Source organism: Streptomyces sp. NPDC003016 (genome assembly GCF_053591455.1).
Window position 1 is genome coordinate 185,763 of record NZ_JBSFTV010000004.1, and the last position, 57,671, is coordinate 243,433.

Annotated in this window: 45 protein-coding genes, 1 tRNA gene and 1 pseudogene (2 of these 47 cut by a window edge); 36 read left to right on the forward strand and 11 right to left on the reverse strand. The window is 70.3% G+C overall.

The genetic code is table 11. From position 1 onward, the window contains the following. The 4 genes from ACWDZ4_RS05035 to ACWDZ4_RS05050 form a co-directional block, all read left to right on the forward strand. A protein-coding gene (locus tag ACWDZ4_RS05035) for an ATP-binding protein (RefSeq protein WP_451507046.1) crosses the window boundary here: on the forward strand, positions 1-122 show its end. Its footprint begins 367 nt before the window's first position; the window shows 122 of its 489 coding nt (coding positions 368-489); its start codon lies beyond the left edge, outside the window; it ends in the stop codon at positions 120-122. 262 nt (positions 123-384) lie between these two features. Next, positions 385-2,814: a sodium-translocating pyrophosphatase gene (locus ACWDZ4_RS05040; protein ID WP_451507047.1), complete on the forward strand. Its 2,430-nt coding sequence runs from the start codon at positions 385-387 to the stop codon at positions 2,812-2,814. A gap of 217 nt (positions 2,815-3,031) precedes the next feature. Beyond that, entirely contained in the window at positions 3,032-3,613 is a 582-nt protein-coding gene (locus tag ACWDZ4_RS05045; RefSeq protein ID WP_451507048.1) for a small secreted protein, read from the forward strand. Between the two features lie 92 nt (positions 3,614-3,705). Continuing rightward, complete coding sequence (locus tag ACWDZ4_RS05050) at positions 3,706-5,229, forward strand: DUF7059 domain-containing protein (protein ID WP_451507049.1); 1,524 nt, start codon at positions 3,706-3,708, stop codon at positions 5,227-5,229. Positions 5,230-5,279: 50 nt separating this feature from the next. On the opposite strand, the gene ACWDZ4_RS05055 is transcribed toward ACWDZ4_RS05050, so the two are convergent. Next, entirely contained in the window at positions 5,280-5,516 is a 237-nt protein-coding gene (locus ACWDZ4_RS05055) for a hypothetical protein (protein ID WP_451507050.1), read from the reverse strand. Positions 5,517-5,781: 265 nt separating this feature from the next. Between ACWDZ4_RS05055 and topA the strand changes: the two genes are divergently transcribed. The 5 genes from topA (at position 5,782) to ACWDZ4_RS05080 (ending at position 15,365) form a co-directional block, all read left to right on the forward strand. Beyond that, positions 5,782-8,634: a type I DNA topoisomerase gene (topA, locus tag ACWDZ4_RS05060; RefSeq protein ID WP_451507051.1), complete on the forward strand. Its 2,853-nt coding sequence runs from the start codon at positions 5,782-5,784 to the stop codon at positions 8,632-8,634. Between the two features lie 196 nt (positions 8,635-8,830). Beyond that, positions 8,831-12,055, forward strand: a complete 3,225-nt coding sequence (gene tmk, locus ACWDZ4_RS05065; RefSeq protein WP_451507052.1) for a dTMP kinase — start codon at positions 8,831-8,833, stop codon at positions 12,053-12,055. A gap of 141 nt (positions 12,056-12,196) precedes the next feature. Then, positions 12,197-13,411 carry a DNA polymerase III subunit delta' gene (locus tag ACWDZ4_RS05070; protein ID WP_451507053.1) on the forward strand — a complete coding sequence of 405 codons (1,215 nt, stop codon included), beginning with the start codon at positions 12,197-12,199 and terminating at the stop codon, positions 13,409-13,411. Between the two features lie 226 nt (positions 13,412-13,637). Next, on the forward strand, positions 13,638-15,173 hold the full coding sequence (locus tag ACWDZ4_RS05075) for an alpha/beta hydrolase (protein ID WP_451507054.1): 1,536 nt from the start codon (positions 13,638-13,640) through the stop codon (positions 15,171-15,173). A 118-nt stretch (positions 15,174-15,291) separates the two neighbouring features. Beyond that, positions 15,292-15,365, forward strand: a tRNA-Thr gene (locus ACWDZ4_RS05080). Positions 15,366-15,751: 386 nt separating this feature from the next. Here ACWDZ4_RS05080 and ACWDZ4_RS05085 read toward each other — a convergent pair. Together ACWDZ4_RS05085 and ACWDZ4_RS05090 are read right to left on the reverse strand one after the other, a co-directional pair. Next, positions 15,752-16,408: a response regulator gene (locus ACWDZ4_RS05085; RefSeq protein ID WP_451507055.1), complete on the reverse strand. Its 657-nt coding sequence runs from the start codon at positions 16,406-16,408 to the stop codon at positions 15,752-15,754. After that, complete coding sequence (locus tag ACWDZ4_RS05090; RefSeq protein WP_451507056.1) at positions 16,405-18,840, reverse strand: sensor histidine kinase; 2,436 nt, start codon at positions 18,838-18,840, stop codon at positions 16,405-16,407. The genes ACWDZ4_RS05085 and ACWDZ4_RS05090 overlap by 4 nt, the downstream gene beginning before the upstream one ends. A 185-nt stretch (positions 18,841-19,025) precedes the next feature. Between ACWDZ4_RS05090 and ACWDZ4_RS05095 the strand changes: the two genes are divergently transcribed. From ACWDZ4_RS05095 to ACWDZ4_RS05105, 3 genes are all read left to right on the forward strand, one after another. Further along, on the forward strand, positions 19,026-19,577 hold the full coding sequence (locus tag ACWDZ4_RS05095) for a peptidoglycan-binding domain-containing protein (RefSeq protein ID WP_451507057.1): 552 nt from the start codon (positions 19,026-19,028) through the stop codon (positions 19,575-19,577). Between the two features lie 226 nt (positions 19,578-19,803). Then, complete coding sequence (locus ACWDZ4_RS05100; RefSeq protein ID WP_451507058.1) at positions 19,804-22,104, forward strand: glycoside hydrolase domain-containing protein; 2,301 nt, start codon at positions 19,804-19,806, stop codon at positions 22,102-22,104. Positions 22,105-22,143: 39 nt separating this feature from the next. After that, positions 22,144-22,821 (forward strand): M15 family metallopeptidase, encoded by a 678-nt coding sequence (locus ACWDZ4_RS05105; RefSeq protein WP_451507059.1) that lies wholly within the window; start codon positions 22,144-22,146, stop codon positions 22,819-22,821. 321 nt (positions 22,822-23,142) lie between these two features. Here the strand turns inward: ACWDZ4_RS05105 and ACWDZ4_RS05110 are convergent, their stop codons facing one another. After that, a complete protein-coding gene (locus ACWDZ4_RS05110) occupies positions 23,143-23,487 on the reverse strand; it encodes a hypothetical protein (RefSeq protein ID WP_451507060.1) in 345 nt (114 codons plus the stop codon). An 869-nt stretch (positions 23,488-24,356) separates the two neighbouring features. Here ACWDZ4_RS05110 and ACWDZ4_RS05115 point away from each other — a divergent pair. After that, entirely contained in the window at positions 24,357-24,848 is a 492-nt protein-coding gene (locus ACWDZ4_RS05115; RefSeq protein ID WP_451507061.1) for a peptidoglycan-binding domain-containing protein, read from the forward strand. A 28-nt stretch (positions 24,849-24,876) separates the two neighbouring features. On the opposite strand, the pseudogene ACWDZ4_RS05120 reads toward ACWDZ4_RS05115, so the two are convergent. Further along, positions 24,877-25,427: pseudogene (locus tag ACWDZ4_RS05120) on the reverse strand (transposase); the annotation flags it as partial. A 26-nt stretch (positions 25,428-25,453) separates the two neighbouring features. Between ACWDZ4_RS05120 and ACWDZ4_RS05125 the strand changes: the two are divergent. Then, complete coding sequence (locus ACWDZ4_RS05125; RefSeq protein WP_451507062.1) at positions 25,454-25,780, forward strand: hypothetical protein; 327 nt, start codon at positions 25,454-25,456, stop codon at positions 25,778-25,780. A 253-nt stretch (positions 25,781-26,033) separates the two neighbouring features. Then, the gene (locus ACWDZ4_RS05130; protein ID WP_451507063.1) at positions 26,034-26,204 is read left to right on the forward strand and encodes a hypothetical protein; all 171 of its coding nucleotides are present in this window, start codon (positions 26,034-26,036) and stop codon (positions 26,202-26,204) included. 342 nt (positions 26,205-26,546) lie between these two features. Here ACWDZ4_RS05130 and ACWDZ4_RS05135 read toward each other — a convergent pair whose 3' ends face one another. Continuing rightward, positions 26,547-28,379, reverse strand: coding sequence for an RICIN domain-containing protein (locus ACWDZ4_RS05135; RefSeq protein ID WP_451507064.1), 1,833 nt, complete (start codon positions 28,377-28,379; stop codon positions 26,547-26,549). A 64-nt stretch (positions 28,380-28,443) separates the two neighbouring features. Beyond that, a complete protein-coding gene (locus ACWDZ4_RS05140) occupies positions 28,444-29,163 on the reverse strand; it encodes a hypothetical protein (RefSeq protein WP_451507065.1) in 720 nt (239 codons plus the stop codon). Positions 29,164-29,533: 370 nt separating this feature from the next. On the opposite strand from ACWDZ4_RS05140, the gene ACWDZ4_RS05145 reads away from it, so the two are divergent. Then, positions 29,534-30,628, forward strand: a complete 1,095-nt coding sequence (locus tag ACWDZ4_RS05145) for a hypothetical protein (protein WP_451507066.1) — start codon at positions 29,534-29,536, stop codon at positions 30,626-30,628. A gap of 40 nt (positions 30,629-30,668) precedes the next feature. Next, positions 30,669-31,169 (forward strand): hypothetical protein, encoded by a 501-nt coding sequence (locus tag ACWDZ4_RS05150; protein ID WP_451507067.1) that lies wholly within the window; start codon positions 30,669-30,671, stop codon positions 31,167-31,169. Positions 31,170-31,221: 52 nt separating this feature from the next. Here ACWDZ4_RS05150 and ACWDZ4_RS05155 read toward each other — a convergent pair whose 3' ends face one another. Then, on the reverse strand, positions 31,222-32,742 hold the full coding sequence (locus tag ACWDZ4_RS05155) for an NHL domain-containing protein (RefSeq protein WP_451507068.1): 1,521 nt from the start codon (positions 32,740-32,742) through the stop codon (positions 31,222-31,224). A gap of 246 nt (positions 32,743-32,988) precedes the next feature. On the opposite strand from ACWDZ4_RS05155, the gene ACWDZ4_RS05160 reads away from it, so the two are divergent. The 5 genes from ACWDZ4_RS05160 (at position 32,989) to ACWDZ4_RS05180 (ending at position 36,889) form a co-directional block, all read left to right on the forward strand. Beyond that, on the forward strand, positions 32,989-33,519 hold the full coding sequence (locus tag ACWDZ4_RS05160; RefSeq protein ID WP_451507105.1) for a hypothetical protein: 531 nt from the start codon (positions 32,989-32,991) through the stop codon (positions 33,517-33,519). Positions 33,520-33,677: 158 nt separating this feature from the next. Continuing rightward, a complete protein-coding gene (locus ACWDZ4_RS05165) occupies positions 33,678-34,019 on the forward strand; it encodes a hypothetical protein (RefSeq protein WP_451507069.1) in 342 nt (113 codons plus the stop codon). 650 nt (positions 34,020-34,669) lie between these two features. Continuing rightward, on the forward strand, positions 34,670-34,993 hold the full coding sequence (locus tag ACWDZ4_RS05170) for a GntR family transcriptional regulator (RefSeq protein WP_451507106.1): 324 nt from the start codon (positions 34,670-34,672) through the stop codon (positions 34,991-34,993). Between the two features lie 117 nt (positions 34,994-35,110). Then, on the forward strand, positions 35,111-35,911 hold the full coding sequence (locus ACWDZ4_RS05175; protein WP_451507070.1) for an AfsR/SARP family transcriptional regulator: 801 nt from the start codon (positions 35,111-35,113) through the stop codon (positions 35,909-35,911). 201 nt (positions 35,912-36,112) lie between these two features. After that, the gene (locus ACWDZ4_RS05180; RefSeq protein WP_451507071.1) at positions 36,113-36,889 is read left to right on the forward strand and encodes a thioesterase II family protein; all 777 of its coding nucleotides are present in this window, start codon (positions 36,113-36,115) and stop codon (positions 36,887-36,889) included. A gap of 91 nt (positions 36,890-36,980) precedes the next feature. On the opposite strand, the gene ACWDZ4_RS05185 is transcribed toward ACWDZ4_RS05180, so the two are convergent. Then, on the reverse strand, positions 36,981-38,471 hold the full coding sequence (locus ACWDZ4_RS05185; RefSeq protein ID WP_451507072.1) for an MFS transporter: 1,491 nt from the start codon (positions 38,469-38,471) through the stop codon (positions 36,981-36,983). Between the two features lie 167 nt (positions 38,472-38,638). Here ACWDZ4_RS05185 and ACWDZ4_RS05190 point away from each other — a divergent pair, with 167 nt between their 5' ends. Together ACWDZ4_RS05190 and ACWDZ4_RS05195 are read left to right on the forward strand one after the other, a co-directional pair. Further along, positions 38,639-39,055, forward strand: coding sequence for a DUF4260 family protein (locus ACWDZ4_RS05190; protein ID WP_451507073.1), 417 nt, complete (start codon positions 38,639-38,641; stop codon positions 39,053-39,055). Between the two features lie 141 nt (positions 39,056-39,196). Then, entirely contained in the window at positions 39,197-40,402 is a 1,206-nt protein-coding gene (locus tag ACWDZ4_RS05195) for a cytochrome P450 (protein WP_451507074.1), read from the forward strand. A gap of 200 nt (positions 40,403-40,602) precedes the next feature. On the opposite strand, the gene ACWDZ4_RS05200 is transcribed toward ACWDZ4_RS05195, so the two are convergent. After that, positions 40,603-41,853 (reverse strand): FAD-dependent oxidoreductase, encoded by a 1,251-nt coding sequence (locus tag ACWDZ4_RS05200; protein ID WP_451507075.1) that lies wholly within the window; start codon positions 41,851-41,853, stop codon positions 40,603-40,605. Positions 41,854-42,074: 221 nt separating this feature from the next. Here ACWDZ4_RS05200 and ACWDZ4_RS05205 point away from each other — a divergent pair, with 221 nt between their 5' ends. Continuing rightward, positions 42,075-44,030 (forward strand): HAD-IIIC family phosphatase, encoded by a 1,956-nt coding sequence (locus tag ACWDZ4_RS05205; protein ID WP_451507076.1) that lies wholly within the window; start codon positions 42,075-42,077, stop codon positions 44,028-44,030. A 103-nt stretch (positions 44,031-44,133) separates the two neighbouring features. On the opposite strand, the gene ACWDZ4_RS05210 is transcribed toward ACWDZ4_RS05205, so the two are convergent. Further along, entirely contained in the window at positions 44,134-44,568 is a 435-nt protein-coding gene (locus ACWDZ4_RS05210; protein ID WP_451507077.1) for an SRPBCC family protein, read from the reverse strand. Between the two features lie 197 nt (positions 44,569-44,765). Here ACWDZ4_RS05210 and ACWDZ4_RS05215 point away from each other — a divergent pair, with 197 nt between their 5' ends. The 11 genes from ACWDZ4_RS05215 to ACWDZ4_RS05265 all read left to right on the forward strand — a co-directional run. Beyond that, positions 44,766-46,550: a fatty acyl-AMP ligase gene (locus ACWDZ4_RS05215; RefSeq protein ID WP_451507078.1), complete on the forward strand. Its 1,785-nt coding sequence runs from the start codon at positions 44,766-44,768 to the stop codon at positions 46,548-46,550. Between the two features lies 1 nt (position 46,551). Then, complete coding sequence (locus ACWDZ4_RS05220; RefSeq protein WP_451507079.1) at positions 46,552-48,351, forward strand: acyl-CoA dehydrogenase family protein; 1,800 nt, start codon at positions 46,552-46,554, stop codon at positions 48,349-48,351. After that, positions 48,345-50,078: an acyl-CoA dehydrogenase family protein gene (locus ACWDZ4_RS05225; protein ID WP_451507080.1), complete on the forward strand. Its 1,734-nt coding sequence runs from the start codon at positions 48,345-48,347 to the stop codon at positions 50,076-50,078. Before ACWDZ4_RS05220 ends, ACWDZ4_RS05225 begins: the two co-directional genes overlap by 7 nt. Before the next feature lie 57 nt (positions 50,079-50,135). After that, complete coding sequence (locus tag ACWDZ4_RS05230; protein ID WP_451507081.1) at positions 50,136-50,426, forward strand: acyl carrier protein; 291 nt, start codon at positions 50,136-50,138, stop codon at positions 50,424-50,426. Next, the gene (locus ACWDZ4_RS05235; protein WP_451507082.1) at positions 50,426-53,518 is read left to right on the forward strand and encodes a type I polyketide synthase; all 3,093 of its coding nucleotides are present in this window, start codon (positions 50,426-50,428) and stop codon (positions 53,516-53,518) included. The genes ACWDZ4_RS05230 and ACWDZ4_RS05235 overlap by 1 nt, the downstream gene beginning before the upstream one ends. Further along, a complete protein-coding gene (locus ACWDZ4_RS05240) occupies positions 53,515-54,558 on the forward strand; it encodes a 3-oxoacyl-ACP synthase III family protein (protein WP_451507083.1) in 1,044 nt (347 codons plus the stop codon). The genes ACWDZ4_RS05235 and ACWDZ4_RS05240 overlap by 4 nt, the downstream gene beginning before the upstream one ends. Beyond that, positions 54,555-54,803, forward strand: coding sequence for a phosphopantetheine-binding protein (locus ACWDZ4_RS05245; RefSeq protein ID WP_451507084.1), 249 nt, complete (start codon positions 54,555-54,557; stop codon positions 54,801-54,803). The genes ACWDZ4_RS05240 and ACWDZ4_RS05245 overlap by 4 nt, the downstream gene beginning before the upstream one ends. After that, positions 54,800-55,693: a 2-oxo acid dehydrogenase subunit E2 gene (locus ACWDZ4_RS05250; protein ID WP_451507085.1), complete on the forward strand. Its 894-nt coding sequence runs from the start codon at positions 54,800-54,802 to the stop codon at positions 55,691-55,693. The genes ACWDZ4_RS05245 and ACWDZ4_RS05250 overlap by 4 nt, the downstream gene beginning before the upstream one ends. Then, complete coding sequence (locus tag ACWDZ4_RS05255; RefSeq protein WP_451507086.1) at positions 55,599-56,477, forward strand: 4'-phosphopantetheinyl transferase family protein; 879 nt, start codon at positions 55,599-55,601, stop codon at positions 56,475-56,477. The genes ACWDZ4_RS05250 and ACWDZ4_RS05255 overlap by 95 nt, the downstream gene beginning before the upstream one ends. A gap of 155 nt (positions 56,478-56,632) precedes the next feature. After that, positions 56,633-57,091: a DUF4260 family protein gene (locus ACWDZ4_RS05260; protein ID WP_451507087.1), complete on the forward strand. Its 459-nt coding sequence runs from the start codon at positions 56,633-56,635 to the stop codon at positions 57,089-57,091. Positions 57,092-57,114: 23 nt separating this feature from the next. Next, positions 57,115-57,671, forward strand: the 5' portion of a protein-coding gene (locus ACWDZ4_RS05265) for an alpha/beta fold hydrolase (protein ID WP_451507088.1). 511 nt of this gene lie beyond the right edge of the window; 557 of the gene's 1,068 nt are visible here — the first part of the coding sequence; it begins with the start codon at positions 57,115-57,117; its stop codon lies beyond the right edge, outside the window.

Sequence of the window (57,671 nt, forward strand, 5' to 3'; positions counted from 1 at the left end):
AGGACGAGATGGGGCTGGCGGTCATCAGTGGACTCGTCGACGATGTCGAGGTCGTCACCGGTCAGTCCGGCGGCGTCATCCGCATGAGCTGGCCGACAGCGCTGACGACCGTGCTCCCCTGATCCTTTTCCGGCCCCCAGGGGCCGTTCTTTTACGTGAGGCCCTGCTGAGCAGGGCCTTTCGTATTTCCTTGGATCTTTCCTGGAGATCGTTGTCGGATCATCAATGCGTTTGCCCCGTTACTGATTTCCAGGTCATTAAGGGAACGCGATCATTTGCTGAGCGTCCGGCGAAGGCCAATTGTGCTTGCGGCACTCTGTTTTGATCGGGCTCCACTCCCTACAATCCGTCCACGTCTTGAGCTCTGAGCGTCAAGGAGGACGAATGACGGGGCTCTTCACCTCAGAACAGCTGGACCACCCCTCTACTCTCGCGGCCGCGGTACTCACCGACGGGAACCGGATCGTCGTGATCGTCGTCGCCGCAGTGGCGCTGGCGGCCCTGGCCGTCGCTCAGCTGCTGGTACGTCAGGTCCTGGCGGCCGGCGAAGGCACCGACAGGATGAAGGAGATCGCGGCGGCGGTGCAGGAAGGCGCGAATGCCTATCTCGCCCGCCAGTTGCGCACACTCGGTGTTTTCGCCGTCGTGGTTTTCTTCCTGCTCCTCCTGCTTCCGGCCGACAACTGGTCGCAGCGCGCGGGACGTTCCGCGTTTTTCCTGGTCGGCGCCCTTTTCTCGGCGGCGACCGGTTACATCGGGATGCGGCTGGCCGTACGGAGCAATGTGCGCGTGGCGGCCGCCGCGCGTGAAGCCACCCCGGCCGAGGGCGAGCCGGAAAAGGATCTGACGGCCGTCGCACACAAAGCGATGAAGATCGCTTTCCGTACGGGCGGTGTGGTCGGCATGTTCACCGTGGGCCTCGGCCTGCTCGGTGCCTCCTGCGTCGTTCTCGTCTACGCGGCCGACGCGCCCAAGGTGCTGGAGGGTTTCGGGCTCGGCGCCGCGCTCATCGCGATGTTCATGCGGGTCGGCGGCGGCATCTTCACCAAGGCCGCCGACGTCGGCGCCGACCTCGTCGGCAAGGTCGAGCAGGGCATCCCGGAGGACGATCCGCGCAATGCCGCGACCATCGCCGACAACGTGGGCGACAACGTCGGCGACTGCGCGGGCATGGCGGCCGACCTCTTCGAGTCGTACGCCGTGACGCTCGTCGCGGCGCTCATCCTCGGCAAGGCCGCCTTCGGCGACGCGGGGCTGGCCTTTCCGCTGATCGTTCCGGCGATCGGCGTGGTCACCGCGGTGATCGGCATCTTCGCGGTCGCCCCGCGGCGCGCCGACCGCAGCGGAATGACCGCCATCAACCGCGGCTTCTTCATCTCCGCGGTGATCTCCCTCGTCCTGGTGGCGGTGGCCGTCTTCGTCCACCTGCCGTCCTCGTACGCCGCCCTTGACGGCGTCACCGACGCCGCCGTCAAGGCACACGCGGGCGACCCGCGGGTGCTGGCGCTCGTGGCCGTCGCCATCGGCATCGTGCTGGCCGCCCTGATCCAGCAACTGACGGGGTACTTCACCGAGACGAACCGGCGCCCCGTCAGGGACATCGGCAGGTCCTCGCTGACGGGCCCCGCCACCGTCGTCCTCACCGGCATCGCCATCGGACTGGAGTCCGCCGTCTACACCGCGCTGCTCATCGGCCTCGGCGTGTACGGCGCGTTCCTGCTCGGCGGTACGTCGATCATTCTGGCGCTCTTCGCGGTGGCCCTGGCCGGTACCGGTCTGCTCACCACCGTCGGCGTCATCGTCGCCATGGACACCTTCGGCCCCGTCTCCGACAACGCGCAGGGCATCGCCGAGATGTCCGGCGACGTCACGGGTGCGGGCGCGCAGGTCCTCACCGACCTGGACGCCGTCGGCAACACCACCAAGGCCATCACCAAGGGCATCGCCATCGCCACCGCGGTCCTCGCGGCGGCGGCGCTCTTCGGTTCGTACAAGGACGCCATCGAGACGGCGCGCCGGGAGGTCGGGGCGAAAGCCGGCGAGCTGGGTCTCCAGATGGACATCTCGCAGCCCGACAAACTCGTCGGCCTGATGCTCGGTGCCGCGGTCGTCTTCCTCTTCTCGGGGCTGGCGATCAACGCGGTGTCCAGGTCGGCCGGCGCGGTGGTCTTCGAGGTGCGGCGGCAGTTCCGCGAGCACCCCGGGATCATGGACTACACGGAGAAGCCGGAGTACGGCCGGGTGGTCGACATCTGCACCAAGGACGCGCTGCGCGAGCTGACCACGCCCGGTCTGCTCGCCGTGCTGACGCCGATCGCGATCGGTTTCTCGCTCGGCGTCGGCGCGCTCGGCTCGTTCCTCGCGGGCGCCATCGGCACCGGCACGCTGATGGCCGTCTTCCTCGCCAACTCCGGTGGCGCGTGGGACAACGCCAAGAAACTCGTCGAGGACGGCCACCACGGCGGCAAGGGCAGCGAGGCCCACGCCGCGACCGTCATCGGCGACACGGTCGGCGACCCGTTCAAGGACACCGCGGGTCCCGCGATCAACCCGCTGCTGAAGGTGATGAACCTGGTGGCGCTGCTCATCGCCCCGGCGGTGGTGCAGTTCGGCTACGGCGACGACGCCAATGCCGGGGTGCGGGCGGTGGTGGCGACGCTCGCCGTCGTCGTCATCGTCGGCGCGGTGTACGTCTCCAAGCGGCGCCCCATCGCCATGGGCGACGAGGGCGGCTCCGGGGGCGGATCGGAGGGCGGTTCCGGACGGGTGCCCAAGCCGGCGGGCCCGGCGGCGGCGCCCAGGGCCGTGCCGTAGGACTCGTCGTATTCGTCACACCGGCTCAGCGGGCGGGCGGGCGTCGTTCTCTGACGTGGCGTCCGCCCGTCGCCGCTGTTGTGCGAGCAGTTCCGTGAGGTGTCTCTCCCTTGGTGCAAATGGCTTCAATAGGTTATGGAACGGACGTACGGCATGCGGTCGTCGCCCACGTGGCGTGTATGTTCCGGGGCCGAGAGCCTTGGAAGGGACCAATCCGGTGAACAAGAAGTGTGCGGCCGCGCTGTCCGGCGGTGCGGTACTGGTAATGGCGCTGTCCGGTTGCACCAGCGACGACGACGACAACAAGGTCGACGACTGGGCGAAGTCGGTCTGCGACCAGGTGCAGCCCCAGCTGAAGAAGATCTCGGACGCCAACACCTCCATCCAGAAGCAGACCGCCGACAACAGCAAGCCCGCCGACGTCCAGAGGACGGACTCCGCGGCCTTCCAGCAGATCTCGGACGCCTACAGGGCGATGGGCGCCGCCGTGGAGAAGGCGGGCGCCCCGCCCGTCGACGGCGGCGAGGCGACCCAGAAGGCGGCGGTCAAGGAGCTCAAGGAGTCCTCCGCGGCGTACGCCGGTCTGAAGAAGCAGGTCGACGGGCTCAACACCAAGGACCAGGCGGAGTTCGCGGACGGCCTCAAGGGAGTCGCGGAAGAGCTGAGCAAGATCAGCAGGAGCGGTGACCAGGCGCTCCAGAAGCTCCAGTCCGGCGAGGTGGGCAAGGCGATGGCCAAGCAGCCCGGCTGCCAGAAGCCGGGCGCGGCGAACTCCGCCTCGCCGCCCTCGAAGACGTAATCGCGGTGCGCACGCCCTGCCGCGCGGCCCGGCACCCCGGACGGGGGCCGGGCCGCGCGGCTTTTGTCAGTGCGAGCGGTGACAATGGCCCAGTGAGTACGACCAGCCTCCCCGCGCCCGAAAGCTCCGCCCGCCTCCGCGAAGCGCTCCTCGCCGCCGACTTCACCGCCGACGGGCTGCTGGAGCTGCTCGGCGCGCCCGCGTACGCCGCGCTCGCCCGCAGCGAGGCCGTGCCCGCGCTGCGGGCCACGCGCGGCGACAGCCCGCTCGGAACGCTCGTGCGGCTCTTCCTGCTCCAGCAGCCGGTGCCGGCCGCCCGCGCCGGGGCCGTACTGCCCCTGGAGCAGTGCCTGGCCGACGGCTGGCTGGTGCGAGAAGGGGCGGCGGACGGGGACGACGGCGTACGGGCCACTGTGGACGTACGGCCCTACGGCGGGGAGGAGGGCCAGGACTGGTTCATCGTCTCCGACCTCGGCCGCGCGGTCGGCGGCGCCGGCGGCGCGGGTACCCGCGCTGAGGGCGTGGTCCTGGGAGTCGGCGGCGCGTCCACCACGCTCGCCGGCATCACCGTCCGTACGCCGGTCGCCGACGCGCTCGACCTCGGCACCGGATCCGGCATCCAGGCGCTGCACGCCGCGCAGCACGCCGTCCGGGTCACCGCCACCGACCTCAACCCGCGCGCCCTGCACTTCACGCGGCTCACGCTCGGCCTCTCCGGGGCGCCCGAGGCCGACCTGCGCCAGGGCTCGCTCTACGACCCGGTGGGCGAGGACACGTACGACCTGATCGTGTCCAACCCGCCCTTCGTCATCTCGCCGGGCGCGCGGCTGACGTACCGCGACGGCGGGATGGGCGGGGACGATCTGTGCCGCACGCTCGTTCAGGGAGCGGGGGAGCGGCTGAACGACGGGGGGTACGCGCAGTTCCTCGCCAACTGGCAGCACGTGGACGGCGAGGAGTGGCAGGAGCGGCTGCGCTCCTGGGTGCCGGCCGGGTGCGACGCGTGGATCGTGCAGCGCGAGGTGCAGGACGTCACGCAGTACGCCGAACTGTGGCTGCGCGACAGCGGCGACCACCGCACCGACCCCGCGGAGTACGCCGCGCGGTACGACGCCTGGCTCGACGAGTTCGAGGCCCGCAAGACCAAGGGCGTCGGCTTCGGCTGGATCACGCTGCGCAAATCCGGCGCCGAGAACCCCTCGATCACCATCGAGGAGTGGCCGCACCCCGTCGAACAGCCTCTCGGCCCTGTCGTACGAGCCCATTTCGAACGCCAGGACTACCTGCGGGCGCACGACGACGCGGCGCTGCTCGCCGGCCACTTCAGGCTCGCCGGCGAGGTCGTGCAGGAGCAGATCGGGCTGCCGGGCGCGGAGGACCCGGAGTACGTGGTGCTCCGCCAGAACCGCGGCATGCGGCGCGCGACGAAGGTCGACACGGTCGGCGCGGGGTTCGCCGGGGTGTCCGACGGGTCGCTCAGTGCGGGCCGCATCCTCGACGCCATCGCCCAGCTCCTCGGTGAGGATCCGGTGCTGTTGCGCGACCGTACGCCCGAGGCGATCAGGCTGCTGGTCGAGCAGGGCTTCCTGGAGCCGCTGGACGACGGGGGCCGCTAGGGCCCCGTCGTCCGCACGCCCCGGCCTTTCCGGTCCGCCCGGCGATCCGTTCACCCGGAGTTCGTTTCCAGGTCGGCGGCCGGTGTTCCGGGGATGCCAGCCTCACCGTCCGGGGAATCGGGCCGACGGACGGTGAGGGTGAGGGGTGCGGGGATGGAGAGCGGACCGGCGGTATTCGTCGGAGCGGCGTTCACATTGTTCGGGGCCGGGCTGCTGTGGTGGACGGGGGCGCGTACCGTGCTCCGTGCGCCGGTGGCGTACGGAGTGAGCCCTGCGATCTCTTTCACGCTGGCGACTGTGTTCGGGACGGCCTTCGTCGTTCTCGGAGTGTGGTGTTTCGGCCGGATCTGATCGGAAGAGATCCACACGAGGTCTCAGGCGGAGTCCCGCAGGGGTGGTCGAGCGGTCCGGGCGGCAGGAATGCCGGGAGTCGGGTTACCGTTCGAGTGGCCGTTGCGGGCTTTTGCCGTTTGACACGGGGACGGGTTGTACCGTCACACTCCGCAGCGTCACGTACAGCACACTGAGTGTCGACCGGAGAGAAGAGCCAAGTTGTCCCCGACCAGCGAGACCGCACACGGCGGCCGCCGACTCGTCATCGTCGAGTCGCCCGCCAAGGCGAAGACGATCAAGGGGTACCTCGGCCCTGGCTATGTCGTCGAGGCGAGCGTCGGGCACATCCGCGACCTCCCGAACGGTGCCGCCGAGGTGCCCGACAAGTACACGGGCGAGGTGCGCCGCCTCGGCGTCGACGTGGAGAACGACTTCCAGCCGATCTACGTCGTCAACGCCGATAAGAAGTCGCAGGTCAGGAAGCTCAAGGACCTCCTCGCGGAGTCCGACGAACTCTTCCTCGCCACCGATGAGGACCGCGAGGGCGAAGCCATCGCGTGGCACCTCCTGGAAGTCCTCAAGCCCAAGGTCCCGGTCCACCGGATGGTCTTCCACGAGATCACCAAGGACGCGATCCGCGAAGCCGTGTCCCATCCGCGCGACCTGAACAAGCCCATGGTCGACGCTCAGGAGACGCGCCGCATCCTGGACCGCCTGTACGGCTACGAGGTGTCGCCGGTCCTGTGGAAGAAGGTCATGCCCCGGCTGTCCGCCGGCCGTGTCCAGTCCGTCGCCACCCGGCTTGTCGTCGCCCGGGAACGCGAGCGCATCGCTTTCCGTTCTGCTGAGTACTGGGACCTGACCGGCACGTTCTCCACGGGACGCACCGGTGACGCCTCCGACCCGTCCTCCCTGGTCGCCCGCCTGACGACGGTCGACGGCCGGCGTATCGCCCAGGGCCGCGATTTCAACTCCGTGGGACAACTCAAGAGTGACGTCCTGCACCTCGACGAGGCGAACGCCCGCGCCCTGGCCGCATCCCTCGCCGACTCGTCGTTCGCCGTCCGCTCGGTCGAGTCGAAGCCGTACCGCCGCTCGCCGTACGCCCCGTTCCGTACGACGACCCTCCAGCAGGAGGCCTCGCGCAAGCTGGGCTTCGGTGCGAAGTCCACGATGCAGGTCGCGCAGAAGCTGTACGAGAACGGCTTCATCACCTACATGCGTACGGACTCCACGACGCTGTCCGGGACCGCGGTCCAGGCGGCCCGCGCCCAGGTGACGCAGCTGTACGGCGCCGAGTACCTGCCGGACAAGCCGCGCACGTACGCCGGGAAGGTCAAGAACGCGCAGGAGGCGCACGAGGCGATCCGCCCCTCGGGCGACCGCTTCCGCACCCCGGCCGAGACCGGCCTGAGCGGCGACCAGTTCCGGCTGTACGAGCTGATCTGGAAGCGGACCGTCGCCTCCCAGATGAAGGACGCCGTCGGGAACAGCGTGACGGTGAAGATCGGTGGCCGGGCGGGCGACGGCCGGGACGCCGAGTTCTCCGCCTCCGGCAAGACGATCACCTTCCACGGCTTCATGAAGGCGTACGTCGAAGGCGCCGACGACCCGAACGCCGAGCTCGACGACCGCGAGCGCAGGCTCCCCCAGGTCGCCCAGGGCGACGCGCTCACGTCCGAGGAGATCACGGTCGACGGGCACGCGACCAAGCCACCGGCCCGCTACACCGAGGCCTCGCTGGTCAAGGAGCTCGAAGAGCGCGAGATCGGCCGCCCGTCGACGTACGCCTCGATCATCGGCACGATCCTCGACCGCGGGTACGTCTTCAAGAAGGGCACGGCGCTCGTGCCGTCCTTCCTGAGCTTCGCCGTGGTCAACCTGCTGGAGAAGCACTTCGGCCGGCTCGTCGACTACGACTTCACCGCGAAGATGGAGGACGACCTCGACCGCATCGCGCGGGGCGAGGCGCAGGCCGTGCCGTGGCTGCGGCGCTTCTACTTCGGTGAGGGCGCCGCCGGGGCCGGTGTCGCGCCGGGCGGCGCGGCGGACGCGGGCAACGGCGACGGCGACCACCTCGGCGGCCTCAAGGAGCTCGTCACCGACCTCGGTGCGATCGACGCCCGTGAGATCTCGTCGTTCCCGGTCGGCGAGGGCATCGTGCTGCGGGTGGGCCGCTACGGTCCGTACATCGAGCGCGGCGAGAAGGACGACGAGAACCACCAGCGCGCCGACGTGCCGGACGACATGGCGCCGGACGAGCTGACCGTCGAGTACGCCGAGGAGCTGCTGGCCAAGCCGAGCGGTGACTTCGAGCTGGGTACCGACCCGGAGACGGGCCGCCAGATCGTGGCCAAGGACGGCCGGTACGGCCCGTACGTCACGGAGATCCTTCCCGAGGGCACTCCGAAGACGGGCAAGAACGCGGTCAAGCCGCGCACGGCCTCGCTCTTCAAGTCGATGTCCCTGGACACGGTGACGCTGGCGGACGCGCTCAAGCTGATGTCGCTGCCGCGCGTCGTCGGCACGGACGCCGAGGGCGTCGAGATCACCGCGCAGAACGGCCGGTACGGCCCGTACCTCAAGAAGGGCACGGACTCGCGCTCCCTGGAGACCGAGGACCAGCTCTTCTCGATCACGCTCGACGAGGCACTGGCGATCTACGCCCAGCCCAAGCAGCGGGGCCGGGCGGCCGCCAAGCCGCCGCTCAAGGAACTGGGCACGGACCCGGTCAGCGAGCGCCCGGTGGTCGTGAAGGACGGGCGCTTCGGTCCGTACGTCACGGACGGCGAGACGAACGCCACGCTGCGGACGGACGACAGCGTGGAGGAGATCACCCCGGAGCGGGGCTATGAACTCCTCGCCGAGAAGCGTGCCAAGGGCCCGGCGAAGAAGACCGCGAAGAAGGCCCCGGCGAAGAAGGCTCCGGCGAAGAAGGCCACGGCCAAGAAGACCGTCGCCAAGAAGACGGCCACGGCGAAGACCGCGGCGGCCAAGAAGACGACGGCCAAGACGACGGCGGCGGCGAAGAAGTCGACGGCGGCCAAGGGCGCGTCGGCTTCGGACGAGTAGGCGAGGGACCGAGCGGTCCGGTCGAGCAGTCGGCCGGGTCGTTCGGCAGGTGGCGGTCGGAGGACCGCCTGTGGGGCAGCCCCCGGCGCCGTACCGGCGCCGGGGGCTGCCCCGTGCCGACGGCCGGGGACCCGGAAGCAGACGTTTGTTCGGGCGGGGCCTCCGGTGAGTGGTGGGCTCCGGATAGGCTGGGCGGATGACGCGAGCCGAGCAGCCAACGGTCGTGAGCCCCAGCTCCGACGCACTAGCCGCAGACTCACGCGAGCGAGCCGTACGAGCCCTGCTGCGCCTTCCTCCGCTCAGGCGGTTGTGGAGCGCACAGCTCGTCGGCAGTACCGGCGACGCCCTCGCCCTTCTCGTGCTGCTGTCGTTGTCGCTTCAGGCGGCGATTTCGCAAGGGTCGTTCGGCGGTGGTTACCGCGGCGCGGCCTTCGCGGTCGCTGCGGTGTTCGGGGCTCGGATCCTTGCCATCTTCCTCTTCGGAGCCCTCCTCCTGGGCCCGGTCTCCACGCTGACCGCGCCGTCGGGGCCGCTCGACCGCCGCTGGACGATGATCGGGGCGGACGGGCTGCGGCTCGCCCTGCTGGTCGTCGCACCGCTGTGGATCGACTGGACCCCGGACAAGGCCCAGGCCGTACTCCTGAGCACCGTCTTCGTCGCCGGCGCCGCCGAACGCTTCTGGGCGGTCGCCAAGGAGAGCGCCGCCCCCGCGCTGCTGCCCGCGCCGCCGCCGGAGGGCGCGTCCGTGCGGCCGCTGCCGGACCACCTGGACGCGCTGCACCGGCTGTCGCTGCGTACGAGCTTCCTCGCCCTTCCCGCGGCTGCCGCCGTGCTGCTGGCGGCGACGCTGGTCGGCAATCTGTTCGGCTCCGGCATCGACTGGTTCTCGCAGCACCAGGCGGCCCTCGGGTCGTACGTCGCCGCGGGTCTCTTCGCCGCGTCCGTGTCGACGCTGTACTTCCTGGAGCTGCCCGACGCGCAGACGCCCCGCGCGCGCTCCCCCCTGGAAGGCTGGCGCCGGCCCAGGACCGGCACGGGCTTCGACAAGGGACGCACGGGCGCGATCCGGCTCCTCGTCGTGGCCTGCGCCACGGTCGCCGGAGCCGTCGCCGCCGCGGCGGCCGTCGCCGTACTGCACGCGAAGGACCTCGGCGGCGGTCCGGTCACCTTCGCCCTGCTCTTCCTCGCCCTGACCGGCGGCACCGCCCTCGGTATCCGCGGTGCGCGGAAGGTGCTGCCCACGCTGTCCCGGCGCCGCCTGCTGTCGCTCGCGATCGCCGTCACGGGCGTCGCACTGCTCGCCATGGGCCTGGTGCCCGACACGGCGACCGTGCTCATGATCACTCTGTTCGCCGGCTTCTGTGCCGGAGTCGCCGCGAACACCGGGCACACGCTGCTCGACCAGGAGGCCGAGGAGTTCCGGCGGGGACGCACCACGGAGCACCTGCATGCCGTCGTACGGATCCATGTGGCCCTCGGCGCGGTCCTCGCCCCGGTGCTCGCCGCCGCGATCGGCCCGCACCGGCTGGCAGGCGGCAGCTTCGTCTTCGCCCACGGCGGCGCCGCCTTCACGCTGATGCTCGTCGGCGCGCTGCTGCTGCCGGTGGCCGCGATCGTGCTCGCCAAGGCCGACGACCGGCAGGGCGTTCCGCTCCGCCGCGACCTGCGCGAGGCGCTCAGGGGCGGCGAGCCCGACCAGGCACCCGCCGCGACCGGTTTCTTCATCGCGATGGAGGGCGGCGACGGGGCCGGCAAGTCCACCCAGGTCGAGGCGCTCGCCGAGTGGATCCGCAACAAGGGCCACGAGGTCGTCGTCACGCGCGAGCCCGGTGCCACGCCGATCGGCAAGCGGCTGCGGTCGATCCTGCTGGACGTGTCGAACGCGGGCCTGTCGAACCGCGCGGAGGCCCTGCTGTACGCCGCCGACCGCGCCGAGCACGTCGATTCCGTCGTACGCCCGGCGCTGGAGCGCGGTGCGGTCGTGATCACCGACCGGTACGTCGACTCGTCCGTGGCCTACCAGGGCGCGGGCCGCGATCTGTCGCCGACCGAGATCGCCCGTATCTCGCGCTGGGCGACGGACGGGCTCGTACCGCATCTGACGGTCCTGCTCGACGTCTCGCCCCAGACGGCGCGCGAGCGGTTCACGGAGGCGCCGGACCGGCTGGAGTCGGAGCCTCCGGAGTTCCACACGCGCGTGCGCCACGGTTTCCTGACGCTGGCCGCCGCCGATGCCGGCCGCTACCTGGTGGTGGACGCCGGCCAGGACCCGGAATCGGTCACCACGGTCGTACGCCACCGTCTCGACCAGATGCTGCCGCTCTCCGACGCCGAGGTGAAGGCCCGGGAGGACGCGCGGAAGGCCGCCGAGGAAGAGGCGCGCCGCAGGGCCGAGGAAGAGGCCGCGCGCAAGGCGGAGGAAGAGCGTCTGGAGCGCGAGCGGCAGGAACAGCTCGCCAAGCTCCGCGCCGAGGAGGAGGAGCGCAAGCGCCGCGAGATCGAGGAGGCGCGGCAGCGCGAGGTCGAACGGCAGGCGGAGGAGGCCCGGCGACGGGCCGAGGAGGCGCGCCGGCTCGCGGAGGAGGAGCGGCTGCGCCGCGAGGCCGAGGAGAAGGCGCGGGCCGCCGAGCAGGAACGGTTGCGCAGGCAGGCCGAGGAGGAGGCACGGCTGCGGGCGGAGGCGGAGGAACGCCGCCGTGAGAAGCAGCGCAGGGCCGAGGAGGCACTGCTGCGGGCGGAGGAGGCGCGCCGGCTCGCGGAGTCGGCGGCCGCGGCTTCCGCGGCGGCGTCGATGGCCGCCGCCGCGGCCGAGCCGCCGTCCGACGCGGAGATGACGGTGCCCACGCCGGTCGTCCGGCCCGACGAGGTGACGCAGACGGTGGAGAGGCCGCGCATCGACATGCGCAAGGAGGACGCGGCGCCTTCCGCGGCGCCCTCCGCTCCGGTTCACCCCGCCGCTCCGGTTCACCCCGCCGCTCCGGCTCGTCCCTCCGCTCCGGTTCACCCCGCGGCGGACGAGACGGCTGTGCTGCCGCAGGTGCGGGACGCGGGCCCGATGGACGAGACCGCCGTCCTGCCGCCGGTGCGGGACGCGCGGCCCACGGAGGAGACGGCGGTGCTGTCGCCCGTACGGGACGAGCCTTCGGACCGGGTGCCGCCGGGGTTCTTCCGGGACGAGCAGCCCGACGACCGCCGCGGCGACGACGACAACGACCGTACGCGCGAGCTGCCGTGGCTCGATCCCGACGCGGCCCACACGGGCGCGGGCCAGGGCGCCTCTGCGCGTGTGCGCCGCCGGTCGGACTGGGCGGAGGAGACGCCGCTCGACGACCTGCCGTCGCTGGCGGACGAACTGCTGGGCGGCCGGGACGCCGACGAGGACGGCGGCGACCGACGGGGCCGGGGCGGCCGCCGCCGCTGAGCCTCCTCCCGCCAGGGCCCCGGCCCCGGTCCCCGAACGCCGGACGGGCGGGGACCGGGGCCGGGGTGTCAGTGGGGTCGGCCACAATGGGGACGGTCGGGATTCACGAGAACGCAAGCGCACGGCGAAGGCGGTAGCACCATGGCCGTATGGGACGACCTGGTAGGGCAGGCGCGGGTTCAGGCGCAGCTGGCCGCCGCCGCCCGTGACGCCGACGCGCTCGTGACCGCCGTCGCCGACCGCTCCGGGGCCACCCTCGCTCCCGCCGCGTCGAAGATGACCCACGCCTGGCTCTTCACCGGGCCGCCGGGCTCCGGGCGGTCCACCGCCGCCCGCGCGTTCGCCGCCGCCCTGCAGTGCGTCAGCCCGGACCGGGCACTGGGAGGGGCACCGGGCTGCGGGTTCTGTGACGGGTGCCATACGTCCCTGGTCGGCACGCACGCCGATGTGGAGATCGTCCGTACCGACCAGCTCTCCATCGGCGTGAAGGACACCCGCGAGCTCGTCCGCCGGGCCCAGCTGTCCCCGGCGGGCGGCCGGTGGCAGGTCCTCGTCCTGGAGGACGCCGACCGGCTCACCGAGGGTGCGGGCAATGTGCTGCTCAAGGCCATCGAGGAGCCCGCTCCCCGTACGGTCTGGCTCCTGTGCGCGCCGTCCCTGGAGGACGTGCTCCCGACCATCCGCTCCCGGTGCCGCCACCTCACGCTCAGCACCCCGTCCGTGGAGGCCGTCGCCGACGTCCTGGTGCGGCGCGACGGCATCGACCCCGAGACGGCCGCGACCGCCGCGCGCGCCACCCAGGGCCACATCGGGCGGGCCCGCAGGCTCGCCACCGACGAGGGCGCACGGGCCCGCCGCGCCGTCGTGCTCAGACTCCCGCTGCGCGTCGCCGACATCGGCGGCTGCCTGAAGGCGGCCCAGGAGTTGGTCGACGCGGCGGGCGAGGACGCCAAGCAGGTCGCCGAGGAGGTCGACGTCAAGGAGACGGACGACCTGAAGGCGGCGCTCGGCGCGGCGTCCGGCGGCCGGATGCCGCGCGGCACCGCGGGCGCGATGAAGGAGCTGGCCGACCGCCAGAAGCGCCGCTCGACCCGTACGCAGCGGGACAGCCTCGACCTCGCGCTGACCGACCTGACCGGCTTCTACCGCGACGTACTGGCCCTGCAGCTCGGTTCGCGGGTCGCCCTCGCCAACGAGGACGTACGGGACTCCCTCGACCGTGTCGCGCAGAGCTCGACCCCCGAGCGCACCCTGCGCCGGATAGAGGCGATCATCGGCTGCCGCCGGGCCCTGGACCGCAATGTGGCGCCGCTGCTCGCGGTGGAGGCGATGACGGTGGCGCTGCGCGCCGGCTGACCGTACCGTCGGCTGTCCGTACCGCAGACCGACCGACCGTACCGCCGACCGACCGACCGTACCGCCGTCCGTGCCGTCGTCGGACCGCTGTCCGTACTGCCGTCCGTACTGCCGTCCGGTCTGCCGGGCCGCGGACCGGACGGCCGGCCGCACCGCCGCGGTTGACCGGCTCACTCGTACGAGCCGCTCCCCGCGCGATCCGGCATCGCCGCACTACGCTCCGAGGATGGACACCAGGCACCTGATCCGGACCTCCGCCACCGCCCTCGTGACCGCCGGGCTGCTCGTCTCCGGATGCTCGTCGGGAGGTTCGTCGCCCAGTGCCTCGGCTTCCGCGTCGCAGAAAGGGGTCCCGGCCGCCCTCAAGCCGTACTACGCGCAGAAGCTGAGCTGGCGCGAGTGCGGTGTCCCCGGCTTCCAGTGCGCCACGATGAAGGCGCCCCTCGACTACGAGAAGCCGGAGAAGTCCGGCATCGAGCTGGCCGTCTCCCGGAAGAAGGCCACCGGGCCCGGCAAGCGCCTCGGCTCCCTCCTGGTCAATCCGGGCGGCCCCGGCGGCTCCGCGATCGGCTACGTCCAGGCGTACGCGGCCGTCGGATACCCGGCGCCGGTCCGCGCGCGGTACGACATGGTGGCCGTCGACCCGCGCGGCGTGGCCCGCAGCGAGCCCGTCGAGTGCCTGACGGGCAAGGAGATGGACGCGTACACCCAGGTCGACCAGACCCCCGACGACCAGGGGGAGACCGGCAAGCTGGTCACGTCCTTCAAGAACTTCGCGGCCGGCTGCGAGAAGCGCTCGGCCGAGATCCTGCCGCACGTCTCCACCGTCGACTCGGCCCGCGACATGGACATCCTGCGGGAGGTGCTGGGCGACGAGAAGCTGAACTACGTCGGGGCGTCGTACGGCACCTTCCTGGGCGCGACGTACGCCGAGCTCTTCCCCGACCGCAGCGGCCGCCTCGTGCTCGACGGCGCGATGGACCCGTCCCTGTCCGCCCGCGACCTGAACCGCGACCAGACGGCCGGCTTCGAGACCGCCTTCCAGTCCTTCGCCGCGGACTGCGTCAAGCGCGAGGACTGCCCGCTGGGCACGGGGACGCCGGACGAGGCGGGCAAGCGCCTGAAGGGCTTCTTCGACGAGCTCGACGCCGAGCCCGTCCCCACCGGTGAGAGCCGCCCCCTCGTCGAGTCCCTGGCGACCACGGGTGTGATCGCCGCGATGTACGACGAGTCCGGCTGGCCACAGCTGCGCGAGAGCCTCACCCGCGCGATGGGCGGCGACGGCGCGGGCCTGCTCGCGCTGGCCGACACGTACTACGAGCGCTCCGAGGACGGCAGCTACGCGAACCTCATGTACGCCAACGCCGCCGTGAACTGCCTGGACCTCCCGCCGGCCTTCACCGGCCCCGACCAGGTCCGCACCGGGCTTCCCGCCTTCGAGAAGGCGTCCCCGGTCTTCGGTGAGGGCTTCGCGTGGACCTCCCTGAACTGCACGTACTGGCCGGCCGAGCCCACCGGCACCCCGCACCGCATCGAGGCGAAGGGCGCCGCCCCGATCGTCGTGGTCGGCACCACCCGCGACCCGGCGACCCCGTACAAGTGGGCAAAGTCCCTGGCCGGCCAGCTCGACTCCGCCACCCTCCTGACGTACGACGGCGACGGCCACACGGCGTACGGCCGGGGCAGCGACTGCATCGACACGGCGATCAACACCTACCTCCTGGAGGGCACGCCTCCCAAGAGCGCCAAGAAGTGCTCCTGACCCTCCTCCGGCCCCTCTGACCTGCGCGAAGGCGGCCCGCCCGGGGCTGTGCGAAGCACCCTTCGAAACTGTGTAGACTTGTGCCCGCTGCTGATCGCACCATGGTGTCGGCAGCGGCGCCGCCTTAGCTCAGTTGGCCAGAGCAACGCACTCGTAATGCGTAGGTCTCGGGTTCGAATCCCGAAGGCGGCTCCGGAAAACCCCAGGACTCACTCGCCGTGACCTGGGGTTTTTCCTTGCCCTTTACCTTGTGTCGTAGTGACGGCGCAGTCCAAGAACCCTTGCTGAGGGCCGCCGGTGGACAAGCGTGCAGTGGGCGTGCAGAGCGTTGGACGAGCAAGGGTGCGGGAAGAGGACCATCGTGCCATTGGCGATGGGGCTGGGAGGCAGGGCGAGTCGGGCTGCTGGCAGCAGGACCGTTGGTGGGTTCCCATAATTCAGGGGAGCCGCGACGGCGACTGATGGAGAATCAGCCGGGGACATCGCTTCGGAGGAGCCGGTCGTGAACGTAATGCGCTTCGATGCCGCGGTGGGGGACTTCGCCCTCGGCGTCAAGCTTAGTCCTCTTTTGCCCGCGCTCAGAGGTCGTCCACGTCGACCAGCCCGTCCTGGATGGCGCGGGCGACCAGGCTTGCCTTGGTCCGCGCGGGGCGGCCGACGTTCGCGTACTTGATCCTGACCCGGTCCAGATACGAGTTGACCGTCCGTACGGAGATGCCGAGACGCTGCGCGACCAGCTCCTTCGACTCCGACTGGAACCACTCGATGAGCACGTTCTCCTCGCGTACGGAGAGCTGGGGGCGGTCGGCGCGGGTGTTTGTTCCCAGCGCGCCGGCCAGTGCGGGCGGCATGTAGGGCCGCTCGTCCGCTGCTGCCAGAGTCGCCTCGACCAGGTGGTCTCGGCCCTCGCTCTTGGTCAGGAAGGTCGCGGCTCCCAGGTCCAGGCAACTGAGCGCTGTCTTCTCGTCGTCCCGCATCGAGTAGACGACGACCTGCCGCCCGGCGTCGACAAGTCTTCGGAGGCTGCCGAAGGCGGGGCCGCCCTCGCCAAGTTGCAGATCGAGGACGACGACATCGGCCGTGCTGCCCGGCGCGGTCCAGGCTTCCCCTACGGAGCTGCCGGCCGCGACCACGGTGATGGGCCGCCGTGATGCGGCGTACCACGCTTCTACGCCCGAGAGGATGGCGGGATGGTCGTCGACGACGACCACGCTGACTGGTGCGTTGTGACTCATGTCAGGTCAACTCCGGAGGTCGCCGGTCTTCTCCAACCGGCCTCCACCCACACACTTTCGCCGCGGGTCGTTCTTTCCACGGTCACCTTCGCGTCCGGGGCACGGCCGTGGGCTTGAGCGGCCTCTTCCGTGTCGCGGTCGTCGGCGCAGTCCTCGCTGACCACGCTCACGCGTACCGTGTGGGGTGTCCACACGACAGTCACCCGCGCGGTCGAGCGGGTACGGCCCAGAATCACCGCCACCGGGTCGACCAACTCCCTGCGCACCTCCACGGGCACCTCACCCGGTCGGCCTCTTACGGCCAGGTTCACCGTCACTCCCTGGTGCTCGGCCACCTCCACGCACGCCCGCACCTCGTTGAGCAGCGGGTCGGAGACGGCATCGCTCTCCGCGAACAGGCGGCGCATACGGGCGGCTTCCACGCCGCACCGCAGCCTGACCTCCTCGTTTTGCGGGCTCAGCACACCGTGGCCGAGGCCCAATAGCAGCGGCACTGTCGTCGCTGTCAGGGCGTGGTAGCGGTCCTTGTGATCACGCTGCATGTCCTCGTGGATGCGTTCCCGGGTGCGCAGTTCTTCCTCCCGTGCGGCCGCGATCCCCGCTGCCGGCGCCGTGTCGTGGAGCAGGCGCGTCATCAGTACACCGACGGAGAGCTGGAAGCCGCAGGCGGATATCGTGGAGATCCCCATGATGGCCGCCTCGGCGGCGGGCGGCGCCCCGGACAGGAACACTGCGGTCGCGTTGAGCCCGACATGCACCCCGAGGAACGCCGCGAACGCCCTGACCCGCAGGTCTGCCAGCAGGAACAGCGCATGCCAGCCGACCAGTCCGAACGCCCAGTCCGGCGCACCTGTCGACTGCTCAGGCGGGAGCGTGAACGCGCATATCACCGAAACGGCCAGCACCGAGCCCAGGCTCCACCCTCGCACCCTCGGCGGGATCTGCCTGCCACGCAGCAGATAGGCGGCCCCGATCACCGCGACGGCGGCAAGGCAGACGAAGGCGGCCGTCTGTGCCCACTCGGAGCGGTACATGTCCTGGTGGACGACGAGCCGGCGCAGCGAGATGGTGAACTGCCACACCAGGCTGATCAGCAGCACAGCCAGTTGGGTCCCGTAAAGGAGCCGCCCGCGGATGAAGCGGACGTCGGCCGTGTGCTGTGCCTGGGCGCGGGGCGGGCGCGGTACACCGGTCGCCGGTGCTCCGTTCCCTGCCGATGACGCCCCGACCGGGCCGTGCCAGCGCCACTGCACGCGGGTCCCGGTGTCCGGATGCGAGGTGACCGTGGCGGAGCCTCCGACCGCGTGCATCCTGCCGATGATGGAACCTTTGATGCCCCGGCGCCGTGCGGGGACGGACTCCGGGTCGAAGCCCCGTCCCGCGTCGGACAGTTCGACGACGGCGCCGTCCCCCTCTGTCCATGCCCTGAGCTCCGCCTCCCGCACCCCGGCATGGCGTGCCACATTGGTGACGGCCTCCCGGACCCCGTTGAATATCGCGAGCCCAGGGCCGGATGGAATCGCGAGCGGGCCATCGATGTGCGTCTTGAGCCGCACCCTGGTCTGTCCCTCACCCTCGGGCACACAGCGGAGAAGAGCCGCGAGGTCGACGCTCCCCGTCTCGAATCCGGGTACGGCGGACATGGCCTTCAGATCCTTTCTGGCGCGTGGAGGCAGCCACGACCAGTCCCGGCCGTCGCCCTGGGAGACCATCAGCAGCGTCGCGCTCGCCGTGTCGTGCAGGGTCGCCAGGTACTCGCGCTCGGTCGCCCTGCGTGCGGCGGCGACTTCCATCTCCCGGCGCGCCGCCGCCCTGACTGCGGCCGATCGGTCAGCCGCCCTGGCCAGCGCCCGAACGATGAGGTAGGCGGCCCTCGACAGGACCACCTGGATCAGCATGCGCACCAGGGGTACCAGGTCGGGGCTGTGCCCGGGCGAGGAGAGGACGTCGCCCAGCACGTAGACGACGGCCCCCAACGCAGCCAGGGCAGCCCCGGCCACCGGTCGCGTCGCCCACTCGTACTGGAAGGCGACGACGCTGATGCCGACAATCGCCTCCACCATCACATCCGCGCCGTCACCGCCGATCACCGGCTGAAACAGCCCCGTCAACACCACCACGGCCGCGTCCAACGTCCACAGCAGGGCGAGCGGGAACAGGCGCGGGCGGCGCAGCGCGTAAAGGCGCACACCGCAGGCGAGGAGAGCGGGCACCAGCAGAGACACCGCCAGGGGAATCTCCGCCGCGTCCGCCGCGACGACGCCCAGCGCACCGCACAGGCAGACCACGACGGACCGGAGCCACACTCCAAACCGCTCAAGGGCCAGGATCAACAGGCGCTCACTGGACCTGGGCCCGTTTGCCAACTCAATGGTTCCGTCCCCGTTCCCCTTGCGTCCCCCGTGCCACATAGAAACACCCCCGTGCCACATAGGAACAAGGGTAGTTGGCCCTCGATCAAGGCAGAGCAAGTCTGAAGCCTGCTCGGTCCCCTGTGCCTGTGTGGGGCAAACGACCGGCACACCCAGCGACCGGGCGGGGCTACTGTCCCCGTCGTAGCGAGTCGTTCGAGGCGAGCAATCCTGCCGCCTCCCGCTACGAAAAATCGGGGGAATGTATGTCCATCGGGAAGAATTTGGTCGCGCTTGCCGCATGTGCCGCTCTGGGCGTGACGGTGCTGAGTACGAGCCCTGCGTCGGCAAACATCTCGCAGGGATACGTCTTCGGCACCGGCACGATCACCGATGACTGGGGGGATGAGGGCCCTCTTTGGGCGGGCGGCCGATATCAGCTATCCAACGCGGTCGGTCTCTGGCAGTACGTCCTGTGGGCAGAGGGCGCCATAGAACAGAACGGCACAGTCTACGACTACTCGGATATTGACTGCGATTTCGGCGACAACACCGCCTACGCAACGAAGAGGCTGCAGGCGAGATGGGGCCTGGACGCAGACGGGGAGGTGGGCAGCAACACCTTCAGTATCGCGGACAACCACCTCCGGGGAAGCACGGGCGAGGTCACGTACTTCGGGAGAGCGCGCGCCGTTACGTTCGTACGTACTTCTGGTGGCGCCTACCGCTTTGAGAACCCCGAGGCGGGCGTGGGCTCGAATTGGTGGGAAACGGCAAAATATGACCCCTTCGCGACCTGCTTTGTTCCTGGCGGCTGAACCCGGCACGGAGAGATCAGGGGCCGCAGTCACCTCTTGTGACGGCGGCCTCCGTCAGCGCTGAAGAACTCATCGCGCAGAGCCCCGCACAACGTCTTGCAGGCCTGCCGACTTGCTCCGCTTCGGGCCTTGCCACGAGTGTCACGCTGACTCGGCTGCGGCAGAAGCAGCGCCTCGTGCGGGTGTGCCGTCGACATTGTGAAAACACTCAATCCCGAGGAAGCACATGGCCGACGAGAAGGTACTCGAGGCCCAACGATGGGTCAACAGGACATATTCCGGCGTCAACGGGTACACCCGGTGCGCGGAAGACGGTCGCACCGGCTGGGGAACCATGCGTGCCCTGACCATGGGGCTCCAGCACGAACTAGGCATCAGCCCGGTGGTCGCATCATTCGGCCCCACCACCCTGTCCCGGCTGGAGGCCCTCGGCCCCATCCACGTGGCGTGGGCGGCGAACGCCAACATTGCGCGCCTCCTTAAACATGCGTTGTTCTGCAAGGGTTACTGGGGCGGTTACTACGACACCGGCGAGATCGAACCCGCCACCGGCGACGCGATCGACGAGATGAAGCTCCAGATGGGACTTCCGGCCGACGCCACGGTGCAGGCACGCATCTTCAAGTGCATTCTCAACATGGATTCCTACGTTCGGGCGGCCGACGGTTCGGGTGCCGTGCGACAGGTCCAGCGGTGGCTGAACAGCCGCTACTGGCAGAAGAGTGCATACTCCATAGGACCGTGTGACGGGAAATACTCCCGGGACGTGCAAAAGGCACTCATGGTTGCGCTGCAATACGAAATGGGCGTCCCGACTCCCAATGGCAACTTCGGGGAGGGGACACAGGCCGCCCTGCGGAGCCACACGGTGGCGCAGGGAAGCAGCGGAGTCATTACCCAACTGTTTTCCGCTGCGTGTGTATTCAACTCACCTCTGCCTGGCGGCGAGACTGCTAAGTTCACCGACGTCTTCGGCTCCGAACTCGCGTCATGGGTGCGGGCATTCCAGGAATTCTCTCTGCTGAAGCAAGGCGACGGAAACTATCGAACGTGGTGTCAGCTGCTCGTGTCCATGGGCGACCCCGGACGCCCTGTGTCCGGCTCGGACACACGGTTTGAGATCACGCCGGCACGCGCTCGGTGGCTGGTCGACCAGAAATACGAGGTGGTGGGACGCTACCTGTACGACTCTCCGACCTCCACTCTGGACAAGGAGATCAAGCCGGGCGAGCTGGACACTCTCTTCGCCGCCGGCCTGAAGGTCTTCCCGATCTTCCAGGCAAACGCCCGGACACTGGGCGACTTCACGACCATGGAGGGCTATTCCCATGGGGCCCTGGCGCACGACCTGGCACGCGAGTATGGATTCAACTGGGGCACAGTAATCTACTTCGCTGTGGACTACGACGCCACCCAAGCGGAAATCGACTCCGCCATCGTTCCCTACTTCCAAGGTGTGGCCGCCGCTCTCGACCAGCGAGGAGGGCGATACCGGCACGGCGTGTACGGGTCTCGCAACGTGTGCGCCAATGTGTCGGAGAGGACAGGCGCAAAGTACTCTTTCGTCTCGGGTATGTCGTGGGGTTTCTCCGGAAACCTCGGATATCCGCTACCGGCAAACTGGTCGTTCAATCAAATCCAGGAGGTTTCGGTCACCAATGGAGCCGACTCCTTCGATCTTGACAGGGACGCCGTCTCCGGCCGGGACAGAGCGTCGAGCTCCGTGAATCAGCCTGCCAAGCAATACGGCGGCTTTATCGCCGTCATCGAGGACCTGTACGGCCTTGCTGTGCAGTACGGCAAGGGTGACCCCAACCAACTGGTAATGGAGTTCGTACGTCACGATGCCTATGCAGGTATTGACTGGACCTATCTCATCGGGTCTTACGACAAGGACTTCGTCACCTACGCCGAGGCGAGGGGTGTGGTGGTTCCGAAGCAGTTCGTGGACCCGTTCACCCGAGCACACCTAGGTGCAGAGCATCTGCTGGCGACAGCGAACGGAGTGTTCCTCTTCCCGCCAGCAGAAAATCGGCGGTCCGTGAACCCCGGTGACATCACGGGCTGGAGTGGCGACCTCATCACCCTCTACGCGGACTGGAGGGACGCCTTGGACGTTTATCCGGACGGGCGGGAATTCGTCAACGAGAACATGGCGAGACTCGACGTGCACACCACGTTCGGACACTCCGACTTCATCGAGGACGCGGATGGATACCTCATCGCGCAGGCGTGCCGGGCGGGGAAGGATATCGTGACTGCCTTCAGAGAACGCTACGAGAACGGCCGCGGAGCACACAGATTCACATCCTTCTGGAAATCACGCTTCAACGAGAACGCAGACGACGCCGCGTACGCGACCCATAACGTTCTGACTGCCGATGGAACTCGGCTCACCGTGGCCCGAGCGGGGTTGCTTGCACGCCGAGGGATCGCCTTGCCCGCTACGATTCCCTATTCCGATTTGGATCGGTTCGTGTTGGGATTCCTGGACGTCCTGCGGGGCCGAGTGAATGAGGAATCCTGAGATGCGAAATTTTCTGACGAGGAGAGGGAGACAGGCGTGATGAACCATGTGATATCTCGCCGTCGGTTCGTAGGCAGCGGAGCCGGCGCCCTGGGTGTGGTGACGCTGGGATCGGTTCTGTCCGCTTCGCCGGCCGTTGCCGCGCCGAAAACCAATCCGGAGTGGCGGGAGGGCACCACTGCGAATGGCTGGAAGGTGCTGACGGAAGCTGATGCGGAATATCTCGTCGAGGGCAGCGGCTTGGCGGTTCGTCTCGCAGCCGGGGACGCGGCAGTACTCCTGCTGCACGTCGCACGCCGATTCCACTACGAGATCGACGCGCTCCGCATCGGTGACCTCCACGGTCATAGCACCTCGCGGCTCGTCAACCACCCCTTCGAGTCGAACCACCTCTCCGGCACCGCGATCAACATCCGACCGCACGCTTACCCCTTGGGAGTCAGCGGCGGCCTATATCCAGCCGAAATGGTGGTAATCCAGGATATTCTGGCCGAACTGGGCGGCACGGTCGCGTGGGGCGGCGACTTCACCACGCCGAAAGAGTCGCATTTCGCGATCGCCCTCGCTCCGACTCACCCCAAGGTAAAGGGTGTGGCCCGCACGATCAGAGGCTGGAACGGGAATCCAGGGAAGGGCGCCGGCGCCACGGACGCCTTTGCCTCCGCCCGTCGCTCCCGGGCCGGAGCCTTCGAGCAACGCCGACCAGTACTCCAGTAACACTTCGTGACCCGATGGGGTGCGGGGTGCGGGGTGCGGGGTGCGGGGTGCGGGGTGCGGTCGAGGCCGGTGAGGCGTCGTCTGTAGTAGTGCCGACGGGCGCGGGCTTGGTGGCGTCGTCGCCAGGCGAACCATCGCAGGTGGAAGATTGTGCGGGGGAGGCGAGAGCGGTGGGGAGATCCCGCCAGGGCGATGAGCGGCTGGAACAGGCGCGGGCCTCGGTGACGGTCAGGGCGATCTGCCCGAAGGCCGCGAACGGTTCGGCGGTGGGACTGGCAGGGAGGACCGGGGCGGGACGGTCGTGCCGGTCCAGGATGGCGATCACGGAGAGCGGAGCGAGGGCGGCCATCGCGAGAACGGCATGGCGTCGCCGAAAGCGGTGCTGCGGGCCTGGATGTGGTCCAGCCCGAAGGAGTTCTTGGCGTTGGCGAAGTCCACCTCGACCGTCCGCCTGATCCCGACGATCTTGACGAGGCTGGTCAGCGCCATCGACCAGTCTTCGGGCGCGTAGGCGTTGAAGTAGGAAAAATAGGTGTGCTCGGCTATGGATCGGGCGGACCAGCAAGGTGGTGGTGCGGGCCTGCGGTGGCGACCAGTGCCCAGTCGTAGACGCGCGGGCCGCGGCGCATGGACCTCCAACAGCACGGCGCCGGGTGCGACAACCACTTCTGGTTCTCGCACACTTACCGTCCTCGGCACCGATTCCACGAGTCCGAACCCGGGCCAAGCCGCAGCGGTCGACGGCGAACTCGGCATCCTCAACCAGAAGGATCTTCAGGCACACCTGGGAGACCAGCGCCCGCAGCTTCGGACGCCACGGTCGTCGAACTGCCGTGCCTGCAACGGTGACGCCCCGTCGCTGACAGCCTCCGGCCCAACCCTCGCCCGCTGGCGAGAAGTTTCAGGGTCCGGCCGCAACCTGCCATGTGGCTGCCTTGGCAGCAGCGTCGAGGACTGACCTCTGTACCAGCAATGAGACCCATACATTCAAGTTCAGGAAGGCGTCGCTTCCCTTGCGTTCACCCTGTCATCCGGTACCACTCCGGCGTCGGCTGTCGGTGAGGGATATGTCGACGCAGACCCCGGGCTCAGCAACGGCTTCGAGAACGACTGGAACGACGAGGGGCCGACCGGTTACGGCAACACCACGAACGCGGCGGGGCTGTGGCAGTGGATCCTCTGGGCCTGAATGCCGACAACGGGCTGCGGTTCGGGGCGATTACAACAGGACTCTGCAGTACGTCTACTACGGAGACTCCGCGCGGCCGGTGACATTCCTGCGGGGTATGTCGGCCCACGGCGCGTACTGCTTCCGGAACCCGGACACCGGGGGTTGGATCTCCGCCGCCTGCACCAACGGCTCGAAGGTAAACGCCTGCGGCTGACCGGCGCGGAAGGCCGACGGCCGAGGTCCGCTGGGCGGGCATAGAAGCCGCACCGGGGTCGTCGGCAGGCCCGCCCCCGTCAGCTCAGTGTCCGCGGCGACTTCCGGTCCTACGGTCGCCATGCTCGCCATCCCACGAAAAGGAAGTGCCATGAGGACAAGGATTCTCCGCAAGACGCTCGTTCCCACCGCCGTCGCCGTGGCTCTCGCGGTCGGCACCCTCGCCGGGGCAGTACCCGGCTACGCGGTCCCGCAGCCCGCCACCACCGCTCGGGTGACCCAACCGGCCATGGCGGAGGGCGATGTCGGGGTGCAGGCCGTCGTCAACCTCGGTCTGACCATCCGTAGGGCCAAGGGCGTACAGACCTGGCTCAAGCGGTTTCACGGTTTCTACAACGGCCCTATCGACGGCGAATTGGGACACAACAGCTGGAGGGCGATACAGCAGGTTCTGGCCATCTACTACGACTACGAGGGCGACATCGACGGGATACCCGGCACTCAGACCAAGAAGGCTCTGCAGCGCTTTCTGAACCATGGGGGCTACAACGCCGGCAAGGTCGACGGCATCTGGGGTCGTCAGAGCACGAACGCCTGGTCCGACTTCGCCGACGCCATGGTGGACTACTACAACGTCTCCTGACGAACGGAGCCCGGCGGAGCTCGCTTTGGCGGGCGTCGAGTTCGTCGACCCAGGCGCCGTCGCGGATCTCGCCGCCCGGCTCGACGGCCACCGTCGACGCAGCGGGCGGGACCTTGAGGGCGGCCTGGTGGATGGCGTCGGTGATGGTCATGCCTACCGAGTACGGCAGTCGCCTGCCCTGCTTCGCGAGCCAGGCGACGTACTCGTGGGTGCCGCCAGCGGAGTCGGTCCGGATCAGCATCCGGCGTCCGCGCCGGCACCTCTTCGGTAGCTGGGCCAGGGCGAGTTGGGCGGTGGTGATGTCGTCGACGGCGGTGTTGCGGCTCGTGTTCCCGGGCTGCAACACCGCGGCCACCGGCTCTCCGGTGCCGCCGCTTCCATGATCACTTGTCCGGTGGTGGCCGGTAATGTCCGGCGGCAAGGCGCCGGCCAACTTCCTGACGCGCTCGCGCGTTTCGGCCCGTGCTGACCGAATCGCGGTCAGGGCCTTCGGGCCGGCCGCGGCCTGGGTGTCGATGAGACGGGAGACGGTCGGGTCGGAGCCACCGGGCCGAACACTGCCGGCTCGGCACGCAGCATCTGGTTGGCGCGGCGCCCGGGACGTGATGAGCGACTTCCACGGCACCCAGCTGGCCCTGTCCCAGTCCTTCCGCTTCGGCTCTGCGCTCGTCGAGGAAGCCAACCGGTGGCTGCATATCGTCGACTCCCCGATTTGCCTGATCGGAACCCCGGCGATCAACACTCGACTCGAACGCGTCCCAGAACCGGACGCGATCCTGTGCCGGTCCGACGTCGGCGCGATGCTCGAAGTCATGCACCTGCTGGAGGAAGGCCTCCGCGTCGCCCTCGTCGGCCGAGCGAGGCCCTGCGCGCCCTCGCTCGAGCCGCCCGGGACCTCAAAGCCGACAAACGCAGCACCCACCCTGAGCTGATCCTCTCCGACTCCTGGGGCGAGCTCCAGGAGTACGCCGAATACGACCCGTCCGGCCGCGACCTGCTGCCGCTGGTTGACCTCGTCGACGAACACGACGTCGACGTCATCCTCGACGCGGTGGACGAACTCTCCGTCGAACAGAGCGCTGAGATCGTGGTCTCCACCGCCCACAAGGGGCCGCGAATGGGCCTCCGTCCGCATCGGCGAGGACTTCACCGAACCGATGGACCAGAAAGAGACGGACGAGAACGGTGCCCCTCCCCGGCGACATCGACGACGCCGAAGCCCGCCTCGCCTACGTCGCCGTCACGCGCGCCCGCCGCCGACTGGACATCGGCGGCCTGGGCCGGATCAACCAGCACCCTGACGGCAATCCCGGCGGAACACACCCGCGCCAGGACCGCGAACCTCCCTCTCCGTAGACACATTGGGATGCTCCAAACTGAGCCGACCCACCGGGGCGTGCCCGCCGATCGGGCACAACGGGCCCCGGTGGACAACCGGTGGACAGCCGTGCGTGAGGCTCCGTCAGGGGACTGCCACTGCGCCGGGGCCGACGAGTGAAATCCACCGGTCTCCGACGGGGCTATCGGCGGCGTCGGGCTGTCCGATCCTTACAGCTTTCACCTCCCACGATCAAGCAGATCAGGCACGGAAGGGCTGGTCTGCAGGAGCAGGCGCTTTCCTGGCCCACGACGGGCACGCGTTCCAGTCGCTCATCGGTCGCGCACCTGTGCCGTGATGGGTTGGGGGTGTTTCCGGGGTTATCGGGTCCTGAAGCGGCGGAAGAGGTTGCGGGCGACGTGTACGCCCGGGCCGCCGAAGCCGACGATGTCGACGCGTCCGTCGCCGGTGATGTCGGCCAGGAAGCGCGGGTGGCGGTCGACCCGCCAGCCGCCTGCGTCCTCGTTGTACCCGAAGCCGCGGCATACCAGCTGGGCCTTTTCGAATGTGCCGTCGCCGTTGTTGTGGGATACCCAGACGCCTTCGTTGCCGAAGCCGATGATGTCGGGGCTTTTGTCGCCGGTGACGTCGGCGAGGAGGCGGAGGTGCTTGTCGCCTGTCCACCCCTGAGCTTGCCCGTAGTCGTTCAGGACGAGCTGGGAGGGCTCGAACGTGCCATCGCCGCGCCCGCGGGCGACGACGACACCCTGAGGGCCGAAGCCGACCATGTCCGGCACTCCGTCGCTGGTGGTTCTGACCAGGAACCGGGGGTGTTCGTCGGTGGAGCTCCACCCCTGGTCGACCCCGAAGTCGTCGAGGATGTAGAGAGGTTCGGCGAATGCCCCTTCCTCGTCCTGGAGGGATAGCCATAGGCCGTCGTCGTGGCAGCCGATGATGTCGAGTCTGCCGTCGCCGGTGGTGTCGGCGAGGAACCGGGGGTGCTTGTCGATAAGCCAGCCGCCGGCCTCCTCGCTGTGGCCGAATGCCCGGAGTGAGGGTTCGTCGGCGAGCGGTGCGAACTTCCCTTCCTCGTCCTGGAGGGATAGCCATAGGCCGTCGTCGTGGCAGCCGATGATGTCGAGTCTGCCGTCGCCGGTGGTGTCGGCGAGGAACCGGGGGTGCTTGTCAGCGAGCCAACTGCCGGCCTGCGAGCCGTGGCCGAACGCCTTGAGGACCAGTTCGCCGCCCGCCGGCGCGAACGTGCCGCCCTTGTCCTGAGTGGACACCCGGATGCCCTCGGCGGCTAGCACGACGACACCAGGACGGCTATCGCCCGTCAGGTTCGCGAGTGTCCACAGATCCTTGGGACTCGCGGAGGAAGCGGTTGGGTGCAGAACCCGTTCGTCGTCGAAAGTCGCGTCACCTCGGCTGGAGGAAGTCACCGCCCCCTTCGCGGGTTTGAGCCCGACGATGTCCGCGAGCCCTGTTCCGGTGGTGTCGGCGAGGAACCGTTCGCCGAGCCCCGCCCACCACCCCGCCTGGCCGACAGGACAGCGGTTGGGCCTGTCGGTCTTCCACCCGCCGGCGTCCTGGTCGCAGCCGAACTTCTCCAGGACCAGTAGTACGTTGCTGAAGGAGGGCGTCGCGTCGGGTGCCGGCCGCAGAGCGCTCTTGTTGTGGGTCAGTCGCCAGGACTGGCGGCTGTTCCAGTGGCTCAGGGGCGCCCAGTCCAGGACGAGGTCACTGGTACGCTCCGGCTCGCCCGGGACGAGGCGCCACCGCTGACTCTCGGCGCTGTCGTCGTACTCGCCGAGGACGATCCGGGTGTCGTCCTTCCCGGGTTCGGCGAGGTCGAGCACGGCGCTGTCGGCCGCGCCTTCGATGAAGTAGGCGCCCGCTTCCCCGTCGACGGGGACGAGGCGCCACTGCTGGCCCTTCTTGTTGGCGGCGGCATCCCACTGGCGGACGCCGCGGTCCGTGGCGGCGGGATTGTCGAGCACCTTGCCGCTGACCGCGTTACGGATCACATAAGCCGGGTCGTCCTGCGCGCCCTGCACCGGGGTGAACTGCCACAGTTCCGGGCTCGGACCGTCCTCGGGGTAGTCGCGGACGACGAGCGCCCCGTCCGCGCCCGGCGCGGCCCTGGCACCGAGGGTCTGACCCGTGGCGGCGTTGACGATCTCCAGCTTCAGTTCTTGCGTGGGCACGGGCATCGTGGTGCCTCTTCCAGGCGGTTGGTGCGACGGCTCGGGACGGGTACGGCGTGATGGCTGCGGCTCACGTGAAGACGTGGTGGTAGGGGACGTCCCACTCGTTGGGCAGCCGCGGGTAGAACGTGTTGATGACCGTCCCGGTGAAGTCCCCGCCCCAGTTGTAGGTGAGCCGCACCTCGCTGTCCTTCGCCACGGCGTGGTCCTTGAACCCGAGAATGGCGTCGGGGTGGGTGATCGGCACGAAGGTGATCCCGCCCCACGGCGTCACCGTGACGACCCACAGCTGGGTGTCCTCCACCGCACCGTTCTTCCCGCGCCACTTGTCGCCCACCTTGCCGGGCAGGCCCACCTGCACGGTGTCGGCCGTGCTGAGAGGGGCGTCCTGATGGACGCTGATACGCCTGCGCTGCGGCTTCGGGGTTCCGTCGTCGCCGCGACCGGCATCCGCGTCGGCCGCGCCGGCGGGCGGGGGCGGCACCTGGCCCGCGGCGCTCTCGATGAAGTACAGCGGCCGCTGGCCGAAGAAGCCGCCGGGGGTGATGTGCCAGAGGTGGCCCTGCGCGTCCTTGGTGGCCGGGTCGAGCGCGGTGGCCAGCTTGACGCCCTTGTCGTGGCTGCTCGCCGCGAGTTCTGCGGGTCGCAGGTAGCCGCCGTTGAAGGCATGGACGAGCATGACCGGCCGGTTCTCGACGAGTGCGGCCACGATGGCGTTGTCGTAGCTGTTCACCGCCACCGGGCCGCCGACCACCAAATTCGCCATTGCCGTGCGTTCTTGGGTGTACATCGCGGAACCTCACTTGTTCTTGATGTGGAGAACAACGCCTCAGGTGCTCAGTGAAATTGTTTATCACGTGCCATTATCGGGCGTTCCATCGCTCGCGATCGATTCGGCTTCCTGAGCGAATGTATGATCGGAGTAAATGCACCCAAAGTGGCAACTTTCGAGGTCAGGGTGTTAAGGGGATATGCCGGAAGGTCATCGATCGGGTGAACAAAGCTGCCGCAAATTCTTGATCACCCGTTTGAGTGCGATACCTGGAGACGCCTTCTCGGGTGATGGAGACCCTTGATAGCTTCGCTTGCCGGAGCGTGTGCAGATTTCCTGTTTCCATTTCACCGAGTGCGGTTTCGGCCAGATCAGTCGAGGACAGAAATTGCCTTCCAACGCGTACAACCTGGAACGGGCCAAGCGCCAGCCGCTGACGAAGAAGAACCTGCGGGAACTCAACATCGAGCAGACCTGGCAGTCCATCCTGGATCACCCGAATCTGGTCTACGTCGACGACTACGGGGTGCGGCACAAGCCCGTCGGCTTCTCCGTGAACAAGTCGAGCTTCGGCTCCTTCCCCGGCACCGCGTACGGGCTGGGCTGGCTCGCCTACATGAACCTCGGGGAGCCGCTGATCGAGGAGCGGCGCAACATCACCCAGCCCTCGCCCGACACGTTCTCCTCGCGCACCTACGTCAACCGCAGCCAGTCCGAGATGACCTTCACCGACTCGGTCGACTTCACCGTGTCGAACGGCGCCACCTGGTCACTCTCGGGAGACTCCAAGCTCACCTTCGGAGGCAACGTCAGCGCCCAGCTCCAGCTTCAGCTGCAGAACAAGCTCGGCCTGAACCTCCAGGGGCAGCTGGGGACGCAGCTCAAGAACGAGATGGCGAACAAGAACGCCAACACGGTGACCAACAAGAACAGCAAGGACAGCGTGGGGGCCGACAACGCAAACACCGTCGACACGGCGGTGAGCAACGGGATGACGAACTCCGCGTCGGCCTCGATGACCGGCTCGGTGGACTTCACCACCACGGGCAGCGCGACCGGCACGGCGGGCCTCAACGCCGCGCTGGCCCAGGGCATCGCGGCCTCCGTCGGCGGTTCCCTGTCGACCGGCTGGGCGTCGAAGTCTCAGATCTCCGGCAAGGTCCCGCCGGGCTCGCGCGTGGAGACCATCGTCACGCAGCGCCGTGCCCTCAAGCAGTACACCTACGAGATCCCGGTGACTTTCTCCGGGCTGCTCGCGGTGAAGTACGCCGTGCCGGTGGCCGTCCTGTCTCCCCCGCAGCCGGACGATTACCCCGGGCTCGACCAGTTGGTCGCCCGCGACATCGCCGACCTCGACCTGGCCGGCGGTGGTTTCCGTATGAAGGGGCTGGCCGAGGTCGTCTCCGCCCTGGAGGTCCACCACACGATGTTCGACGGCGAGAGCCTGACTGACAGCGAACGAGACCTGTACAAGCAGCCGTGACCGGCGCGCAGCACTGCCACAACGACCAGAGGTGACGACCATGGTGTTCAAAAACGTCTTCGACTCCGCCGGGACAGGCGCGGGACTCTTCTCGGTGACCACTGACGGCCACAAGCCGCAACCGGGAGCGGGCGTCGACTTCGAGGACGCCGGCGACGACACATACGACGACACGACCACGAGCCTCTTCACCAGCGGGATCCACGGTGCTTCCCACCGGGCGAAGATCGTGCAGGAGCAGGCGCCCGAAGCACGGGCCATCCTGGGGTTCCTCGCCTCTTTCATCCAGACCACCCAGGCATCCGCCGGCACCCAGGCCGCCTACGCCCAGGACGCCGGCTCGGTGTCCACGGCCGCGGCCGCTGGCATGGACAAGTCCAGCGAGACAGTGAAGCAGCGCGACGACCTGCAGAAGGACGAGGGTCTGAAGGCGCCGAAGAAGGACGACTTCAAGGCTCCCGACGCCCCGGCGTCGCCCAAGGCCGAGCAGCCCCCCAAGGCACCCAAGGCCACCGCCGAGAAGCCATCCGACTCCAAGTAGGTTCCCGAGTCCGAGTGGTCAGGGGCGACAACGCCCCTGACCACTTGTGCGTTCACACGGGGAGCAGCTGCCACTGGCGGTCGCGGTGGTCGCCCTGCGCCCCGTACTGCTTGATCACCGTGGGGGCGTTGGTGTCGACGCGAAGGAGTAGACCGCTGTTGCGGTTCGCGATCTCATAGACCCGCGGGGTGTCGGTCACCGATCCCACCGGGATCAGCCTCCACTGCTGGTGCTCGGCGTCGCTGCCTTCGTAGGCGCGCTGCGCGACCACCGCCCCGTCGACGGTGCCTCCACCGACGACCTCCAGGACCTTGCCGCTGCGCAGGTTCTCGATCCGGTACAGGACGTCGCCATCGTCCTGGCCCGACGCGATCAGCCGCCACCGCTGGTGTGCCCGGGGAGAGGAGAGGGACTGGTGGATCTCGGCCCCGTCCTTGGTCGACTCACGCAGGACCCCCATCCGCAGCCTGCTGCGCACGTTGGCCCAGGAAACCACCGTGCCCGACTCGGGCAGCCCGGCCATCCGCTCCGAGGCGACCTTCCGAACCCGGTTGTTGACGTGGTCGGCGATGTAGAGAGTGTCGACGCAGTCCACAGCGAGCCCGAACGGGTTGTTCAGCTGGGCGGCTGCGGCCGGGCCGCCGTCGCCGCCGAAACCCGCGCTGTCCTTGCCGACGAACGTAGTGATCTTCCCGTCCGGCGCGACCTTCCGGACGCGATGGTTGTTGTAGTCGGAGATGTAGAGGGTGCCGGCGCTGTCCACCACCACCCCCAGGGGCAGGTTCAGCTGTGCGGACGTCGCCGGACCGCCGTCACCGCTGAATCCCGCGGTGCCCGTACCGGCGACCGTGCTGATGGTCCCGTCGGCCGCGACCTTGCGGACACGGTGGTTGTTCCCATCGGTGATGTAGAGGATGTCCGCGTCATCCACGGCCAATGCGTACGGGCGATTCAGCTGAGCTGAAGCCGCTGGACCACCGTCTCCCTTGAATCCCGCTACGCCGGTCCCCGCGACCGTACTGATCTTCCCGTCTGCGCTGACCTTCCGGACCCGGTTGTTGCCGTGGTCGGAGATGTAGAGGGCGCCGGAGCTGTCCACCGCCACCCCCAACGGATAGTTCACCTGGGCCTTGGCGGCCGGACCGCCGTCGCCGCTGAACCCCGCGGTGCCCGTTCCGGCAACTGTGTCGATCTTCCCATCAGGGGTGATCACCCGGACCCGGTGATTGGCGGCGTCGGTGACGTAGACCCTGCCCGCAGCGTCCACCGCCACCTCGCGCGGGCAGTTCAGCAGGGCCGAGACAGCAGGACCGCTGTCGCCCCGGTAGCCGGCCCCGGCGCCGGCGACCGTGCTGATCTTCCCGTCCGTGCTGATCTTCCGGACCCGGTGGTTGTTGTAGTCGGAGAAGTAGAGGCTACCGGTACTGTCCAGCGCGATGCCGTACGGACGATTCAGCTGAGCCGCGACGGCCAGCTCGTCGTCTCCCTTGAACCCCGCGACCCCGGTCCCCGCGACCGTGCTGATCTCGGGGTCGAAAGTCGCGTCACCGGCTTCCGTCTGAGCATTGCTCATCGTCATCCCTTCACCGTCCACCGACCGCTCACTACAGCCGGTTGTCGATCGATTCCAACAAGACATACGGGCGCCCGGTCGGCGAAGTCACCAATGAGTGCCTTCACGCATTGTGTTGACGGAGGCCGGCCCGGATCGGCTGCGATCCGCGGTCAGCGCCTGGAGGTGACGAACGGGCGCGGCGAGCCATGCAGTCGGCGAGCTGCGGCGGACACTTACCCGGTGCCTGACATGCTGCGCATCTGGATGAGACACGAATCCCGGCGGACTGAACAGCGTGCCGCCCTTGTACCGGAGGACGCCCGCAAACTGATCGCGCGAGGCGTCCACCTGACCGTTGAAGAATCTCCGCAGCGCGTCTTCCCCGCCCACGCGTACGCCGATGCGGGCTGCGCGATCGAGCAGCCGGGCAGCTGGGCGAGTCACTGCCCCGCGGCGGACATCGTTCTGGGACTCAAAGAACTACCCGACGAACCTTCGAACCTGATTTATCGGCACATTTTTTCGGCCACGTCTACAAGGGGCAGCCGGAGGCACCGCGGCTGTTACGGCGCTTCGAGGCAGGCGGCAGTACTCTGCTCGACCTCGAACACCTCCTCGACGCCGAAGGCTGCCGAATTGCGGCCTTCGGCTACTGGGCGGGCTACGCAGGCGCCTCGCTCGCCGTTCTTAAGCACCGGGGCGAGCCGACGGCGCCGCTCGCCCCCTCATCCAGCCACGAACTGCGCAGACAGCTGGCGCTCGGCCGGCACATGGGCTCGGCCAGCGCCTTGGTGATCGGGGCGGCCGGGCGCTCGGGGCGCGGGGCCTGCGAAGCACTCGGTGCGGCCGGTATCCGGCCGACCCGTTGGGGGTCCGATGACACCCGGGACCTGGACCGGGACGCGCTGCTCGCGCACGACCTCCTCGTTAACGCCATCGGCTGCGATCGGCCCGTGCCTCCGTTTCTGACGAAGGCCGACCTCGACAACGAGCGGCGGCGGCTGTCTGCGATCGTCGACGTGACCTGTGACGTGGGATCTGAACTGAACGCCCTCCCCGTCTACGACCACGTCACCGACTGGGACAACCCCGTGGAGCGGCTGCGCGAGGGCCCCAGGCCACTGGACATCATCGCCATCGACAACCTCCCCTCCCTCGTTCCGGCCGAGGCCAGCAGGTCCTTCTCCGCCGATCTGTGGCCCCTTCTCCTGTCGCTGCGGGAGGGCTCAGAAGCCTGGGACCGCTGCCAGGGGGCGTTCCGCCATGCTCTCGCCTCACTTGGCCAGCGGCGCTGAACGGCCCAGAGCCCGTTCGGGATCGACACCAGGGAACTCGGCGAGCCACAATGCGTAGAAGGCGGCTTCCTCCTCGGCGTCACCCGTCACGGTGCCGGCAGGGCCCTCTGCCTTCAGTACATCCGTCAGGGCGTCCTCGGCCCCCGAACCGTGGCCGAACTGACGGACGGCGCGGCCGTCTTCGCCGCGGTTCTCCTGGGCCTGGCGGTCCTCGGCGGGCTCGTGGTCGTCGCCGGCCGTCGACGCGTACCCGAACCCGCCCGACCGCCCGACCGTCCGACCGCCCTACCCCCGGTGGACGGCCTCGGGTCGTCGAACAAGACCTGTACGGGACCGTGTTGACACCACTGCCGGTCCACCGGGGCGCGCGGTACTTGTGGGATGTGGGGGAGTCCCGCGCCCGCACGGGGTACGGATCCGACTGTGGACAACCGGACCAGCTGGACGTCCGGGAACGGCTGTCGCCCCGGCTCCTCTGCGGCCCGCTCACGACCGTGGCCTGTCGGAGATCACCTCGCCCGGCATGCGCAGTTCCCGGGGCCGGCCCCCGTGGCAGACTCGGCGGAGGCCGGGGGGAAGGAAGGGACGTGGGGGCGTCGGAGTTGCTCATCGCCTTGGACCGGGACTGCGGCACACCACTGCAACAGCAGATGTGTGACCAGGTCACCGCCCTGGTGCGGTCGGGCCGGCTGCGGCCGGGCGAGGCCGTGCCCGCGTCCCGCGAGCTCGCTCGGCAGCTCGACGTGCCGAGGACCGTCATCACCCGCGCGTACGAACTCCTGTGCGCCCAGGGCGTCCTCACGGCCCGGCCGGCCCGGCCCGGCGCGGCTCCGGCACCAGGGTCGCCGGTCTCGCGAGCGGCGCCGGCTCGCCCCGTCCGCCCCGCAGTACGGCACCCACGGCGCTCGCCCCGTGGCCGTAGGGGCGGCGTACCGGCAGTCGGGAGCTGGTTGTGCGCGGATTCGCCGGGGTGAGGGATTCATGCCGGGGAGCCGCAGCATTCACATCCGGCTCGTGAGGGGATGGGTGTCGCTCCGCCACCCGTCCGTGTCACTGTCCTGGCAGGGCAGTGCGGGTGAAAGGGGGCAGGTATGGAGATCGGAGTTCTCGGACCGCTCGTCGTACGTATCGACGGCACGTCGGTGGTACCCAGCGCGGCCAAGCCGCGGCAGATGCTGGCACTGCTGGCGGTGAACGCGGGGCACGACGTGAGCATGGCGACGCTCGCCGAGGAGCTGTGGGGCGAGAGTCCGCCGAGCGGCCCCGCGGGTGTGGTGCAGACGTACGTCAAGCAGCTGCGCCGTGCGATCTCCGCCGCCGCGGCGCCGGAGCCGGGCCGCGTGGCGAAGGACCTGCTGAGCCGCGGCTACATCGGTTACGCCCTGAACATGTCCGGCGCCTCCGTGGAGGCCGACGCCTTCCAGCGGCTCGCCGTGCGCGGGCTGGGGGCGCTGGGGAGGAACGAGGTCGCGGAGGCGGCCGGGCTGCTGGGGCGGGCGCTGGAGATGTGGCGCGGTCCGGTGTTCGCCGACGTACGGATCGGGCCGGTGCTGCGGGCCGAGGCCCTGCGGCTGGAGGAGGCCAGGCGCGCCGCCCTGGAGGCCCGGATCTCCGCGGACCTGCGCCTGGGCCGGCACGCCGCGGTGGTGGGCGAGCTCGTCGCGCTCGCCGAGCGGTCGCCGCTCCAGGAGAACCTGCACGCGCTGCTGATGCTGGCGCTCTACCGCTGCGGAAGGTCCTGGCAGGCGCTCGAAGTGTTCCGGCGGCTGCGCGAGTCCTGTGTCCGGGAACTCGGCATGGAGCCCTCCCCGCGACTGCAGGACCTGCACCGGGCCGTCCTGGAGGCCGATCCGCTGCTCGACGCGCCCTCGCCGAGTTTTGCTGCCCTTTAGGAGCGGGCCGCACTGTGGTGGGTGTGCCGGCCGGGAGCCGCTCCACCGTGGATCGCGGCGTTCTCCCGGTCGGGCGGCAGTATCGCCCGCAGCTCTTCACCGGCGTGGGCCGTGCTCCGTCCGTCCGGTCGGCCGCCGGGGCCACCCGTGCGGCGGCCCCGGCCGGCGCACCCACGCTGGACGGACCTGAGGCGGAGCGATATGACGCGATACCTGTCCCCAAGGACCCACGACGACACCTCGGGCACGGAGCTGCGGCTGTTCTGCTTTCCGTACGCGGGCGGCGGCGCCTCGGCGTACGGACGCTGGCAGCGCAGTCTCGACGCGCACGGCGCACATGTACGAGTCATGCCGGTCCAGCTGCCCGGACGCGAAGGGCGCATGGACGAACCCCGGTTCACCGAACTCGGCGCCCTCATCGACGACATGGACGAGCAGCTCGACGGAGAGCTGGACAGCCCCCACGTCTTCTTCGGACACAGCATGGGCGCGCTGATCGCCTACTCGCTGGCCTGGCGGCGGCAGCAGCGCGGCGCGCCCCTGCCGCAGGCCCTCGTCCTCAGCGCCTACCGCGCCCCGCACCTGCCCGCACCGGAGATCGCCGACCCGAACGCGAGCGACGAGGACCTCGTCGCGAGCCTGGCGGCCCTCGGCGGCATACCGCAGGTGCTGCTGAAGCACCCCGAATTCCTGGCGGCGCTGATGCCGGTGGCCCGCGACGACCTGCTGCTGTGCGCCGGGAACAGGGCCGCCGCGGACACCGACCCGCTGCGGGTCCCGCTCCACCTGTTCGCGGGGAAGCGGGACCGGCTGGTGAGCGTGTCCGAGGTGGTCTCCTGGCGGCGGCACGCCGGGCGCGGCTGCGAGGTGCGGACCATGCCGGGCGGGCACTTCTTCGTACGGGCGCACGAGGACGCGTTCCTGCGCGAAGTCGCTTCGCTGACGCGCCGGTACGCGAGGGTGCCGGTCGCCGTGTGACCGGACGGCGTGGAAGTGCGAGAGGGCCGGACCGTGAGGAATCCACGGTCCGGCCCTCTCGCGTGCACGGGCGCAACGGGAGTGACGGGCGTCACTTACCGCTCTCGGCCGGCCGGGCCGGGGCGGCGGAACCACGGAAGCCGAACAGCCCGGTGAGCACGGAGAGCACCAGGAAGACGGCCAGCACGGTGAACCCCGACTGCAGTCCCTCCACCAGGGCGACGTCCGCGGCGGCGCCGTCCACCGTCGCGGACGCCACCCGGTTGTTGAGCACCGTGACCGAGACCGCGATCCCGAACGCGGCGCCGATCTGCGTCGACGCGTTGAGGAGGGCGGATGTCGTTCCCGCGTCCTCGTCCGTCGCCTCGGAGGTGCCGACGATCGGTGTCGGGATGAGGCAGAGCACCAGCCCCACACCGAAGAGGGCGGTGACCGGCAGCAGGAACCCGCTGTAGCCACTGTGCACGGGCATGCCCATGAGCAGGGCGAGGACGCCGGCGAACGCCACCGTGCCGGCCAGGTACATGTTCCGCGGGCCGGTCCTGCCGATCACCTGCGAGGCGACCGGAGCGAGCACCATCAGCGCGATGCTCACCGGCAGATAGGCCAGCCCGGTCTCCAGCGGGCTGTAGCCGAGCACCTCCTGCATCCACAGCGGAAGCAGGAAGAAGATCGGCATCATCATCGCGGCCGTCAGGAACTCGCCGAGGCTGCCCGCGACCACCGACCGGGAACGGAACAGCCGAAGGGGTACGAGCGGGGCCGCGCTCTTCTTCTCCACCGCGACGAACAGGACCAGCAGAACGGCGGACACACCGAACGAGCCCAGGGTGCGCCAGTGCGTCCAGCCGTGCTCGCTGGTGGTGACGATGCCGTACACCAGCAGCAGCAGGCCGCCGGTCACGGTCACCGCTCCCGCCAGGTCCTTCGGAGGACGCTCGCCGAGCGGCTTCGCCGCCTTGACGAGCATCACCGCCGCCACGCCGATCACCAGACCGACCGGCACGTTGATCCAGAACGCCCAGCGCCAGTCGGCGTTGACGATCGCGCCGCCCAGGATGGTGCCGACGCTGGCGCCGATGCCGATCACCGCGCCCCACACCCCGAACGCCTTCGCCCGCTCCTTCCGGTCGGCGAACACCGTCACCAGGATGGACAGGGAGGCGGGGGACAGCGCTGCCGCACCGATGCCCTGGGCCGCCCGCGCCGCGAGCAGCGCGCTCTCGGTCTCGGCGAATCCGGCGCCCAGCGAGGCCAGGGTGAACAGCACGAGTCCGCCCATGAACACCAGCCGGCGGCCGATGACATCGGCCAGCCGCCCGCCGAGCAGCAGAAGTCCGCCGAAGAGGAGGACGTAGATGTTCATGACCCACTGGAGGCCCGTGGTCGACAGACCGATGGACTCCTTCAGGCGCGGCCCCATCACGTTGACGACGGAGGAGTCGATGGCGATGACGAACTGGGCGAGCGAGATGACGCCGAGCACCCACCAGCGCCGCGGATCCGGCGGGGCGGTGACGGAGTGCGCCGCGGCGGCCCGTGGGGGAGCGGTGCGCGGCTCCGGAGCGGATTCGGTCTTCATGAGCTCTCCTCGCATTCACTTGCGGTGCCGTGTACGCCGCAGGGTGCGCGCGAGGGCTTGTGCGGCGCTGAAGCGGCCGGGTTTGGTGGGCGTTTAGCGCACACCCGCAAGCTGTGCGCATCCGTACGTACCGGCATACGAGCCACCACGGTCATGAAGGAGAGCACGTGACACACAACGTCGCAGAAGGCGCCACCAGGAGCTCGGCCCCCGTGGCGGTCCGCGTCGCCTGGGCGCTGCTCGGTGCCTTCCTGCTGGTCTGGGTGGTCTTCGAGATGGTCAAGCACGTCGGGTGGGTCGTTCCTCTCGCGGTGCTCGGGTTCGTCCTTCCCGACCTGTCGTTCTTCGTCGGGGCCTCCGGCGCGCACGCGCCGGGACAGCTTCCGCGCGGGACCACCCGTGTGTACAACCTGGTGCACCGCCCCGTCGTCCCGATCGTGGTGATGGCGATCCCCGCCGTACTCGCCGAGGGGCCCGGCGACAACGCGGCGCCCTTCACCTTCGGTCTCGCGTGGCTGCTGCACATCGCGACGGACAGGTCCCTGGGGTACGGCCTGCGCACCGCCGACGGCTGGCAGCGCTGAGAGGGACGTGTGCGGAGCGCGGGCTTTGCCGGGGCGCAAGCCACCGCTGGGAGCATCCTCCGGGGCAGCGGGCTCCCGGGACACCGAGGCGCGCTGTCTCACCCCCACCCCCCCCAAGCTGCCACTATCCGGAGGAACCGTATGGACACGTCAGAGCCTGAGCTGGAGTACCCGTTCCACCGGCCGTCGGCCGTGGAAGTTCCCCCTGTGTACGAGGAGTTGCGGGCCCGCTGCCCGGTTGCCCGGGTCAAGCTGCCGAGCGGCGACGAGGGCTACGTCGTCTCCCGGTACGACGACGTACGTACCGTGCTCTCCGACGCGCGGTTCAGCCGCGCCGCCACCACGGCTCCCGGCGCACCCCAGCTCACCCGCACGCCTCCGCTGTCCGGCGGCCTGTTCACCATGGACCCGCCCGAGCACACGAGACTGCGCAGGCTGGTCTCCAGGGAGTTCACGGCTCGCCGGGTGCAGAACATGCGTCCCCGGATCCAGGAACTCACCGACGGGCTGCTCGACTCCATGGAGAAGCGGGAGGGGCCCGTGGATCTCAATACCGAACTGGCCTTCCCGCTCCCGGTCATGGTGATCTGCGAGCTGCTCGGCGTGCCCTTCGAGGACCGCGGCCGCTTCCGTGCCTGGTCCGATGCCTTCGTCTCGCTCACTTCGCACACTCCGGAAGAGACGGCGCACCAGCGGAAGTCGATGATCGAGTACTTGGCCGCGCTGGTGCAGCGCAAGCGTGAGGAACCTACCGACGACCTGATGGGCGCTCTGGTCCTCGCGCACGACGACGAGGGCCGGCTCACCGAGCACGAGCTGATCACCATGGGGATCACGCTGCTCGTAGCGGGCCACGAGACGACGGTCAGCATGATCGGAACGTGCGTCCTGACCCTGCTGCGTCACCCGGAGCAACTGGCAGCCCTGCGGGCGAACCCGGACCTGATCGAGCACGCGGTGGAGGAGCTGCTGCGGATCAACCCGATAGGCGACGGCGGCCCCTTGCGGGTGACCCTGGAGGACGTGGAACTCGGCGGTACTCCGATTCCCCAGGGCAGCGCGGTACTCGCGGCGGTCTGCTCCGCCAACCAGGACCCCGAGAGGTTTCCCGAGGGAGCGGCCGACGCCTTCGACCTCGAACGCCCGTCGGCGACCCAGCACGTCGCGTTCGGGCACGGGCCGCACTTCTGCCTGGGCGCCGCGCTCGCCAGGGCCGAGCTGCAGATCGTCATCTCCTCGCTCCTGCGGCGCTTTCCGGGCCTGCGGCTGGCCGAGGACGTCTCCGGCCTCCGGATGACGAGCGGGATGATGGTGCACGGCCTGACCCGCCTGCCCGTCACCTGGTAGCACCCCGACCGCCCGGCGCGGACCGCCCGGCACTCATCACCCGGCACCCGACCGCCCGGCGCCCGTCACCCGGCACCGATCGTCGATCACCCCTCCCCTCACGCCGGCAGCACGGAGCAGCCCCGGTCCGTACCTCTCCGTACGGGCCGGGGCTGCTCCGTGCGCGGGCCGGCCGCGCGGGCCGGCCCCCCGGGAATCCCTCAGACCCGGGACTCCGGACGCTGGGCCCGCACCACCTGGGGGCCCGGTTCCTGCAACTGGAAGTACGCGCCGGCCAGCACCCGCTGCTTGAGCCGCTGACTCCGGTCGACCACCCGGTACAACGCCCTGCGGAAGGCGCCTTTGGCCCCGTGCAGGGCAAACAGGCGTTCCTGGCGCAGCTGGAGGCCGCGGGATTTGCTGACCGAGCCTTCCCGGGCACGCTGAAACTCCTCACTCGCGCGCAGCAGCGCCGTGGTGCCCCCGCCACCCGCCAGCGCCTTCTCGACGAGGGGCGCCAGGGTGACGGCGTCGATGATCGAGTGGTTGACGCCCTGACCGAGGATCGGGGTCAGCGTGTGCGCCGCGTCGCCCATGAGCACCAGTCCGGGCGCCGACCAGCGCGGTACCAGGGTGGTGAAGATGTCCAGCATGGAGGTGTCCGACCAGCTGCGGATCTCGCTGCGCACGGTGGCGGACAGCTCGGGAGCGAGCCGGTCCAACCGCTCGTACAGTGCGGGCAGACCCTGCGCACGCAGCTCTTTGAGTCCGCCCTTCGGGATGTTGAACCCCACCCGCACGCTGTCCGGGCGGGTGGGGATGAACAGCCCGTGCTGATCCCCCTCGATGCGGATGCGGTACGTGCGGTCGTCCCACTCGGCGGGGAACGGCAGCTTCAGCCACACCACGTCGCGCTCCAGCGGGATCTTGGTGTACTCCAGTCCCGACATCTCCCGCACCTTGCTGAACCGGCCGTCGGCGGCCACGGTCAGAGCCGCGCGCACCGTGACCTCACCGTCCGGTGTCCGGGCCCGCACGCCGGTCACCGCTCGGCCGTCCTCGCGCAGGAGACCGGTCGCCGTGGCCCTGCGCACCAGAGTGAAGTGGTCCGGGTACTCGGCCCCGAGCGCGGCCAGCGCGCCCAGCAACGCCGGCTGCGGCATCTCCACGGGGTACGGATGCGGATAGGGGAAGCGGGTGAAGTCGGCCCGCAGCACCGTGCTGCCCGAGTCGACGATCTCCATGCGGTGCATCTGCTGGTACGCACCGTCCAGCCGGTCCAGGACCCCGAGCCTGTCGAGCAGCCACACCGAGTCGGGAGAGACCGACTCGCCCCGGAACGACCGGTCGAAGTGACCGCTCTGCTCCACGACTACGACGGAGACCGAGCGCTTGGCGAGTTCCACCGCCAGCGTGAGCCCCGCCGGACCTCCTCCGACCACGCATACCTCTGCGGTCAGCTCTGTTGTCATGATCAATGCTGCCTTTCCGGAGGGGGCACGATCGACTGATGGTCGGGACACGGGCTAAAGCAGCCCTTGCGGACCGTGGGCCGCCGCATTCGGACCGCCGCACGCGGACCGGCCTGAGCGGACCGGCCCAAGCGGGCCGCCCGGACGCAAGCCCGTCTTTAGGCCGGCCGCCGATGCTCGTCGGCATCCGCCCAGCCATCCGGACAGAGAGGCGACACACCGTGAGCACTGCCGTGAGGACGTCCGCAGAAGAGCACACCGGCCCGATGGACCGGCTGCGCGCGCTGTACGACGAAGGCCGGCTCGCCGCCGACTACCCACTGGTGCCCGCTCTGATCGCCGAACTCGCACAGGCCCAGGACGCGTCGTACACGCACCTCTCACGCGCCGGCCGGCTGCTCGCCCGGGTCACCGCGGAGGCCGTCGCGGAGCTGCACCCGGGCGTCGTGCCCGCCAAGGTCGCGATCACCGGACACGGCACGCTGGACGCACTGACCGCACCGCTCACCGCGGAGCTCGCCCGCCATGCCGTCCCGCTGCGCCTGTCGGCCGGCGACTACGACTCCTGGACGCGTGACCTCCAGGACACCGGCAGCGGTCTCTACGCGCCGGAGACCGAACTCGCCCTCTGCGTGCTCGACGCGCAGATCGTCTTCGACGAACTGCCCCTGCCCTGGCGCGTGGCGGACGTGACAGAGACCGCGGCAGCCAAGCTGGACCTCCTGGACCGCCTCTGCGCGCGCTACGCGGAACACGGGCCGGGCACCCTGGTGCTCAACACCCTGCCGCTTCTGCCCGTCCACACCCGGCAGCTGGTCGACCACCGGTCCCGCAACGAACTCGCCATCGCCTGGCGGGAGTTCAATTCCGGCCTGCTGCGCCTCGCGGCGAAGCACCCCCGGGTGCACGTGGTGGACCTGGACCCGCTCATCGCCGAGGGAGGGGCGGTCAGGGACGCCAGGCTCGCCGCGTACGCCAAGGTCCACCTCGGCGAAGAGCTGCTCGCCCGGTACGCCCGTGAAGCCGCCCACCTGCTGCGGGCCCTGCGCGGCCGGACCAGGAAAGTCCTCGTCGTGGACCTCGACAACACGTTGTGGGACGGCATCCTCGGTGACGACGGCCCGGACGGCATCGCCGCCGCGACGACCTACCGGGGCGAGGCCTTCGGAAGGTTCCAGCGCACCGTCAAGCAGATCGGCGCGCAGGGCGTGCTGCTCGCCGTATGCAGCAAGAACGACAGGGAGCCCGTTCTCGGGGTGCTGAGGGACCACCCCGACATGGTCCTGCGCGAGACGGACTTCGTCAGGATCAACGCCAACTGGGACCCCAAGGACGGCAACCTCCGGGACATCGCCGCCCGCCTCAACCTCGGCACGGACAGCTTCGTCTTCGCCGACGACTCGCCTTTCGAGTGCGGGCTCGTCGCCTCGTCCCTCCCCGAAGTGGCCGTCGTCCGGCTGGACGAGGAGCCGGCGTCCCATGTGGACCGGTTGCTGGCCGACGGCTGGTTCGACGTACGGGAGCTGACCGCGGAGGACCAGCGGCGCGCGGGCCAGTACCGTTCCGAGGCCGGCCGGCAGGATCTGCGGGAGGGCGCCGGATCGATGGAGGAGTACCTCCGGGCCCTGGACGTCCGCGTCGAGGTCTCACCGGTGCGGGACCACGAACTGGCCAGGATCGCCCAGATCACCCTGCGTACCAACCAGTTCAACCTCACCACGCGACGGCTCCAGCAGGCGGACGTACGCGAGCGGCTGGACTCGCCGGACCACTTCGTGCTCGCGGTGCGCTCCCGGGACCGTTTCGGTGACAACGGAGTGGTCGGAGCGCTGTTCGCCCACCGCGAGGCGGACGGACTGCGGATCGACAACATGCTGCTCAGCTGCCGGGTGTTCGCCCGGGGCATCGAACAGGCCGCGGTCGCCGCGCTCCTGTCGTACGCCAAGGAGTCCGGTGCCGCGGCCGTGCACGCGAGCTACCGGCCCACGGCCAAGAACCACCGGGTGCGCGACTTCTACCCCTCGATGGGCTTCGGGACGGTCGGTGCTTCGGAGTCCGGCTCCGGCGAGGCGGAGTCCGGCTTTGGCGAGGCGGAGTTCCGGCACCCGCTCACCGACCTCCCCGCCGTTCCCGGCCACCTCACCCTGGACGCCTCCTTCGGGCGGATCCCGGACTGAGGCCCCCGGGCCCGCGAACCAGCCTGCCGTCCGGCCCCGCATCTCCCCCGGGGCCGGACGGCAGGCTTCCGCATGCCTGGCGCCGGTCCGGGTGGCGCCGGGGTCAGGCCGTCGCCTCGACCCGGGTCTTCAGCGCCTCGTTGAGGTCCGCGAAGCCCTTCTCGCTCTGGCTGATGACCGACTTCGTGAACGGCACCAGCAGCCCGGTGAAGTTCTCGCTCTGCAGGACGTGGGTGCCGCCGTCGCGCGGTGTCAGCTCGAAGCTGTGCAAGCCGTCGAAGATGCCGGGCACGCCGAACCGGCCGCGCCAGCGCAGCAGCCGGCCGGGGTCACTGGTCAGCACGGTGGGGCGGAAGACCATCTCCCGGCCCTGGGCCGGCAGCCGGAAGCGCAGCGTGAGACGGGCTCCGGGAGTCGCGCTCCCGGCCGCCTCGACGAGGAACGGGTTCCACTCGTGGAACCGCTCGAAATCGGTGAGGACGGACCACACCTGTCCGGGCTCGGCGGCGATGAAGACATCGGATGCGATGCGGGGCACTGGGCTGCACTCCTTCTGCGGCCCGAAGAGCCGCTCCTGGTAGGTCGGTCACTCACGCTAGTCGTTCCCTCCCGGCTCCCCCAGGGGACCGTGACCTCGCACAAGCGTCCCCTTAGCGCCCCGGCGGAGCATCGCACTGTCCGAAAACCCCTCGCCGGCGCTACGCCAGCGGATCGCGGAGAGGTCAGGGAAAGACGTTGACAAGCTTCCGAACCTTTACGGAACTGGTTCTGGCGCGCACGACCGCGCTCGGCGCGGAGGACGCCTTCATATTTCTCCCGGACGACGCCAAGGGCTCGACGCCGCAGCACCTGACGTACGCCGAACTCGACCTGGAGGCGCGGCGCATCGGCTCCTGGCTCCAGGAGCACGGAGCGTCCGGCCGCCAGGTGCTGCTGCTCTACCCCTCGGGCCTGGAGTTCATCAAGGCGTTCGTCGGCTGCCTGTACGCCGGAGCCGTGGCCGTACCCGCCCCGCTCCCCACCGAGCAGGGCCAGCACTTCACCCGCGTCTCCGGCATCCTGCGCGACGCCCAGGCGCGCGCCGTGCTCACCGACTCGGGCAACGCGCCGGAGATCGGCGCGTGGCTGGCGGCCGAGGGCATGTCGGACGTGCTCTGCCTCGCCACCGACAGCCCCGGCCACGGCGACGCGAGCGCCTGGACGGAACCGGCGCTCACCCCGGAGAACCTGGCGTTCCTCCAGTACACCTCGGGCTCGACCAGCGAGCCCAAGGGCGTGATGGTCACGCACCACAACCTGCTCGCCAACGAGGCGGCGATCCAGCGCTCCGTCGGCTCGGACTCCGCCTCCCGCTACGGCGGATGGCTGCCCTTCTACCACGACATGGGCCTGATCGGGCACATCCTCCAGCCCCTCTTCCTCGGCGGCTCCGGCGTGATGATGGCCCCCGTCTCGTTCCTGAAGCGGCCGCACCGCTGGCTGAAGATGATCGGCGACTACAAGGTCACGATCGGCGGCGGCCCCAACTTCGCGTACGACCTGTGCCTGCGCCGCGTCACCGACGAGCAGCTCGCCACGCTCGACCTCTCCAGCTGGCAGGCGGCCTGCAACGGCGCCGAACCGATCAGGGCCGAGACGATCCGGGCCTTCAGCGAGCGTTTCGCGCCCGCCGGCTTCCGCCCCGAGACGTTCTTCCCCTGCTACGGCATGGCCGAGACCACGCTGCTGATCTCCGGCACCCCGCGGGGCACCCGCCCCGTCGTCCTCGGTGTCGACGCACAGGCCCTGGAGCGCGGCGAGTTCGCCGACCCGCGGGAGGACGAGCCGACCCGCACCCTCGTCAGCAGCGGCGTCTTCAAGGACTTCGACGTGCGCATCGTCGACCCCGGGAGCCACCAGGAGCGGCCCGAGGGGTGCGTCGGCGAGATCTGGGTCAAGGGCGACAGCGTCGCCGCCGGCTACTGGAAGCGCCCGCTCACCAACCAGGAGATCTTCGACGCCGCCATCGCCGACGGCAGGGGCGGCCACGACGCGGGCGGCTGGCTGCGCACCGGTGACATGGGCGCCCTGGAGGACGGCCACCTCTACGTCACCGGACGGCTCAAGGAGATGGTCATCTTCGCCGGGAGGAACCTCTACCCGCAGGACCTCGAACGCGCCGTGCAGGGCACCGACAAGGCCCTCGGCGCCGGTTCCGGCGCCGTGTTCGCCGTCGAGACCGACCAGGAGCACCTGGTCGTCCTCCAGGAGGTGCGGACCAGCTCCGTCACCACCGACCTGCGCACCCTCGCCACCGACGTGCAGCGGCTGATCGGCAGGGAGTTCACCATCCCCGCCGGCAACGTGCTGCTCGTCCGCCCCGGCACCATCCGCAAGACCACCAGCGGCAAGATCCAGCGCACCCTGATGCGCGAGCTCTTCCTCAAGGGGCAGATCACCCCGCTGTACGAGGTGCTGGAGCCCGCCGTCCGCGAGCTCGTCGCGGACGCCACCGAGCGCCCCCTGGAACCGGTGGCCTGACATGGAGCATCCGCCGTACAAGCTGGCCGGAGAACTCGACCGGTTCCTCGGGGACCCGAACGACCCGCGGACCGTCTTCTCCCACGCGCGCTGCGCCGAACTCGACGAGAAGGAGGAGTTCCCCGCCGACATCTGCCGCCGTCTGGAGGAGTGGGGACTGTCCGGCTACTACGTTCCGGTCCAGCACGGCGGACGGCTGAGCGACTACGAGCAGCTGCTCCAGCTCCTGCGCGTCGTGGCCCGGCGCGACCTCACCGCCGCCATCGGCCACGGCAAGACGTATCTCGGCGGGGTCTGCGTCTGGGTCGCGGGCACCGCCGGGCAGGCCGAGCGGCTCGGCGCCGACATCAGGGCCGGCGTCCCGGTCTCCCTCGGCCTCACCGAACGCACCCACGGCAGCGACCTGCTCGCCGGCGAGGTGCGGGGGGAGAAGGAGACGGCGCCGGACGGCGGCTGGCGGGTGAGCGGCGAGAAGTGGCTGATCAACAACGCCACCCGGGGCTCCGTGCTCTCCCTCCTCACGCGCACCGACCCGGCCGGCGGACCGCGCGGCTTCAGTATCCTGCTGGTCGACAAGCGCGAAGCGGACGAGGCCGCCTACCGTCACCTGCCCAAGGTGCGCACGCACGGCATCCGCGGCGCCGACATCTCCGGCATCGCCTTCGACGGCGCCCGGGTGCCTCGCGAGGCCCTGGTCGGCACCGAGGGCGGCGGCATCGAGACCGTGCTCAAGGCGCTGCAGCTCACCCGCACGATGTGCGCGTCGCTCTCGCTCGGTGCCGGTGACCACGGGCTGCGCCTCGCCCTGGACTTCGCCGAACAGCGCGAGCTGTACGGGCGGCGCCTGATCGACCTGCCGCAGGCCCGCCACGTCCTCGCCACGGCCGCCACCGACGTGCTGCTGCACGAGGCACTCGCCCTGTTCGCGTCCCGCGCGGTCCACACGCAGACCGCGGAGCTCAGCGTCACCGCCGCCGTCACCAAGTACCTGCTGCCCACCGGCACCGAGGCGGTCCTCGCGGACCTGACCCGGCTGCTGGGCGCCCGCGCCTTCCTCACGGGTGTGTACGCCGACGGCAGGTTCCAGAAGGTCGAGCGCGACCACCGCATCGTCGGTCTCTTCGACGGAAACACGCTGGTCAACCTCAACTCCCTGATCAACCAGTTCCGTTCGCTGGTACGCGGTTTCGCCCGCGGCGCCGGGGACGCCGCGGGCGCGGCCGCCGCCTGCGACCTGACCGCGCCGCTGCCACCGCTCGACCCGTCGAAGCTGTCGCTCGTCGCACGCCGCGGCAGCGGGGTCCTGGCCGGCCTGGCCGCGTCCGTCGACGAGGTGCGCCGGCGGGCCCTCGACACCCCCGCACTGGCCCCCCTCGCCGGCGCGGCCGAGCGCATGCTCGCCGTCACCACCGCGGTGCACGCCGAGATGGAGGCCCACCAGAACGTCCTCACGGACGTACCGCCCGAAGCCTTCGAGACCGCCCGCCGCTACACCCTGTGCTACGCCGGCGCGGTCTGCCTCGGCCTGTGGGCCCACAGCGCGGACGCCGCCGCCGACGGCCTTGCCGGACGGCTGTGGCGCGACGGGCTGTGGCTGCGGGCCGTCCTCGACCGGCTGCTCGCCCGGCTGGGCGAGCCGGGCGCGGCCGGGTCCGAAACGCCCGAGGCGATGCTCGCCGAACTGCGTGCCGCCCGGCATTCCGGCCGGCTGTTCTCCCTGCTGCCGCAGGGGGAGCCCGAGGCGCCCCGCCCCGAAACAGCCGGTGCCACGGCCGGTGAGAGTGAGAGGACGACATGCTGATCGCCACCGCGCCCCAAGAGGCGCGCGTCCGCGCACGCATCGCCGAGCTGGAGGAACGCCTGGGCGACCCGACGGACGAGAGCAACGAGGTGTCGTACACCCGTCTGCTGGAAGCCGACGAGGCCGCGGAGATCTCCGGGCCCGGTGAGCGCATCCTCGACGAACTGGTGCTCAACGCGGACTTCGTGCCGCGCGCCCACGGCGGCCGGCTGGAGCGGATCGACACCCTGGTACGGGTGATGCGCCAGGTGTTCCGCCGGGACGTGAGCCTCGGCCTCGGCTACGGCGTCACCTCGTTCATGGCCGGTGTCAACGTGTGGACCGCCGGCACCGAGGCGCAGCGCGAGCGGCTCGCCCGGCTGATGCTCGGGGGCGGCAAGGTCTCGGTGGCGTACCACGAACTGGCGCACGGCAACGACTTCGTACGCAACGAGTTCGAGGCCGGGCCGGCGCCGGACGGTGGCTACCTGCTCAACGGCGCCAAGCAGGTCATCAACAACGCCGACCGGGCCGACGCCTGGGTGCTGTTCAGCCGCACCAGCCCGGCCCCCGGCAGCCGCAGCCACTCGGTGTTCCTCGCCGAACGGGCCGGGCTCGACGCGGACAGCTACCGGGTGCTGCCCCGGTACGGCGCCGTCGGGGTCCGGGGCTGCCACCTGACGGGGCTCGACTTCACGGACACCCGGGTCCCGGCGTCCGCGCTCGTCGGGGAGACCGGCAAGGGCGTCGAACTCGCCCTGAAAGCCTTCCAGATCACCCGCAGCGCGGTGCCGGGAATGGCGCTCGGCGCCGCCGACACCAGCCTGCGCACCGTCGTGCGGTTCGCGCTCGGCCGGCAGCTGTACCGCAAGTCCGTGATGGAGATCCCGCACGCCAGGGCGACCCTGTCCGGGGCCTTCCTGGACCTGCTGATCTGCGACAGCCTCTCGCTGGCCGCCACCCGGGCCGTGCACCTGCTGCCCGAGGAGACGAGCGTGTACGCCGCCGCCGCCAAGTACCTGGTGCCGAAGGTGCTCAACGACGCCATGCACGAGTTGTCGATCGTGCTGGGAGCCCGCTTCTACGTCCGCGAGGGTGAGTTCGGCATCTTCCAGAAGCACCTGCGCGACCTGCCGGTGCTCAGCCTCGGCCACGCGGGCTCGGCGGCCTGCCAGGCCACGATCATCCCGCAGCTGTCCCGGCTCGCCCGGCGCGCCTGGTTCTCCGGGGACCCCGCGCCGGACGCGCTGTTCCAGCCGCGCGGGGACCTGCCGGACGTCCCGTTCGACCGGCTCACCCTGGCCAGCGGCCGGGACGGGCTGAGCGCCTCCCTGGTCGCCGCCGTGGACGAACTGCCCAGCGGTTCACCGCAGGAGCGGGCCGTGCACGGCTTCGCGCTGAAGATGATGGACGAGCTGCGGCAGCTCCAGGAGGCGAGCCTCACGCTCGCGCCCGAGAACCGCACCGCGCTCGCCAGCCCCGCCACCTTCGCCCTGGCGGACCGCTACGCGGTGCTGCTCGCCGCCGCGTCCGTGATCGGTGTGTGGCGCCAGGCCGCCGGCGGGGACGACCCGTTCCTCGCCGACCCGGCCTGGCTCGCCGCCGCCCTGCACCGGCTGGCCCGCAGGCTCGGCCAGCAGCCGCCCGCCCTTCCGGAGTCCGTCGACGCCCGGGTGCACGAGGAAGTGCTGCGCAGGTTCCACCGGCGCAGCAGCTACGACCTGTACGACACGCCGCTGGCCGGCTGAACCCGGCAGCAGCTCATCAGTCACCACCGCCGACCGACCCTCGCCGAGGAGTGCCCCATGCCCGTTCCGACCACCGGACACACCACCGAGTCGCTGACCACGTGGCTGGCCGAGCGCATCGCCCTCTACCTCAAGCGCCGGCCCGCCGAGATCGACCCGGCCGTGCCCCTGGCCGAGTACGGACTCGACTCGGTGGCCTCCCTCAGCCTGTGCGGCGACATCGAGGAGGACTTCGACTTCGTGCTGGAGCCCACCGCCGCCTGGGACTACCCGACCGTCCAGGCACTCGCGGACCACCTGATCAAGGAGTTCGCCGCCGAGGCCGCCGTGAAGGGCGGCGCGGTCTGATGGAACCGATCGCCATCGTCGGCATCGACTGCAGGTTCCCGGGCGCGCCCGACACGGGCGCCTACTGGGACCTGCTGATGCGCTCGGGAGACGGCGTGGGGGAGGTGCCCCGGCAGCGCTGGGACGCCAGGGAGTTCCACTCCGCCGCGGGCTCGGAGGGGCGCACCAACACCACCGAGGGCGGCTTCATCACCGACCCGGACGCCTTCGACAACGAGTTCTTCACCATCTCGCCGCGGGAGGCCGCGGCCATGGACCCGCAGCAGCGGCTGCTGCTGCAGAGCGCCTGGCGTGCCGTGGAGGACGCGGGGATCGCGCCGCAGCGGCTCGCGGGATCCCCCACCGGCGTCTTCGTCGGCATCATGGGCAACGAATGGGCGCAGCTGCACCTGACCGACTACGCGAAGGTCACCGCCCAGGCCGGCTCCGGCAACGGCTACTGCATGACGGCCAACCGGATCTCGTACCACCTCGACCTCAAGGGCCCCAGCCTCGCCGTCGACACGGCCTGCTCCTCCTCGCTGGTCGCCGTGCACCTGGCGTCGAACGCCCTGCTGTCCGGGGAGTGCGACACGGTGATCGCGGGCGGCGTCAACGTCGCCCTCACCCCGGCCCTGTCGATCTTCTACACCCAGGCCGGCCTGTCGGCGCCCGACGGCCGCTGCAAGCCGTTCAGCGCCGACGCCGACGGCATCGGCCGCGGCGAGGGCGTGGGCGTCGTGGTGCTCCGCAGGCTCGCGGACGCGGTCGCCGACGGACAGCGGGTGTACGCCGTGATCCGCGGCACCGCCGTCAACCAGGACGGGCGCAGCAACGGCATCACCGCGCCCAACCGCTGGGCCCAGCAGGACGTGCTGGGCGCCGCGTACCGCAGGGCCGGCGTCGAGGCGTCCGAGGTCGTGTTCACCGAGGCGCACGGCACCGGCACGGTCCTCGGCGACATGATGGAGGTCAAGGCGCTCGGCCACCACCACGGCGGCCGCGACGGCAAACCCATGGCCCTCGGCTCGGTGAAGGGCAACCTCGGCCACACCGAGGGCGCGGCCGGCATCGCCGGCCTGATCAAGGTCGCCCTCGCGCTGCACCACCGCACCGTGCCCGCCAGCCGCTTCGCGGCCAAGGAGAACTCCGGGCTGAAGCTGCGCGAGCACGGGCTGCGGCTGCTCAAGGCCCCGCTGCGGCTGTCCGCCACCCCCTCGGTCGCCGGACTCAGCAGCTTCGGCATGGGCGGCACCAACGCCCACGCCGTACTGGAGTCTGCGCCCCCGCATGCCGCCCGCCCGCGGCCGCGCCCGGCCGCCGTGCCCGGTGGCATCGGCTCCGCCGTCTTCACGGTCACCGCCCCCACGGCGGATGCCCTGCGCCGCAACCTGCTCGCCCAGGCGGACACCGCGGCGGCCCGCCGGGTGCCGGTGGGTGCCCTGAGCTGGACCAGCAACCACGTCAAGTCCGGGCACCGCTACCGGTTCGCGGTGGCCGCCTCCGACACCATGGAGCTCGTCGCCGGGCTGCGGGAGGCCGTGGCCGACCCCGACCTGCTGGCCCGGCTCACCGGCCTCCCGGCCGGCCGGCCGCGCACCGCCTTCCTGTTCACCGGCCAGGGCTCGCAGTACCCCGCGATGACGGCCGGGCTCTACCGGGACTCGGCGCTCTACCGCGCCTTCCTCGACGAGGCCGACGCGGCGCTGCTTCCGCACACCGGGCGGTCCGTACGCGATCTGATCCTGGGCGGCGACGAGGCGGTGCACCGCACCCGGTGGACCCAGCCCGCCCTGTTCGCGGTCGGGTACGCGCTCGGCCGCACCCTCGCGGAGCTCGGCGTACACCCCGCCCTGCTGCTCGGGCACAGCGTCGGCGAGTACGCGGCGGCCTGCCTGGCGGGCGCGCTCCCGCTGGAGGGGGCGGCCCGGCTGATCGCCGCCAGGGGAGAGCTGATGCAGGAACTCCCCGAGGGCGGCGGCATGATGTCCGTGCGGGCCTCGGCCGACAGCCTGCGGGAGCGGGTGGCGGCGGAGCCGCTGGTGGGCGTCGCCGCGGTGAACGGACCGCAGGCGACGGTCCTGTCCGGCGACCTCGCCGCGCTGGCGCGCATCGAGAGCGGCCTCCAGGCCGAGGACGTCCGTACCCGGCGGCTCCAGGTGTCGCACGCCTTCCACTCGCCCCTGATGCGGCCGATGCTCGAACGCTTCGCGTTGATCGCCACGGAGGTGGGCGGCGGCGTCCCCGAGGTGCCCGTGTACTCGACGGTGCGCGGCCGGGTCCTGGACGGCGAGGCGATGGACGCGGCGTACTGGGTGGAACACGTCGGCGCCCCCGTGCTGTTCGCCGACGCCGCCGCGCGGCTGCTGGAGGACGGCGCGACCCATCTGGTGGAGGCCGGCCCGCAGCCGGTGCTCTCCGGGATGGTCCGCCTGCTCGGCAGGACGTCCACGGCCGCCCCGGCCCACGTCCTTCCGGTACGGGGCACCGAGTCCGGCGGCCGGGACCTGGCCGCGGCGCTCGCCGAGCTGTACCGCGGCGGCACCGACCCGCGGTGGGACGCCGTGTACGCCCCGGAGGAACGTGTCCCGCAGCAGCTCGCGCCGTACGCCTTCTCCGACGAGCACCGCTACTGGACCCGCGATCCCGTACGCGGCGGTGCGACGGCGGAGACCGCCGGCCCGGCGGTGGTGCCCCAGCAGCGGTCCGCGGGCCGGGAGCAGGGACGGGAGCAGGGACGGGAACAGGGACGGGAACAGGGCTGGGAGCAGGCGGCGGAGCCGGGTCTGCCGTCGGCCGCCGTCGCGGTGCTCGGCCTGGGCCGCGGCAGGACCGACGGACCGGTCGCACGCGCCACCCTGGAGGCCGTCGGGCAGGTCGGGGGCTACTCCGGGGCCGAACTCGCCCCGCACTCGCGCCTGTACGAGGACCTCGGCTTCGACTCCGTAATGATCATGGAACTCAAGAACCGGCTGGAGGAACGGCTCACCGGCCTCGCCTCACTGACGGTCCAGGACCTGCTGCCCCGGCTCTCCTCGATCGGAGACCTCATCAGCTACCTGCACGAAATCGGCGCCACCGCCGCACCCGGCCACGAAGAGAGGACGGCATGACCCAGCAGTCGGATGCCTCCACCGCCCCGACCACGTACCTCGCGTCCGTGGGCACCGCCCTGCCCGGCGACCCGGTCGACAACGCCACCCTCGCCAAGGTGCTGGGCGTCAACGAGGAGTGGATCGAGGTCTTCATCGGCACCAGGACCCGGCACTTCGCCCGCGACCTGGCCACCGGCACGGTCCGCTGGTCGCTGGCCGACCTGTGCGCGCAGGCCGCCGGACGCGCCCTCGACGCACCGGGCGTCGACCGGTCCGACATCGAGTTCGTCGTGCTCGGCACGGCGACCCCCGACACCCTGATGCCCGCCACCGTCAACCACGTCGCCGACCAGCTCGGCCTCGACCAGGTGCCCACCTTCCAGCTCCAGTCCGGCTGCGCCGGCGCGGTGCAGGCCCTCGGTGTCGCCCAGGCCCTGATCACCTCCGGCCAGTACCGGACCGGCCTGGTCATCGGCGGCGACGTCTGCAGCAAGCACCTGGACCTCCAGCGCGACCTGTCCGGCGCCGCCCCCAGCGACCTGGTGAACTTCGTGCTCTTCGGCGACGGCGCGGGGGCCGCCGTGCTCACCGCCGAACCGGTCGGCCAGCGGGTCGCCGTACGGCACATCCTCAACCGCTTCACCGGACTCGGCCGGGCACCCGGCCAGGTCATCGAGTGGTTCGGCCTCGCCGACCGGTACGACGACCGGCAGGCGCTGACGGAGGACTACAAGGCCATCGAGGAGGGCGTACCGGTGATGGCCGTCGAGATCCTGTGGGAGATGCTCGGCGAACTCGACTGGGACGCCGACCAGTTGGACTACATCCTGCCGCCCCAGCTGTCCGGCAGGATGACGCGGCGGATCACCGAGGAACTCGGCCTGCCGACCGCCCACGAGGTGTCCTGCGTCGCGGACACCGGCAACAACGGAAACGCCCTGCCCTTCCTGCAGATCGAGAAGCTGCTCCAGCGGATGTCCGGCGGGGAGAAGGCACTCGCCGTCGCGGTGGAGTCCAGCAAGTGGATCAAAGCCGGTTTCGCCCTGGAGAAGATATGAGCACCAGCAGCCCGGACGGCTTCACCCTCGACGACTTCACCCGTATCGTCCGCGACGACATCGGCATGCCGCTGGAGCCCGGACAGGTGACGGCGGACTTCGACGAACTCCCCGACTGGGACTCCCTCCACCTCCTCAAGCTGGTCACGGCACTGGAGCTCGCCACCGCCCGCAGGGTCCCCGTCGGCAAGGTGCTCGAAGCCCGCAGCCTGAAGGAGATCTACGACCTGGCGGTGTCCCCGTGACCGCCGCCGGAGCGGCCGGGGCCGCCGGGACCCGCGCCGTCACCGTCACCGAGCGGCGCCGCCGGCACACGCTGTACTTCCTGGAGTGGGCGGCGGGCCAGCGCCCGGTGCACCTGGACACCGAGGTCGACATGACGCGGATCCAGGAGCACCGGGCCGCCGCCCGCGACCGCGGTGAGCGCTACTCCGTCGTCAGCTACCTGCTGCACTCGGCCGGCCGCGTCCTCGACCGGCATCCGCACGCGAACGCCGTGATGGCGTCCGGGCGGCTCCCGCTGCTGCGCCCGCCGCGGATCGTCCGGTTCCAGGGCGTCACCGCGAAGCTGGCGCTCGACCGGACCGTGGCGGGGGAGCGCACGGTGCTGTCCGCGCTCGTGCCCGGCCTGGAGAGCGCCGGCCTGCGGGAGATCCAGGAGCGCGTCGACCGCTACCGGGGCGAACGGGCCGCCGGACTCCCCGAGTTCAAGGGGGTACGGATGCTCGGACGGCTGCCGGCCGCGCTCGGCCGCGCCGCCTTCGCGGCCGCGCTGCGCGACCCGCGCGAACGTCCCGGAGTCTTCGGCACCGTCTCGGTCAGCTCGCTCGGACACACCGCGGTCGACGGCTTCCACTCGGCCGGCGGCACCGCCGTCACGCTGTGCGCGGGACGGATCAGGGAGCGGGCGGTGGTGCGTGACGGCAGCGTCGTCTGCGCCCCCGTCATGAAGCTCGGCCTCACCTTCGACCACCGGGTGATCGACGGCGCGGCCGCGGCGGATGTGCTGACCGACGTACACGACCTCATGGAGGCTTTCGATGACGGCTGCCGGGCACAGGATCCCGGGCCGGACCCTGGGAAAGCCGATCGCGATCTCGGGACCCGGCGGGGACTGGGGCAGCGTACGGGCTGACCTGGAACGGCACGCGAGCGCGGTGCTCTACGCCCGGCTGGACGACTGGCGCCCCGAACGCGCCGGAGGCCCGCGGCTGCGTACGCTCCTGGGCCGCGACTGGGCCCGCTTCCTGGAGCTGACGCACCCGGACGTACGGACCCGGTTCGCCTCCTCGCGGGTGCTGCTCAAGTTCGCCGCGGCCGCCGCGCTGCACGTCCCGCCGCAGTCCGTGGAACTGGGCTACATGCCCACCGGCCGGCCCTACCTGCGCGGGTACGACGGTGTGCACATCAGCCTCAGCCACACCGACGACCTGCTCCTCGTCGGACTCGCCACCGGCGGGGTGATCGGTGTCGACGCGGAACGCAGCGACCGGGCGCTGTACGGTCCCGGGCTCGGCCGCCACCTGTGCACCCCGCTGGAGGTGGAGCAGATCGAGGGCATGCCGGCGGAAGAACGCAATCCCGCGCTCGTCCGGCTGTGGACGCTGAAGGAGGCGTACAGCAAGGCGATCGGGCTCGGCATGCAGTTCCGTTTCACCGACTTCGGCTTCCGGCCCGACGGCGAGTCCGTGGAGGTCCTCGGCCCGAACGGGATCACCGGCACGGGACGCGAATGGACCTTCCAGACCTACTCCGTCGACGACCGGTACACGGTCAGCGTGGCCTTGGGAGACGCGGGCTTCGGCGGTACGGACGACACCATGGCCGGGACGGCGCTCGACCCGGGCATCGTCGACGCGCTCGCGGAGGTGCTCGGCGAGGACGAACCGCAGGTTTCCGCGGCCGGCGAGTGGTGGTGAGTGGTGGTGACGGCCGGGTCCCGCCTCCCGGCCCGTACAAGCGGGGCTCAAGGGGCCGCCGGAAGACTGGCCGCACGCCCCGCGACCGCACATCCCGCGACCGCACGCACACCCCGCGACCTCACACGCGCAGCCGCACAGCGAGAGGAGACCCCATGTCCGCAGGTGACCTCATGTCCGCCGTTCTCCGGACATCCGCACCGCAGGCGCCCTCCCCCCGGCCCGTGCCGCCCGGTGAACCGGCCGACCGCTGGACGTGGCGGACCCCGGCGGGGCGCGCGCTCAGCGCGGCCGTGGGCGTCGCCGCACTCGGCTCCGGATTCGCCCTCGGCGGCGCCGTGGGCCTGCCCTTCTGGGCCGCGCTCGTCGCTCCGGACCTGGTGTTCCTCCGCAGGGCGGACCCGCCGGCCACGGGCCCCGGCCGGCTGCCGCCCGGCACGGTCGGCCCGTACAACACCCTGCACGACCCGCGCCTGGCGGCGGCCCTGCTGGCCGCCGGCGTGCTGACGGCCTCCCGGCCGCTGCTGCTCGCCGGGCTCGGCTGGACCGCGCACATCGCCGTCGACCGGGCATGCGGCTTCGGTCTGCGCCGGCCCGACGGCGCCATCCACTGACCGGACGGTGAGGCATGGACCCCATGGACCACTTGGAAGAGCTCAAGCAATTCGCCCGGCTGCACGCCGGTGGCCAGGGCATGTCCCCCGGACACACCGCCGAAATCCTCGCGCGCATCGGCAACGACACGCCCGGCGACGCCCGCTCCTGGGCCGCCGTGTGGACGGCCGCCGGCCGCGCCGCCGCGACCCGCGGCGACCTCCTGGACGCCTGCCGCCACTACGCGCTCGCACGGTTCCCCCACCCCGCCGACGAGGACCGCGCCCTGGCGCAGCGGCTCTGCGTCGACGCCTTCGACCAGTGGCGGCTCCGGCAGGGCGGCATCGAGCGGCTGGAGTTCGGCCACCCCGAGGGGACGGTCGTCTGCTGGGCCTCCGGGCTGGACAGGGGGCGGCCGCTGCTGGTCGTCATGGGCGGCATCGTCAGCGTCAAGGAACAGTGGGCGCCGCTGCTGCCCGTGCTCCGCAAGCTGGGTTTCGCGGCCGTCGTCGCCGAGCTGCCCGGCGTCGGCGAGAACACGTTCACCTACGGTCCCGAGTCCTGGCGCACGCTGTCCTTCCTGATGGACCGGCTGGAGGG

Bases quoted from the DNA above. Each gene is read 5' to 3' on its own strand.
- ACWDZ4_RS05040 (WP_451507047.1), top strand. From the start codon at position 385: ATGACGGGGCTCTTCACCTCAGAACAGCTGGACCACCCCTCTACTCTC.
- tmk (WP_451507052.1), top strand. From the start codon at position 8,831: ATGACGCGAGCCGAGCAGCCAACGGTCGTGAGCCCCAGCTCCGACGCA.
- ACWDZ4_RS05070 (WP_451507053.1), top strand. From the start codon at position 12,197: ATGGCCGTATGGGACGACCTGGTAGGGCAGGCGCGGGTTCAGGCGCAG.
- ACWDZ4_RS05075 (WP_451507054.1), top strand. From the start codon at position 13,638: ATGGACACCAGGCACCTGATCCGGACCTCCGCCACCGCCCTCGTGACC.
- ACWDZ4_RS05085 (WP_451507055.1), bottom strand. From the start codon at position 16,408: ATGAGTCACAACGCACCAGTCAGCGTGGTCGTCGTCGACGACCATCCC.
- ACWDZ4_RS05090 (WP_451507056.1), bottom strand. From the start codon at position 18,840: ATGTGGCACGGGGGTGTTTCTATGTGGCACGGGGGACGCAAGGGGAAC.
- ACWDZ4_RS05095 (WP_451507057.1), top strand. From the start codon at position 19,026: ATGTCCATCGGGAAGAATTTGGTCGCGCTTGCCGCATGTGCCGCTCTG.
- ACWDZ4_RS05100 (WP_451507058.1), top strand. From the start codon at position 19,804: ATGGCCGACGAGAAGGTACTCGAGGCCCAACGATGGGTCAACAGGACA.
- ACWDZ4_RS05105 (WP_451507059.1), top strand. From the start codon at position 22,144: ATGAACCATGTGATATCTCGCCGTCGGTTCGTAGGCAGCGGAGCCGGC.
- ACWDZ4_RS05115 (WP_451507061.1), top strand. From the start codon at position 24,357: ATGAGGACAAGGATTCTCCGCAAGACGCTCGTTCCCACCGCCGTCGCC.
- ACWDZ4_RS05125 (WP_451507062.1), top strand. From the start codon at position 25,454: ATGAGCGACTTCCACGGCACCCAGCTGGCCCTGTCCCAGTCCTTCCGC.
- ACWDZ4_RS05135 (WP_451507064.1), bottom strand. From the start codon at position 28,379: ATGCCCGTGCCCACGCAAGAACTGAAGCTGGAGATCGTCAACGCCGCC.
- ACWDZ4_RS05140 (WP_451507065.1), bottom strand. From the start codon at position 29,163: ATGTACACCCAAGAACGCACGGCAATGGCGAATTTGGTGGTCGGCGGC.
- ACWDZ4_RS05150 (WP_451507067.1), top strand. From the start codon at position 30,669: ATGGTGTTCAAAAACGTCTTCGACTCCGCCGGGACAGGCGCGGGACTC.
- ACWDZ4_RS05155 (WP_451507068.1), bottom strand. From the start codon at position 32,742: ATGAGCAATGCTCAGACGGAAGCCGGTGACGCGACTTTCGACCCCGAG.
- ACWDZ4_RS05160 (WP_451507105.1), top strand. From the start codon at position 32,989: ATGAGACACGAATCCCGGCGGACTGAACAGCGTGCCGCCCTTGTACCG.
- ACWDZ4_RS05170 (WP_451507106.1), top strand. From the start codon at position 34,670: ATGTGTGACCAGGTCACCGCCCTGGTGCGGTCGGGCCGGCTGCGGCCG.
- ACWDZ4_RS05175 (WP_451507070.1), top strand. From the start codon at position 35,111: ATGGAGATCGGAGTTCTCGGACCGCTCGTCGTACGTATCGACGGCACG.
- ACWDZ4_RS05180 (WP_451507071.1), top strand. From the start codon at position 36,113: ATGACGCGATACCTGTCCCCAAGGACCCACGACGACACCTCGGGCACG.
- ACWDZ4_RS05185 (WP_451507072.1), bottom strand. From the start codon at position 38,471: ATGAAGACCGAATCCGCTCCGGAGCCGCGCACCGCTCCCCCACGGGCC.
- ACWDZ4_RS05195 (WP_451507074.1), top strand. From the start codon at position 39,197: ATGGACACGTCAGAGCCTGAGCTGGAGTACCCGTTCCACCGGCCGTCG.
- ACWDZ4_RS05200 (WP_451507075.1), bottom strand. From the start codon at position 41,853: ATGACAACAGAGCTGACCGCAGAGGTATGCGTGGTCGGAGGAGGTCCG.
- ACWDZ4_RS05220 (WP_451507079.1), top strand. From the start codon at position 46,552: ATGGAGCATCCGCCGTACAAGCTGGCCGGAGAACTCGACCGGTTCCTC.
- ACWDZ4_RS05225 (WP_451507080.1), top strand. From the start codon at position 48,345: ATGCTGATCGCCACCGCGCCCCAAGAGGCGCGCGTCCGCGCACGCATC.
- ACWDZ4_RS05230 (WP_451507081.1), top strand. From the start codon at position 50,136: ATGCCCGTTCCGACCACCGGACACACCACCGAGTCGCTGACCACGTGG.
- ACWDZ4_RS05235 (WP_451507082.1), top strand. From the start codon at position 50,426: ATGGAACCGATCGCCATCGTCGGCATCGACTGCAGGTTCCCGGGCGCG.
- ACWDZ4_RS05240 (WP_451507083.1), top strand. From the start codon at position 53,515: ATGACCCAGCAGTCGGATGCCTCCACCGCCCCGACCACGTACCTCGCG.
- ACWDZ4_RS05245 (WP_451507084.1), top strand. From the start codon at position 54,555: ATGAGCACCAGCAGCCCGGACGGCTTCACCCTCGACGACTTCACCCGT.
- ACWDZ4_RS05255 (WP_451507086.1), top strand. From the start codon at position 55,599: ATGACGGCTGCCGGGCACAGGATCCCGGGCCGGACCCTGGGAAAGCCG.
- ACWDZ4_RS05260 (WP_451507087.1), top strand. From the start codon at position 56,633: ATGTCCGCAGGTGACCTCATGTCCGCCGTTCTCCGGACATCCGCACCG.